The organism is Bartonella sp. A05 (assembly GCF_026930145.1).
Lineage (GTDB): Bacteria > Pseudomonadota > Alphaproteobacteria > Rhizobiales > Rhizobiaceae > Bartonella.
Map to the genome: position 1 here is coordinate 173015 of NZ_JANHOJ010000003.1, position 57671 is coordinate 230685.

Consider the following 57671-nt stretch of genomic DNA (forward strand, 5'->3'; position numbering starts at 1 on the left):
AAAACAAAACGAATCACCAAGTCTTTCCAGTGTATTGATACAATTTCACAGTGCCAGCCCCCCCTAACACAAAAAAAATGTTTTTCTATACAAAAATCACAAAAAGTAAATTAATAATATTCTATAACATATTTAAAATTAAACATTTTTTATTTTGATATACAAAACTGAAAAACTGGGGATTATTTTTTCTAAGAGAGTAATTTCTTACTCTGAAACTGTAATTTCTTATTACTGATTTATGTTCTTGTGTCTTTATTTCTTTAAATCATCAAGACGTTTTTTCAAATCAGCATTTTCAGCCTGTACTTTAAGGATCATTTCCTTAACCACTTCAAACTCTTCGCGTGAAACAAGATCAAGTTTATTCGCTACCTTTTCAGCTTGCGAACGAAAGACTGTTCCAGCTTCACGTCGCATACCTTGTACAACACCGACCGCATCAGTCGCTAATTTTGCTAATTCATCAAGAAGACGGTTTGATCCATTATGCATAAGATTTTCCTTCATTTTAATTACTTCTACTACACACGTTATAGCGCACTTTTATGACATGTTACAGCGCACTTTCATAACATATAGATACTGTATTTGTTCCCTTAACTAATAGAGATATTATTTGACCTTTTCCAAGCTTCATGAATAATGGCCACCTCTCAAACTTGACCATTTTATGCTTCTCTGTCATGCTTTGTAGCCATCTATAATAACTTTATTAACATAAATAACTCCTATGAATAGCATCCCTTTGTGTCCTACTATTGCTTTCCCTGCTTTTCTTGATCCGGTCATTGTTTATTTGGGACCTATAGCATTGCATTGGTATGGTCTTGGCTATATTGTAGGTATTTTTTTCGCTTGGTGGTATGCACAAAGACTGTTGGGGAAAAAATCTCTATGGCACGCAAACCAACCTCCAATGAATAAAAATAAAATAGGGGATTTTGTTCTCTGGGCCACCATTGGCATCGTTGTTGGTGGCCGCTTAGGACAAGTTATCATATGGGATCCCACTTATTATTTTAACCATCCGAATGATATTATCGCAGTATGGAATGGTGGTATGGCTTTTCATGGTGGTCTTGTTGGTATCGTCATCGCAATGATTTTCTTTGCCCGAAAAAACAACATCAATATTTGGACAATGTTTGATACAATTGCCGCAGGTGCCCCTGTTGGCATTGGCATTGTACGCGTGTGCAATTTCATAAACCAAGAATTATGGGGCAATGTTACCAATGTTCCTTGGGCTGTTTGCTTCCCAAGCGATCCACAATATCTACCAAGACATCCAAGCCAACTTTACGAAGCACTCATGGAAGGCTTTCTCATTTTTAGCCTATTGGCTATCGTTATTTTTACTTTCAAAGCATTAAAGCATCCCGGTATCGTAGCAGGACTGTTTCTTGTAAGCTATGGGATAGCTCGCAGTATCTCAGAAATTTTCCGACTGCCCCAAGAGGATCCTGAGTGGTTTTCTGCTCTCTATAACGCCACTGGACTTACCTATGGCATGGCCTTATCTCTTCCCATGGTTCTTTTGGGTCTTTATGCACTTTTACAAGCCTTTAGAGATCAATTAAAAAAATAATGGCTACCCTCAAAGAGAAAATTAAAGACATTATTGCTCTCAATGGATCAATAACTGTCAGTCAATATATGGCATTGGCACTCACAGATCCTCAATTTGGCTATTATCAAACACAAACACCCTTTGGGCGAAGCGGCGATTTCATCACTGCGCCCGAAATAAGCCAATTATTTGGAGAGATGATTGGTATCTGGGCTATCGCCAGCTGGAAAGCTCAAGGCTGTCCCTCCCCTTTTATCTTAGCTGAAATAGGCCCGGGGCGGGGCACTCTTATGGATGATGTTTTACGAACCATTCAAAAACTATGCATAACAACATTTAATGCCGCAGAAATCTTTCTTGTTGAAATAAGCCAATACCTTGCCGTAGAACAAAAAAAGCGTCTTTCATCTTATCAAAAACAAATCCATAGTATTAACAGCTTTGATCAAATCCCTTCAAAACCTCTTCTCTTGATTGCTAATGAACTATTTGATGCACTACCCATTCATCAATATGTCAGCATTAACGGAACATGGAGAGAGCGCCGTATTACACTTGATAAAAATGGTGATTTCACATTTATCGCTTCCCCGTATAAGCTTTCTTTTTCTGACTTACCAGCTGGCAATGCTGGAATACCTGATGGAACAATTTTTGAACATGCGCCTTTACGGAATCAATTAATGCAACAAATTAGTAACCATTTGATGCAAACACAAGGTTCTGCTTTGCTTATTGATTATGGCGCTACTAATTTTTCATTTGGAGACACATTGCAAGCTATCTCAAAACATAGATTCAGTAATATTTTCACTGCTCCCGGTGAGCATGATCTAACTTCACATGTTAATTTTTTCTCCTTAAAAGCAATAGCCCTTCAACAAGGTTGTTTTGCTGAAACTATGGAACAAGGAGATTTTCTGTTAAAAATGGGCATTCTTGAACGTGCAGGACAACTTGGTGCCAACAAAAATTCTACAATCCAAGACAAAATTAGCCAAGACGTTAAAAGACTAATCGACTCAGACCAAATGGGTAAACTTTTTAAAGTTCTTTGTGTAAGTGACAAAAGAATACCATTATCGCGACTTTTAATGACAGAAAATGACAGTAATTGACAAGAACTGCTCTTTTATGGACCTGCCTCATTTGCAATCAATGATAATAGGAATTTTATGAATCCTTTTCTTGCCCCCATTCTTTCTCAAGATCTTTTTTCTTTACACTCATGCGGAATAAAACATGGTTTTTTTACGCGTCAGGGAGGTATTTCAAAAGACCTTTATCAAAGCCTTAATGTTGGGCAAGGCTCCAATGATCACCCTGAACATATTGCGCACAACCGCACGTTAATTGCCCAGTATTTTGATATTGAGGTTGAGAATTTAGTCACAGTCCATCAAGTACACTCTAGTGAAGTTGTGGTAGTTGACCACGCTTTCATAGGCAAACGTCCCCAAGCTGATGCTCTGGTTACAACCACAAAAGGTTTAGCAATCGGCATCCTCACAGCGGATTGCGGGCCAGTACTTTTTGCTGATCCAGAAGCAGGCGTTATCGGCGCTGCACATGCTGGTTGGCGTGGAAGCTTGAACGGCATTTTGGAAAAAACAATTTCAACCATGGAACAACAAGGCGCAAAACGGCAATCAATCATAGCAGTACTTGGGCCTTGTATTGGCCCCTGCCACTATGAAGTGACATACGAATTCCATGACCAATTTATTAATCGTCAGAACACATTTCAAAAATTTTTTGTAAAAATAGATAAACCAAACCACTTTCATTTTAATTTATGGGCTTTTATTATAGATCAATTACAAGCCGCAGGTATCAGCGCTTCTTGTCTAAAACTTTGCACTTACAAAGATGAGCAGCGTTTTTTTTCCTATCGCCGCGCAACACATCGCAATGAACCTGATCACGGACGGCAGATTTCCGCTCTTATACTGGAGAATGAAAAATAGGTTTTTATCTGAGACAATCCAATGATATTAAAAGAGATCAGTTCATACCAGTCTACCAATTTTTATAGTAAGATATGGCCAATCTATAATTATGATAAAAAATAACGTTTGCGGAGTAAATTGCATAATAAAAACTTATTTAGAAGCAAATAGCTTTTTTAAAAATTGCGCAATGCATTCATTGTAGAAAAAGTAAATGAAAATTTGAAGCACACTCTATTGTGATTTACCTATTCCAGTTGAGAAGATATTCAATATTTTCTAACAGTATATTCATTATTTTCTGACAAGTATTGCCGATAAGAGCCATATTATAGCGGCTTAGAATTCTCATTTGTAGATAATAACTTTATAATACTAAAACATCGATAAATTTATATTGTTATTCAGTTTCAGTTAAACAGCATATACTTTGAATATGCGCGTATAGTGATGATTTTTTATAAGCTATAACAAACAGCCATTAGGCTCTTGCCACTATAATACTCATTTGATGAACAAATATAATTTGGTTGATACTTATATTTATTTGAAATCTTTATAGAAGAATGCCTTACAATGTTATAAATACATGCATTATTATGTTAATTTATAATGTTATTTCTTGAATAAGAAATAATATTTATTTTTATACTTGATATTTTATTTTTACAATTTATAAGTTATTTGGAGACGTTTTAAACTTTTTAAAAAATGTCTAATGTGGAGGGGATTAAACGTGTTTTTGAAGATTTAGTCTATTTTTTCTTAAAGATCTTTAATCGAAGGATCTGGATTTTTTTTGATTCTAATAACTTTCAAAGACTTAACAAGATATTATTCTTAGTGTTATCAGAGAAGGAATATTTTCTATCTTTTTAAGAATTTGAAAGAGCAATATTTTCCTTGTTTTATATTTTGAAACTTTGTTTAGCAAGGTTAATGTTTTCTTTTCTTTGAAATCAATTTTTTTCCTAAAGAACTTAATAGATACCACTATCAGCATCAATGTCGCAAAATTTTCTTCTATTTTTGCGCACTTTTTTGATGTGCAGTGGTGATTTCACAACGTTGTTTTCCTTACTTTTTAGAGGTGTTAAGCATTATTTAGCACTGATATGTGTTTATTTTCATTGGGGGATTTATGAACAAATCATATATAAAACAAAAAGAGAATGATTTAAATTGTCACCGTTCTTCTTATTATCGGTTACCTTTTGCAGCAATAGCTTTACTCTTATCGAGCATTTCTCCTGTTTTTGCAGCTGCTCCCGTTTTTACAAGCACACCTGCTCAAAGGACCAATGGTTCTAATGAGGTTGGTCAACAAGAAAATCATGAAAACAACCAACAGAAAAGTCATGAAAATCTTGTTTTGGTTGATGAGGAATCTCATCCTGAGAAGGAGGAATCTCATCCGGAGAAGCAAGTTTCTAGCCAAGATCAGTCGAATAAAATTACGGTAACTTCAACAGCAACCTCAAAAGAAGCAGATAGTACAAAATGGCAGTCTGATTATACGACCAGCTCTCTTGGCTTTATGGATGATATTGTTAATTCTCTTGGCATTGTTAATGCTCTTGATAGTAGATCTTATGCACCAAATCACTCTTCGCGAACATTGGATGAAAACGCACTCAACATTTCCGAAACCTGGAAATCTGATGATGTGTCAAATGATTTCAACATTAGCCGACCAATTCCTAACCCTGCGAACGAAATGTGGAATCGAGGTAGCATGATACTATCAATTAAGAAAAACCACACCCTTCTTGGTGTTGCAGCAAAAGCAGGACCTGATTCTGTTTCTATTGGCACATCAGCAAAAGCAGAGCAGTGGTCTGTTGCTGTGGGTACAGATGCAACTGCAGGTCAAAGCTCAGTTGCTCTTGGTGAGAGTACACAAAGCACTAATCAAGCGATTGCTATAGGTAACCGAGTGAAAGCGGACTTTTATGGTGTTGCTGTAGGGGTTTCTACAACTGCGACTGAATTCGCAACTTCTATTGGTAGCAATTCAAGAGCCCAAAAGAGAGGAACTTCTTTGGGATACAATGCATCCGCAGGGTTTTGGAGTGTAGCTATTGGTTCTTTGACGATTACAGACACCGATTTTGGAACTGCTCTTGGCACCTCTACAGAGGTCACTTCTCCATCCGGTGTGGCTATAGGTTATCTTTCTCTCGGTAATCGTCAATCGGGTATTGCTGGCTACGATCCTTTATCCCAACTTCATAGTCCGTCGAATAATAAGGATATTGCATGGATTGCGTCAAAAGCTGCCGTCAGTATTGGTAATTCTGATAAAAATATTACACGACAGATTATTGGGCTTTCAGCTGGTACTCATGACACAGATGCAGTCAATGTTGCGCAATTAAAAGCACTAGAAATAAAACTCGATAACAGTGTTGCGGATGTAAAAAAACAAGTTGACAAAAATTCAAACGCTATCCAGGAGATAAACTCTCAAATTGATACATCTGCACAAAACGGTGAAACTCCACAAGAGATTGTAGATGGATTTGTTGCATATGAAAAGGATGAAGAAGGTAAAAAAACCAATACAATTAAGTTAATAGGTGGTGATGAAGGCCAGCCTGTAACCATTGACAATATCGCCGATGGTGCAATTACAACGGATTCGAAAGAAGCTGTGAATGGTTCTCAGTTGTATGATGTTGCTCAAAAGGCAAATGCTTATACAGATCAACAGATTAAAGAAAAGCTCGATGCTGCCGTTTTAGAGGCTAATAAAGAGCTCGTTGAGACTGCTGTTAGTACGGTCGTCGGTGAAAAATTTAAAGATTATGATCAGAAAATTTCAGAATTTGATGGGAAGATTGCAGGTTTAACTCAGAGAATGGAAGAAACAAGCAATGAAGCAAAACAAGCAGCAGCTGTTGGTTTAGCAGTAGCTAACTTACGTTACAATGATACACCTGGAACACTAAGTATTTCAGTAGGTGCAGGTTTATGGCGTAGTCAAACTGCTTTTGCGGTAGGTGCTGGTTTTACATCTAGTAATGGTAAGATACTTTCCAACCTGTCCGCAACGACTGCAGGAGGTAACTTTGGGTTCGGAGCAGGACTGACTTTTTCATTTTAACGCATGATAATTATAATAAAAATATTTCATAAGCTTTTTATTCGCTCTTGCCTAAAAACAAGGGCGAAAGCCTTTCTAACAACAAGTTACTATATTGGGTTATATGGTAGATCATTCAAGCTATCCGCACCCAACGAGCCACACCAATAAAATGATATTTAATGTATCCCTTATCTTTACAAAAATAGTAGCCAATTGCACAATTACAAATATTGTAAAATAGGCTAACATAAATGCTCTAAATTGATGGATAATATAAATAAACCTACTCTTACTGCCTGATAAGCAATGTAATGAATAATCTACATGATTTTTTCTCCTGCTCTGAAAAATAAATATTCAAGGAAGAAATCGACAAATCACATGCACCTTTTTAAGGCGCTTTTGGCTCACATAAGCTTTATAATTAAATCCCTCTTATCAACAATAGATAAAATTATAAAACCTTTATAATTCTTACCTTGCAATCTGAAAGTAAAAAGTTAAAAATCACGTCACATTTCGTTGTCATTATTTAGAGGATCTATCATGAAACTTTTCTGCGGCAATTCTAATCCACGCCTTGCTGAAAATGTTGCAAAATATTTAAATATTCCCCTAGGCAAAGCGACAGTAAAGCGCTTCGCTGATCAAGAAATTTTCATAGAATTACATGAAAACGTACGGGGAGAAGATATCTTTGTTCTGCAATCCTCATCCTATCCAGCCAACGATCATTTGATGGAATTGCTCATCATGATTGATGCTCTGCGCCGCTCTTCAGCGCGTCGTATCACAGCTGTAATACCTTATTTCGGTTACGCCCGCCAAGACCGTAAACCAGGACCTCGTACCCCTATTTCTGCAAAACTTGTGGCAAACCTAATTACAGAAGCTGGAGCTCATCGTGTTTTAACATTAGATCTTCATGCAGGACAAATTCAAGGCTTTTTCGATATTCCAGCTGATAATCTCTACGCTGTTCCTATTATTGCGCGTGATGTCAAGATGTATTATTCTTTGGAGAATGTTATTGTTGTGTCTCCTGATGTCGGTGGAGTGGTTCGTGCGCGCGCCTTGGCCAAGCGCTTAAATAGTTTACTCGCAATTGTTGATAAACGTCGGGAACGTCCAGGTGAATCAGAAGTTATGAACATTATTGGCAACGTCTCTGGAAAAGATTGCCTGTTGCTAGATGATATTGTTGATTCAGGAGGAACCTTATGCAATGCAGCAAGTGCTCTTCTTCAACATGGTGCAAATAGCGTTACGGCATACATCACCCACGGTGTTCTTTCTGGAAACGCTATCGAACGCATTACCAACTCACAAATGAAAGAATTGGTCATTACAGATTCCATTATGCCAACAGCAGAAATTGAACAAGCACATAATATCCGCGTTTTAGAAATTAGTGACTTAATCGGAGAAGCAATTGCAAGAACAGCAGCCGAACAATCTGTCTCAAGTTTGTTTGACTAAACCTATTCCTTAGAATCTCTTAGAGAGCTTTTTCAATTGAAATCAGGGAAAGGCTACAACGCACTTACCATTGGAAATCAGTTCGAAGAATAATAAGCCCCTACCTTAAAAATAGACTAAAAATCTGTGCATATAATTTAAAAGATAAAGTCCATAAAAACGTGAAAGAATACACCTGATGAATGGATTTCCCTGAACCAAAATTTGCACAAAAAAACATGTTGCCAATCATTCCTCAAGATCAACACAAATTCACCGTAACATGTTACATTCTGAAACCTCACCTATAGCAATCTTAATCTTTATAATGTCTTCATTTTTAAATACATCAAGCTAATATTAATGTCTCTACTTTTGCACCATAGTTGTAGAATTTCATCTCTCTGAGTGTTAGAAAATAAGGATTTTTTCCGCAACGCTTGCATCTCTAAAGGGTTTGAATTATAGAAAGGCTTCTGTGTAGACACCCTTGGAGGCAACGCAGAATGGAGCAATCGCTAATCTGTAGCGCATATCTTCATATTCATGCAAAAACTATTCTTGGTTTTTGATGGATCTCCAACTATGTAAAAAGGACTTAATCATGAGTAAAAATTATACTCTTAAGGCCGAAATACGCGAGCGGGTTGGTAAGGGGTCCTCCCGTGAACTTCGCCGTAACGGTCTTATTCCAGCTGTCATCTATGGTGACCAACAGCCCCCTTTGGCAATTGCAGTTTCTTATAAAGAAATTTTCTACAAAATTCACGCTGGTGGTTTTCGAACTACTGTTGCTACTATTGAAATTGGCAAGCAAAACATTCAAGTTCTACCCAAAAGTTATCAACTTGATCCGGTTCGTGACTTTCCTATCCATGTAGATTTCTTACGTGTTTCAGCAAAATCAGTCGTGCATGTGAATATTCCTGTACACTTCGTTAATGAAGAGATCGCCCCTGGTATTAAACGAGGAGGCGTCTTAAATATTGTTCGCCATGAAATTGAATGTACTGCACCGGCGAACGCTATCCCTGAAGCAATTGAGATTGATCTTTCTAGTTACTCTATTGGTGATTCTATCCATATTTCATCGGTGCAATTGCCAGAAGGTGTTATTCCAGTTATTCAAGATCGAGACTTTACCATTGCAACCATCGCAACTCCTGCTAACATGAGTGCCAGTGATAATACATCAGAACAAAATAACAATGGAAATGACGCAAAAGCCTAGTAAATTTTAATAGGCGGAACAACTTTCCGCCTTTTCTTAAATAGTTTGCTAGCTTCTCACATCTTATAAAGGCAGATATGTTTCTTATTGCTGGTCTTGGCAATCCTGGTTCACACTATAAAAACAGCCGTCATAATATTGGTTTTATGGCCATTGATGCCATTCGCCAATGCTTTTCTTTTTCTCCATGGTCAAAGAAATTTCAGGCTGAAATCTCCAATGGATCCATACATGGCGAAAAAATCCTTCTTATTAAACCTCAAACTTTCATGAATTTATCCGGTCAAGCTCTTGGCGAAGCCTTGCGATTTTATAAATTAGACTTGAACAATTTTATTGTCATTTACGATGAACTTGATTTACCACCTGGAAAAGTACGTATAAAAATAGGCGGAGGAAGTAACGGACATAATGGCATAAAATCGGTTAATACCCATTGTGGTGACAACTACTGCCGCATACGGATAGGAATCGGACACCCCGGTTCCAAAGAATTGGTTCATAAGCATGTTTTAGGAAATTTTACAGAATCTGATCAAGGATGGTTATCTACTTTATTAGATGCGATTGCGAAAAATATCTTTCTCATAATAAAAGGAGAGAGTAATCACTTTATGAACAAAGTTTCAATAGCAATGAAAAGTAAAAACCTATGATAACAAGCTGCCTCTCTCTAATGCATTTAAAAAACCAATATCCTTTTTTATAATCTTTGTATACGCTCTCTTCTCTCTTTTAGAACATAAAAGTTTATTCGATAAAGCTGTCCAAGCTTATACTATTTAAAATTAAAATAAATCATCTGGATTAATAACGGACGGCCTACGATCGATTGTTGTTGAATCCTTACCAACATTCGATGGTTGACGCCCACTTTCCAAAGGCTTTGAATCAACATTCAGTGAGTCTGGAGGTTGTTTGCGGATAGTCAACGATTGACGACTACTTTCCAAAGGCTTTGAATCAACACTCCGTGAGTGTGGATGTTGCTTGCCTGTAGTCGATGATTGGCGACTATCTACCGACGACTTTGAATTGATGTGCGGTAGTTGAGTGCTAATTGGTGGATGTTGTTTGCCGCCTGTAGTCGATGGTTGATGACTATCTACCGACGACTTTGAATTGATGTGCGGTGGTTGAGTGCTAATTGGTGGATGTTGCTTACCTGTAGTCGACGATTGATGACTATCTACCGACGACTTTGAATTGATGCGCGGTGGTTGAGTGCTAATTGGTGGATGTTGCTTGCCTGTAGTCGATGGTTGATGACTATCTACCGACGACTTTGAATTGATGCGCGGTGGTTGAGTGCTAATTGGTGGATGTTGTTTGTCGCCTGTAGTCGATGGTTGATGTTTCATTGTTAATGATTGAGAGCCAAAATCCGTCTCATCATCTTGCAAAACAACCACGCGTGAACCATTAGGAACTCGATCATAAAGATCAATAACATCCTGATTGAGCAAGCGAATACACCCACTTGAAATAGCGTGACCAATAGACCATGCTTCAGATGTACCATGAATACGAAAGAGAGTGTCTTTCCCATTTTTGAAAAGATACAATGCCCGCGCGCCCAAAGGATTCTCAGGCCCCGGTGGCATACCTTGCCCCAAATGACCGTAACGTTCTGGCTCTCGAGCCATCATTGATAAAGTAGGTGCCCAACGTGGCCAATGGCGTTTATATTGTATAACCCCTTCACCTTCAAATTCCAAACCTTCCTTGCCAACACCAATACCATAACGCAAAGCCTTACCATTATCTCTCACAAGATAAAGAAACCGTGCTTTAGTATCCACAACCAGCGTGCCAGGCGGATAAACTGTATCATATTCTACTTGCTGACGTAAAAATTTTGGATCAATCGTCGTGAGATCAACAGCAGGTAATGAATAAGCCTCATTTGTTACAGGTCCATATAAAGCCTCTAGTTCCGGTGAAATACGTGGAACTTGTTGGACAGGAGCGAAAGACGTAAATGACGCATCCGATGGACTTATAGAACAACCAGCCAAAGCGAATGATGCTGCAACTAAAGGTGATGCAATTAAAAAAGTACGATGAGACAACCCTCTCATATTTTCTCCGATTATTTTATTATAGTGGCATCCCCAATACTACAAAAAACTTAGCACACTGTTAACGTTAAGTTGCTATCTTTCTGAACACTAAAATGGACACACAAAAAACATAACAATAAGGGATTATAAGAATATATGACAATAACAAATAATTATCCTGATATCTTTTTCCACTGATCCATATATCTTTTTCACATACACACAACTGAAGGCTAGAACTCTTCTCAAAACATGCTATAGAAGCATGAAAAAAGTTTTATCTGAGCCAGAATATAAAAATGACAGCCAACAGAGAGAGAGTCTATGGGGTTTAAATGCGGTATTGTTGGATTACCGAATGTCGGAAAATCAACTCTTTTTAATGCTTTAACAAAAACAGCTGCAGCACAAGCTGCCAATTATCCTTTCTGTACTATTGAGCCAAATACGGGTGAAGTTGCTGTACCAGATCCACGAATGGAAAAAATTGCTATTATCGCCGGTTCAAAAGAAATAATTCCTACACGCATTAGTTTTGTTGATATTGCAGGACTTGTACGCGGTGCATCAAAAGGTGAAGGTTTAGGCAATAAATTTTTAGCACACATTCGTGAAGTTGATGCTATCATCCATGTTTTACGGTGTTTTCAAGATGAAGATATTACGCATGTAGAAGGGCGAATTGATCCTGTTTCTGATGCAACAACTGTTGAAATGGAGCTTATGCTCGCTGACCTTGAAAGTCTTGAACGACGTATTATACAAGTCCGTAAACGTGCGATAGGAAAAGAAAAGGAAGCGCAAACAATTCTTCCTATGATGGAAGCAGCACTAGAATTATTGCAGAAAGGAAATCCTGTGAGGTTATTGCTCAAAGAAATATCCTCAGATGAGCGCCGTATTCTTGATGGATTGAATCTTTTAACCTCAAAACCTGTACTTTATGTTTGCAATGTAGACGAAAATAACGCTGCTCATGGCAATAATTTTACCCAAGCAGTTAAAAAAATGTCGATAAAGCAGAACGCACAAAGTATTATAGTGTCTGCTTCCATCGAATCTGAAGTTGCTCAACTCACCGATGAAGAAGCAAGAGAATATCTAACTGCTCTAGGGCTCGTTGAACCTAGCCTAGATCGGCTTATCCGAGCAGGCTACCATTTGCTTGATTTAATTACTTACTTCACTTGTGGACCTAAGGAAACAAGAGCATGGACAATTGTCCGTGGTACTAAAGCGCCTCAGGCAGCTGGCGTTATTCACTCAGACTTTGAACGCGGCTTTATTCGTGCTCAAACCATTAGCTATGAAGATTACATTGCTTTAGGCGGCGAAACCAGAGCAAAAGAAGCCGGTAAAGCTCGTGATGAAGGCAAGGAATATATCATACAAGATGGTGACATCGTGTTGTTTAAGCACAATACTTGATGCACTTCTTTTTTGTTATTCCATTATCTCGTTAGTCACAAGAAACGCCTCTTTATCTTTAATATCAACTGCATCTAATCCTCAAGAGAAACCCTGCAACAAAAACAGCCACATTCGCAGCTGTTTTATCCATCAAAGAAATACAAAATTAACGTGCCCAACGGCCTTCGTATTTAAATTCTGGAGCTTCTTGCAAAGAATCCTTTGTTACATTCGTAATAAGCTTCCACTTACCGTAATCATTTGTCATCTGGATTGCTTCTGGAGCAATAACCACATAACGCTCTCCTATGCCTAGGAAACCACCAACACCAATAACAATTCCTTTGATATTATTTTCACTCAAAATGATATCTCTCACTTCACCGATATTTTCATCTTCTATATTATGCACACGTGCACCGATAAGACTTGAAGCAACAAAATCGGCAGCTGAAGGCGTAACATAACGCACGGACATATCTGAACTAATCTGCACAATACCTGTTGACAAAACCACTTCAGGTTCAGAAGCCTCTGTAAAAGACTGAGCATAAGCACCAGAAACCATCATGACTGACATAAGAGTGATGAAAGCAATTTTCTTCATTTTAAATATCTCCGTTTTTACTTTACAAACTCTCAATGCATCACACTCTGATTAGTTCCTTGTGTCTTTTCAAGATCAACCATCTCAGCTTTTTTTCTTCGATTTTTCTATTTTCTTTAAAATTTTCAGTCTTTTTAAGACAAATAAGCTCTACAAAAATAATTTAAATAAGATAACATGGCAATTAATCTTCTGACGAATCGCCATGAATGGATCAACAAACCATATAAAAAAGCGGATACATCGCGCGTATAAGATACAACCATTTGGTGTTCATCACCCTAAAAACAAGACTATCCCTCAAAAGAAAACACTATAGCCAAAGCATTCTTTGCAAGATAAAGGTTATTCCAGTGACAATCGGCACTTTTTTTATTCTCTAACGCCTCTTGATACCCTCTGATACCCTAATTAAAAGAGATTATAATATAATCTTATCCAGCACTGCTATAATTGGCCAGTATATCTGTGATAAAAGCGGAAAATAAAAGCTAACGAACTCTATCGTTAAAGATAAAGATATTGATGCAGAAATTCTAACAGAACGCACACACACTATACAAGTGGCACATCTGAAAATAAGCGATATTATGAGTAATTTTTACTTCTTCGTTGTTAACAAAGAGCTATAGTTTGTTGCAGCTCCAGCACACTTAAAATTTCCTTTTCTAAAATCATTGCTTACTCTTCATATCGTATAGAAAAAGCTTTAATCTGCGAAAAATCATAGCAATTAGGAGGAGGAAAAACAAAATCTTTTTAGTATATTGGTGTGAGCCGTATAGTTACTTTACAAGCCAATATAAGGTGCATATCATGTGGCTTATGACTCTTCATATTGCTCTTTTTCAACCAGATATTGCTGGAAATACTGGAACGATTTTACGCCTTAGTGCTTGTCTTGGCTTACATGTACATATTATTAAACCCGCAGGCTTTGATCTCTCAGATCGCAACCTTAAACGAGCCGGTATGGATTATCTTGAACGTGCTTCATTAGAGTGCCACCTTGATTGGCATAATTTTATTGACACTATGAAACGCTTTAATCGTCGCCTTTTGCTTTTGAGTACAAAGGCAAAAACATATTATACTAATATGTGCTATCATAAAAACGATGTTTTACTTTTTGGTCGTGAATCAGCAGGCGTTCCCGATTATGTTTATGAAGCCGTTGACTACACCTTAAAAATTCCCATGCAACGACACGCACGCTCATTGAATCTTGCAATGAGCGTTGCCATGACAACAGGAGAAGCTCTCCGTCAAATTGGTTATGGTGAAATAGAAAAAGCCTTGTAAGATAAAGAGTCACAACTTTTCATAAAGATTTTACTTTATTGATGATCCACAGATCTTTTACGATCAACATAATAGTTTTATATATGATCAACGATTGACAATTATAAAATCATCATTTTTTCTTCAAACATCGTTATGAATCGCAGTACACGGATAGCACTTTTTATAACTGTCTTCATAGTAGAGAAAAACAAAGAGGACAAAACATTGGTTGTCATTAAGACATAATATAAGATAGTTTTTTATATCATTTCTCCCCTTATTGCACAACAAAACATCAATAAATCGAGAGCTTGGCTGAAAGCGAAAAGAAACTTATTCAGTATGCTTTCTATTCTAAATTGAATCTGAACTATGATTTCAGCGTTCTTTTTGTCTTAGAATCAACAACATCGTTAACAGAATAACACCATCTACACAACCAACAGTTAAAGAGACATAAGAGCACACTTCCAACAAAGAAATAACACTATGAATCGATAAAAAGATAAATTTTATTCAACAGAATCAGGATCAAAGAATTGTGAACAAAAAGTTCATATTATAGATCAATTTTTCCTAATAACTCATTGTGATCTATTAAAAATCCGCTTTCAATCCATATTGTTTCCAATTCTTTAAGCTTTTGCCCTAAAAGTATTCCTTTAGGGAGACCTTTTTCCATCAATTCCTTTCCACTCACAGGAAAAACCGGAATCTGCCATCTTTGAGCAAACTGATAAAGCTTGGCATACTGCCCTGCTTTTTGCAAATCCTCTTCTTCATTTAAAGCGCCAGCACGTGCAGCGGCCAAAGACAAAGATAATTGATCTAAAATCGGCTGTCGACCGTGAAAATAAATCATTTTTTTCAAAAAGGCATCTGAACAGTCTTGGTTAATTATTTCCAATTCTGCCCATTCCTTTAACCGTATTTTTTCTTTATTCGATAAACGCAAACGACGAGCCATATTATGAAGACGTATGGGATCGGGAGGAAGAAGACTTTCTAACCGCAGTAACGGATCCGTTTTCCAACCAAGGTCGCGTTCTGTTTTCATAAGTGAATGGATGGCATCAATGCCCCATTTTTCTGTTTCAGGAAAAATAAAAGTCAAAATGCCGCTTTGGCGCATCCATAAAAGAGCGCGTGCTGGATCTGGGGCAGAAAGAAGTTTTTTCATTTCTCCCCAAATACGTTCAGGTGAAAGTTTTTGAAGCCCCTGTTTTAAACAAACACACGCTTTCAATCCTTGCACATCAGGACGTCCTTCCCCATACCAAGCATAAAACCGAAAAAAACGCAGAATACGCAAATAATCCTCACAAATACGCTTTTCAGCAACACCGATAAAACGAACCGTCCGACTTTCAATATCATTCAAACCACCCACTTCATCATACAGTTGCCCCGCTGCATCACAATAAAGTGCATTGATGGTAAAATCCCGTCGCTCAGCATCCTTTTTCCAATTGCGACTAAAAGCAACTTTTGCATGTCGGCCATTTGTTTCAATATCAGAACGAAGCGTTGTGACTTCATAAGAACATGACTCAACAACTACAGTCACTGTGCCAAAATCAACACCTGTAGGGATAGCTTTAAATCCTGCTTTTTCTACACGCTTTATCACTTGTTGTGGCAAACAGGTTGTAGCAATATCAATATCACTAATGGGCTTTCCCAAAAGCTGATTGCGCACTGCCCCACCAACAATACGCGCCTCTTGACCATCCAAAGACAAAATATGAAGAAGTTTTTGGATATGACTATTTTGTAACCAATCAACCTGTTTGAAATTATATGTTATGCTCACCCCACTAACCTTTCAAACAAACCCTTATGATCCCCCACACGAAAAGCTCTGTAACATAAAATCAATAACATAATATTTGTAACATATTTTTTGTAAGCTGCTTTTATAAGCCACAATCTCTCTTTCATGAAGTACATTCCATTATTTGTTTACAAATATATCAAAAAAAACAGCTTATCACGCTTCTTTTCTGTTCATTTTCTGTTACAAATTACAAAACATTCATTACCGTATAAGAAAATTATGATTTTGGACAAATGCCTTGAGGAAAAAATATGAGTCAAGATGATACTTTATCCCATTCCATAGAAAAGGCCAATATCAAGAGCGATGCCAAGTTAGTCGTTGACGATATCGATGAAGCACATAAAGAGTTGGATACGCTACAAAAAGCTATCGATAAAGTTATTTTTGGCCAAAACCATGTCATTGAATACACCTTAACAGCCATTCTGGCTGGGGGGCATGCTCTTCTCGTTGGCGTTCCGGGACTTGCTAAAACACGTCTTGTTGAAACATTAGGAACCGTATTAGGGCTTAATACAAAGCGCATCCAATTTACACCAGATTTAATGCCATCGGATATTATTGGCTCTGAAATTATGGACACGGATGAAAATGGGAAACGCTCTTTCCGGTATGTTCAAGGTCCTGTTTTTACCCAACTTCTCATGGCCGATGAAATCAATCGTGCTTCCCCTCGCACACAATCAGCTCTTTTGCAAGCTATGCAAGAGTATCATGTCACCGTTGCTGGCACACCTTATGATCTGCCACGACCTTTTCATGTATTAGCGACACAGAATCCTCTTGAACAGGAAGGAACTTATCCACTACCCGAAGCGCAACTTGATCGCTTTTTAATGCAAATTGATATTGATTATCCCGATCTAGCCACAGAGCGACGTATTATCTTAGAAACAACAAGAACAGAAAGCCAAATGGCAACACCAGTTTTATCGCCTCAAAAATTGCAAAAAATTCAGAAAATCATCCGTGAAATGCCCATTTCTGAAAGTGTTGTCGAGGCCATTTTGAAACTTGTCCGTTCAGCACGCCCTCATAATGACAATTCTCTAGCAAAAACTTATATTTCTTGGGGTCCAGGCCCTCGAGCATCACAAACACTCTCACTTTGTGCTCGCGCACGTGCCCTTTATCATGGGCGTTTAGCCCCCTCACTTGATGATGTTCAAACCTTGGCTCAACCTGTATTACAACACCGCATGGCACTCAATTTTTCTGCACGCGCTGAAAATATCACTGTAAAAGATATCATCGCTAATCTTGTGAAAGATGCCCTCTAATGGCCATTGGCAAAAAATTTTTTAAAAAATCCCCGCTCTCTCTTGCCGCAAAACTGCATAAAGAAGCAGCTGATATGCCCTATCTTCTTCTACAAGCACATCATATTGCCAATACACTTATAACTGGCAGACATAACTGGCAGAAATGCGGGAATGGGGAAAATTTTTGGCAATTTCGCCCTTATACCGAGGGAGAATCCCTTACACGCATTGACTGGCGACGCTCAGCACGTGATGAAAATATCTATCTACGCGAACACGAATGGGAAATGACGCAAACCGTTTGGCTTTGGCCAGATCAAAGCGCCTCAATGCATTATTGCTCGCGCTTTTCCAAAATCTCTAAAGGCAATCAGGCGATCATTCTTACCCTCGCATTAGCAACACTTCTTGCGCGAAGTGGGGAACGTATTGCCATTCCTCATTTAATGCCTCCCTCTACAGCATCCAATATAACGGAGCGTATAGCGCTAGCTTTAACAAATTATCAGGCTGAAAATTCCTTTCCAGATTTTTCAGCTATTACATGCTTTTCACAGGTTATCATAATAAGTGACTTTCTGGATCATCCTGAAAAGATCATGCAGCACCTAACAACTTTGGCCGCAAAACAAGTCACTGTACATTTAATTGAAGTTGCCGATCCTGCAGAAGAGCATTTCCCATACACTGGCTGCACAGAATTTTTTGATCCTGAAACGCAAGAAAAGCTTGTTTTGGGACAAGTAGAAAATCTCCGTGACCAGTATTGCAAGCTCTACCAAGAAAGGCGACAAAAATTGAAAAACTTTTGCTCACGTCAAGGTTGGATCTATTACGTTAGTATAACCGATCGCCCTTTAACAGAAATTATTTTGCAACTTGCCAACAAAATGGGCACCTTTTCATTTCACACAGGGAGGCCATTTTGAGTTTTGGTGCGCCTTTACTTTTGCTTGGACTTTTAGCTTTACCGATCATTTGGTTGTTATTGAGAATAACCCCTCCCACCCCTCGTCAAGAGCCTTTTCCCCCTTTACGTCTTCTACTTAAACAAACCAATCAACAGGAGGCTTCTCTCCATACACCCTGGTGGTTACTATTGTTACGGCTTACCATAGCAGCACTGATTATCATTGCTTTGGCTCGCCCGACTTGGGATCAAAAGCCGATTATACTCTCTGGATCTCAACCTCTTGCACTCATTATTGATAATGGATGGGCATCTGCTGAAGAATGGAAAAAACGCATTTCTGCTGCCCAATCCCTCCTTGCACAAGCAGAAAAACATCAAAAAAATATTTATCTGCTTGCAACAGCTGAAAACAATATTCAAAATCTTGATCTTTTACCTGTAGAAATTGCAAAACAACATCTCATGCATTTGCAACCGCGGCCTTGGCCTGTCAACCGTATACCCGCACTTCAAAAACTCCTTAAAAAGACTGAAGGCTCTCCTCTTGACATTGCCTACTTAAGCGATGGCTTGCACACAAATGATGATGATAAAGCTTTGACTCTCATTGAACAACTAAAGCCTAAAACGCTCCTATGGTATTCAGCTGATATTTCCAACCTAATAGGCATAACAGCCATAGAAAATCACAATGGCAACATGGCAGCACGTATCATCCGAGCAATAGATCATGGTGAAACCACGGTAAAACTCAACCTTTATGATTTAAACAATCAATTCCTTGGACATTTTACAACACATTTTCATGAAGGAGAAACAAAAGCTCTCGTTCCCTTTGACTTACCACTTGAATTACGCAATGATATCGCATGGATTAAAGTTGATAACCATAACCAAGCTGCTGCAACCTTCTTAGTTGATAAACGGAACAAAATAAATCGCGTTGCTCTTCTCTCACCCAGTATCAATGAAATGGTACAACCCTTACTTTCACCTCTTTATTACGTCATCAAAGCTTTACAAGGTCATGCACAGCTTACGATAATTGGAGGAGGAGAGCTTTCTGTTGATGTTGGTCACTTACTCAAACAAAATCCATCTGTTTTTATTATGGGTGACATTGTGAATATGTCAAAAGAAGCAGAAAAAAAGCTCTCTGATTTTGTGAATGAAGGTGGAACACTTATCCGCTTTGCTGGAGACAATTTAAGTTCTACAAAACATTATGATAGCTTATTTCCTGTTTCTTTGCGTCCTGGCGATCGCCTGCTGGGGAGTATTATGTCGTGGGCAAAACCACAAAAGCTCGCACCTTTTGCAAAAAATGGCTTGTTTTTTGATCTTCCATTTCCAGAAAATATCACTATCTCACGCCAAATTCTAGCCGAGCCTAGTTCAGATCTTTTTGAAAAAACATGGCTTAGTCTTGCTGATGGAACTCCTCTTATCACAGCTTCCAACCGCGGCAAAGGCACTCTCATTTTTATTCATATTGCACCCGACCCCGCTTGGTCAAATCTTCCATTGTCTGGATTTTTTGCACAAATGTTGCAAAAACTTATTACAATCAACGCATATGATAATGAAACTCAAACACAAATAACAGCAACGCAAACCCCTTGGCGCACATTAAGCGCTGATGGCCAATTGCAACCTTCTCCTCCTTATGTTGTTCCGCTCGTCATCGATGCGCAAACTCCTCTCCTTCCATCTTATCATACCCCACCTGGGTTTTATGGTCCTAAAAATAACCTTTATGCCTTCAATCTATTAAATCATTCATCCCGTTTAATGAAACAATCATCATTGCCTACTTCATTAAATGAGAATATTTTATCCTATGATACACAAAAAAAGCATTTCACTGGATCACTTTTAGGATTAGCCTGCTTGTTATTTGCTCTCGATAGTTTTTTAGTTTTATGGATGGGAAGGTCTTTTCTTCTTAATCGACGCAGCAATATGCTTCTTCTATTTCCCTTTATAATAGGCATCATAGCCTTGTTCTTATATATATCGACCGTTCATGCACAAACCACAGAACAGCAGGATGAAATCCTCGTGCAAGCAGCTGGCACCACCCATCTTGCTTATATTGTGACCGGAAACCATGAAATTGATGCAACGAGTAGAAGTGGACTAGAAGCGCTAAGTCAATTTATTGCTGAGCGTACCATGCTTTTACCTGGCTCTGTGATAGCACTTGACCTTGATAAGGATGAACTCGCTTTCTATCCTCTTATTTACTGGCCAATTGATGCTGACAGTCCCATGCCAACACAAAAAAACATTGAAAAAATAAATACCTTTATGCAACAAGGAGGCACAGTTTTATTTGATACCCGTGATCAGATAAGCGCTAATCTCAACCTCGAGGGAACCTCTACCCCCACTACACAAAGATTGCGTGCCATATTAAATGAATTAAATATTCCAGCTATTGAACCGGCATCAACCGATCATGTAATTTCTCGCTCCTTTTATATTATGCCCGATTTCCCCGGCTATTATCGTGGTTCACCTTTATGGGTTGAATCATCATCAATGAATAAAAAAAACAAAAATTCTATCGCTGCTGGTGATAATGTTAGTTCGCTTCTTATCACTGCCAATGATTTTGCCAGAGCTTGGGCGCTAGACGAAAAAGGTACCTGGAAATATCCGCTTGTTCCCAATGATCCTATGCAACGCTTGTGGGCATTTCGTGCAGGATTAAATATTGTCATCTATATGCTCACAGGAAACTATAAAGCCGATCAGGTTCATGTTCCCGCATTGTTGGAGCGTTTCAACAGAGAAAGAAGGCAATGATACAATCTCTTACTTTTCAGCCTCTTCTGCCTATTTCTTGGCTTCTGTTTTTAGCGGGATTATCTGCTCTCTTTATCATTATCGGCCTCATTATGCAACGTCGAGGGGCCTTCTTGCGTCTTATGATGTTAACTTCTCTCATCCTTGTTTTTCTTAATCCAATGATTACAAAAGAGCAAAGAGAACCCGTCAAAAGTACAGTGGGAATTGTCATTGACCGCAGTCAAAGCCAAAATTTTGGATCTCGTGCAGATGATAGTGACAAAGCACGCGCCCAATTAATTACTGAGCTGGCTCACTACCCACAATTTGAACTGCGCTTTATTGAATCTGGCAAACTTGATGAAAATCAATATGCACCATCAACGAATTTATTTCAGGCTCTAACACAAGCCATATCCGATGTACCGCAAGCTCGCTATGCAGGAACGATTTTAATTACCGATGGACAAGTGCATGATATTCCATCGTTATCAGGCCTTAACCATATTGCACCTATTAATGCTCTTATAACAGGCAATCCTAACGAATTTGATCGCCAAATCAAATTTATTGCTCCTCCACGCTTTGCCCTCATCAATAAACCGCAAACGCTTTCCATTTTGGTAGAAGATAAAGGCCATCCTCAAAAATCCATGCCAAAGCACGCAAACGTTACTGTAAGCATCAACGGCCAAGAAACCGGCCACTATTCTGTAACGCCTGGTGTTATTTTTCAAACTGAAATCACTATTCCCCACGCTGAAAAAAATATCATTCAGGTTGCAACCGATACACACGAAGGTGAGTTAAGCTTTGATAACAATCGCGCTATAACTGTGATTGAAGGAATCAGAGAAAACTTGCGTGTTCTGCTCATTTCAGGCGCGCCTTACAATGGTGAACGTACATGGCGTGATCTCTTAAAAAGTGATTCCAATATCGATCTTGTTCATTTTACGATTTTACGTTCCCCTGAAAAAGCAGACAACACACCTTCGAGCCAATTGTCTCTTGTCGTGTTTCCTACAACCAAATTATTTGTCGAAGAAATTAATAATTTTGATCTTGTTATTCTTGATGGCTACCAACATTCTACTATACTCCCATTGATCTATTATGATTATATTGCCCAATATGTGCAAAACGGTGGTGCGCTGTTAATGATAACAGGGCCAGAATTTACTAGAGAATATTCGCTTGCTAAAACCCCTTTGATAAGTGTCCTACCTGCATTACCGAATGGTGTTATTATTCAAAAGCCTTTTCGCCCTACTTTAACTAAAGAAGGTGAACGCCACCCTGTTACGCGAAATCTTGCAACACCCACTCATCCAGCTTCTCAATGGGGACGATGGTTACGGCAAATTGCTATTCAAGACACAGAGAAAAGCATTACCGTTATGAAAGGAGCAGATGAACTCCCCCTTTTGCTTCTTTCCCATATTGGTGGAGGCCGTGTAGGCATGTTACTTTCCGATGAAAGTTGGCTCTGGGCACGAGGTTTCGAAGGAGGAGGTCCTTATGCCTCTCTCTATCGTCGTATAGCCCATTGGCTTATGAAAGAACCCGAACTTGAAGCAGAAAAATTGAGCGCAATAAATGATCAGCAACGTTTAACGATTCGTCGACAAACGCTCAAAGACCATCCAGAACCAGTCGAAATTATTTCACCCTCTGGAAAAAAAGAAACTATCACCCTCACTAAAGAGCAAGAGGGTATATTCACCGGAGTTATAGATACCAATGAAACAGGAATCTTTACCATTAATAATGGTGACAAAACAGTGCTTTCTCCCGTAGGTATGCTTAATAGTCTTGAATTTTCTGACTTAATTTCAACAGAAGAAAAACTGACTCCCATCAGCAAACACACTGGCGGCCATGTTATGCGTTTACATAACGAGAAAAACGATGATATTCATCTTCCCCCTATCAAACTGATTCAATCGCAAACAAGACAAATACCTTCTCTTAATCCTTCCATCGTTTTGAAAGAAGCAACGGAAACACGATTGGTCAATGCCTTTCATTTTCCAATCTTTTCTGGATTTTTTGCACTCCTTACTTGTCTTATACTGCTCAGCACCATGTGGTATCGTGAAAGTCGTTAAAAATGAAAACTTTATAACTGCTTGAAACCAACTATATTCATGGACAGATGATATCAGCAACACGCGCAATAATGTGCTACCGTATGCTACTTTCAGTGATTGCACAGCTTACTATTGCCATAGCATCATTGAGGCAGTGTCCATTTATATTTTTAAACTCATAACGACATGATCATTGTTCACCGTTCGTAATGTCATAAGTTTGTCCGAACACTTTTATCATCAGGCTAAACAACAAAGAGCTGAATAAATAAGCGACTAATACACCAACTTTTATAAGAGCCACCCACAAAACCAATAATATAATTTTCAGAACTAGATATTGAGAAAGTTGGTGATCAATTACCTCTCCTTTCACGGAAAATAACCCACATATCATACCATCATGATCAATTATCTCAGTCCAATAACTTATTGTGTCATTGGTTGCAGGAAAAAGAGGTGAAGAGTGAAAAACAAACCAATATCCAAATAAAAAGTCCAAGCATTTTTATCTGAAAGATTTTTATTGTCATTGCTACTTGTTTATCTATCTTTGGAACAGCTTGCTTGTAACAAACTTCTTTAGAAGTAAAATATCAAAAAAATCTCTCTAACATTTTCCAACAGATTGTTTTTTATTTCACAACTTTCCATTGCCTTTAATCGTAGACGAGCTTGTCTTACTCTTCTTTTTTATTGCTTAAATTGTTTTCAACGCTATTCTAGAATTTATGTTTTATCTTGCCCATATATCTGATGTACATCTTTCACCTTTACCACAACCTTCCTTATCAGAACTTTGTGGAAAACGTCTTACCGGCTATTTGAATTGGAAAAAAAAACGTAAAAGCCAAATAACAACAGATGTTTTAGACACTTTAATGCATGCATTAAAAAAGAAAAATCCCGATCACCTTGTAATTTCTGGTGACCTCGTCAATCTTGCTTTAGATAAAGAATTTGAACAAGCACACAGCTGGTTATTAGCCCAAGGCCAGCCTCAAAATATTTCTTTAACGTTTGGGAATCATGATGCCTATGTGCGCGGAACATTCAAAAAGGCTTGCACCCTCTTCCAGCCCTGGATTAAAGGCGATCTTCCACATAGTAATATCCTTCCCTTTCCTTATATGCGCATTCGCGATAATGTGGCTATTATAGCTACCTCTTCGGCTATTGCTACACCACTATTTCAAGCTTCAGGCTATTTTAGCAATATGCAAGCTCAAACTTTGTCTCAACTTTTAAATGAAGCTGCAACACGTAAACTCTTCCGTGTTGTAATGATTCATCACCCTCCTTTGCATCACGCAACCTCTTGGCATAGAAAATTATGGGGTATAGACCGTTTTCTAGATGTCATCAAACATCATGGCTGCGAACTTGTCCTACACGGACATACCCACTTACCCACATTAGATATCATTGAAGGAAAAATGGGAGAAATCCCTATTGTTGGTGTTGCTTCTGCTTCACAAGCTTTTGGTGGCAAAAAGCCCCCTGCCAATTTCAATCTATTTGAGATTAAGTGCTTACAATATAAGTGGTACTGCCAATTACAGCGTTATAGTATTATCAATCACAATAATGAAATAGCATGTACTGAAACGATTGATCTTTAGCAGTAATATCTTTTGTCGCATACCCTTTAAGCAATAATACGATTAACAAAAGACGTGACTACCATCTTATAATTAATCATCACGTATTGAAAGTTTTTCTGATTTCTGCAACCAAGCATTGAATGAAGTAATCATAGCAATAAATACAATATGCGTTACTTTTTTGGATTCACTGCTACTTTTATAGAAAAATAAATTAAAAAAGCTTCTTACGTAAAAGGTATAGCTGTTGTACCGAGAGGCAATTTTGCTTCATCTTCTGGTTCTATATGAATAATAATGCGCGCATTATTAAATTCCTCTTCAAGAACACTTTCAATTTTATCGCAAATCTGATGAGCCACGACCACTTGCATTGCAGCTGGTACAACTAAATGAAACTCTATAAAAGTAACCCTCCCAGCAACACGCGTACGCAAATCATGCACCTCAATAGCACCCTGTGCATTTTCTGAAATAAGATCACGGATCCGAATAGTTTCGTCTAATTCAACTCCGACATCCATTAATCCTTGAATAGCACTGTTAATCACCTTCCATCCCTGAAAAAGGATACTAATAGCAACGATTATTGCTAAAATCTGATCTAAAATAGCCCATCCACTTACAGAAGCAGCAATCAATCCAATTAAAATTCCAAATGAGGTTAAAACATCTGTCATTAAATGTACGCCATCAGCCTTAAGAGCTGGCGAACGATGAATTTTCCCCTGCCGAATAAGAAGAAAACCCCACACATAATTTATCACACTCGCTGCAGAATGAATACCAAGCCATATTCCAGGTTGATACAACACTTCAGCGCTTGCAAAAGCGATCCATGCTTCTCTTAAAATCATCACTGCCGCAATAATGATAAGTACACCTTCAAGCACAGCAGAAAAATATTCTGCTTTATGATGTCCAAAAGGATGCTCTTTATCAGCAGGCTTCATACTCACTTTAACAGCCCACCATGCAGCTAATGCCGCCAACACATTGACAATGGATTCTAACGCATCAGAATAAAGCGCAACCGAACCCGTAATGTAATATGCCCAATATTTTAGAACAAAAACAATACAAGCTACTAAAATAGACCCTGCAGTTAATCTTTGTATCTTTATGTTTGTATCCATAACCACGCACCCTTCTTCTTTGTTCAATGAGCAATCACATCCTCAACCAAATACCTTCTGAGATTTTTTCTGACATTCCCCAATGTCACAATGGTTTTAAAACACATAAAACAACATGCAGATTTGATCATTCCTGTTTAGCAACAACTGCCCGATAAACCATGTTACAATAAATATAGCGATAAGTATAACAACACGGATACTGCTCATAAGAAAAAGCTCTTCTAAGGGTCCAAAATGCACTAACCCAACTTTCAGGAACTTCTTAAGTAGCCTAACATTAATTACACTTCAAAACTCACCGGTTTTTTATTTAAATAGGCGGCGTTTACGCATCAATTATCGCTTTTTTATAATATTATTCATCATGCTCATAAACATCAGTACATGCAATATAAAAAAACCACCTAACATTCTACAGTAACCTCACCCTTATACTGCATTAAAACATTGTGACCACTAAAACTACCTCATCTTCAATAATTATAAAAATGCTGAGATATTTACCATGCTTTTTATCCTCTAGCTGACACATCAGCAACAAACAAAATTATTTTCAAAAAAGGAAAAGCAAGAATTTTTTGTAAGGAGCTATCCACATAAAAAGAGTCTGGGCATTGGGGACCCAGACTCTTTTTCCTTCTAAAACAAAGGTATACAGGTTTAGGAAATAGCGGGGACCTAAATCCTGTACCCGAAACGAAAGCAATACATTATGCCGCATTCGGTATCTGTTCTTATATACCTATGGTTGTATAATGTCAACATTATTTCTACTTAAAATTTAAAAATAATAAAATTTTTTCATCTTCTCTCACTGCAAGATTGAATCTCATTATAATTTGCTACTTGGAAGACCTGTAATAACATGCTATAAGAAAGGATTTCGTGGAGCGGCATCATCAATTTATTGCTGAAGATAACAGCTACCGCATGCAAAAGGGGTTTTTTCTCTATCATTGGCTTAGTGCTGTTGCACACATTCTTGGAATTCTACTAATAAAAAAACACCACTAACGTGTCCTATTTTGGCTGTATCTAGTTAGAATCACTATTGGTATTGTCAACTTCTACATTCAACATAGAATGCTCCGTATCAATGAACGCAAAACTCGACTACCATTTAAGAGAATTTTTACAAAAGCTTCTAGACAAACCTTTTATTTTTATTTGATCGGTTCCCCTTATCAAGATGATGATAGATCCTCTTTCTCGCAATGTATCTACCTTTTGTTCATCGTCAAATTATCATTGATCAAATAGTATGAGATCTACTTTATCAAAAACCAATCAGAATTTCTGCTGCTGATCCAAAAATGCCTACACACAATATGCTTATATTGGCCTAGACACAAAGCACTATATCGGTAATATTATAACGGCTTTAGGTGATACTGATTTCCATCTTTATATGATATTTATATTCCCCTTTTCCCCCACCCCGCTATCTCAAAGAAGCAAAAGCAACAAAACACACCACACTTAATTTTAGGAAAGAAAAGTGCTAGGTTTTTGCTTCGATTCTATCAACTGCGATACGAATTAGAAACTAGCATCTTTCTATGGGTTTGAGCTTCTCAACCACCTCAATACTGTTACAACACTCAGTATTGCACTGAAACCAACACAAGCTCATATTCTAGCTATGAAATAACGTTCTAAATTTTTGTCAACTCAACGAAAAGCGATAATACGTTCAATTGTAAACACAACATCCTTTTTAGCTTATATATTTTATTTACATACAACAGTTGTTTTTGTCTTAGGAACAAGGAGATGTTTTTGGGAGAGAAGTAGTTTTCGTTTCCAAATCACACAGAATCTGCTTCAATATAGCTTCAGTCTCAGCGGTACGTTCTGAACGTGTAATAAACCCACCTCCAAGCACACGCGCCTCATCACTATCTTCATCATAAATCACACAAGCTTGGCCAGGCGCTACACCGCTTTCACTACTCAACAAATCAACAAAAAACTCTCCCTCTTTATAATGCAAACGAGCTGGACGCGGTGGACGCGTTGAACGCACCTTTACTGCCACCTCAACACCATTAGCAGGAAAATTGTCTAACGACTCATCACCAAGCCAATTCATATCACGCAAAAAAAGTTTATGTGTTTCTAGCATCTCACGCGGACCAACAATAACACGCGCATTTTTTACGTCGAGATAAATCACATAAAGTGCTTCACCGGTAGCAACACCAATACCACGGCGTTGACCGACAGTATAATTGACAATTCCCGAATGCTGTCCCAAAATCTTTCCATCAACATGCACGATCATTCCAGGATTAGCAGCTTCTGGATGTAATTTTGTAATAACATCAGAATATTTTCCCTGTGGAACAAAACAAATATCCTGACTGTCATGTTTATTGGCAACAACAAAGCCCATTTCTGCTGCTATTTCACGAACACGCGCTTTCGGAAGATCGCCAAGTGGAAAACGCAAATAATCAATTTGCTCTTGTGTTGTTGCAAAAAGAAAATAACTTTGGTCACGATCGGCATCAAGAGGGCGAAACAATGCCCGATGCGCACCATGAAAACGGCTGCGAATATAATGGCCTGTCGCCAAAGCATCTGCACTTAATTCACGCGCAGTTGCTAATAAATCAGAAAATTTAACAGTCTGATTACAAGCCACACATGGTACAGGTGTTTCTCCATGTGCGTAGCTTTCTGCAAAAGGATCAATTACGGACTCACGAAACCGCCTCTCATAATCAAGAACATAATGCGGTATTCCCAATGTCTCAGCGACACGACGCGCATCTTCAATATCCTGTCCCGCACAACATGATCCCACACGATGCGTTGCAGCACCATGATCATAAAGCTGTAACGTAATCCCAATTACATCATAACCTTCTTTTTTTAAGAGTCCTGCGACAACTGATGAATCAACGCCGCCAGACATTGCAACAACAATACGCGAGTTTTCAGGCTTTCCTGGTAAATCAAGGCTATTCAAAAACATACATCTACTTTCTACTCAACTATGTACTCTTGGTCAAAGCTCTCATATGCGTACTCCAGCGCTTTTTTTATATTGTTTTTTTATCATTTCAACAACTAGGAGCATCAGATTTTTAAAGAATCAGTTCGAAAAGAAGATGCTGAATACAAATAAAATAATATTTCTTTCTTATCAAATATTCACCAAAAATATCATAACATACTGTTTGATTTGTTTTTTATTATTTTATGTGTATTTTAACCTGTCCGATTAACTTTTTTTTCAACGAGATTAGCTCTTTTTTAAAGTTCATATTTTATACGCAAACTAAATTCTTGAATAAAAGTAGAGAATACAATGACTGATTTGATAAAAACAAAAATGAAATATGTTATCGGGCCGAACGGCAGTCCACTCACCGTTGCAGACCTACCGCCAACAACAACAAGGCGTTGGGTTATCCGTCGTAAAGCGGAAGTTGTTGCAGCTGTTAGAGGTGGATTGTTAAGTCTTGATGAGGCATGTCAACGATATACTTTAACCGTAGAAGAATTTCTTTCATGGCAGAATTCGATCGATGAACATGGCTTATCTGGATTACGAACAACCAGAATCCAACGCTATAGGCATTAATCGCTATTGATGATGGTGATTATCGGATTCAAAATATTACGAAACAACCGAACTTGACTATAAGCCCAGATCGTTTCTTCTTTGCAAAGTATAAACTTTAAATGATTTATATGAAATCTACAGATTCCATTATTTCATTTTATCTAGCGGGATTGAACAAAAATACGATTATCACCCACTGCTGCTTTTCCTTCCCGCTTTTCCAATGTTTGTGTACATTTGAGTTCTACTTCTGCTTCACGCAAAGCAATCTCAACATTTGTTTTTTGAAGCTGTAAATCATGAATTGAAGCTATGAGATTATCGCGCCTTTGCCGCGTTGCACGAGCAAAAGCTGAATAAGCAAAATGATGAATGTTATTGTTTCCAGATTTGCGTTCTTCATTAATAATTTGCGCTTCTAGTTCTAAGACTCTTCTCTCAAATTCTGTAATCATCATTTCAAGCTGTGCGATTTCACGATGTCTCTCACGAACTTGAAACATTTTTAACCGCACCATACTCTCTTGTGATTTCATGATCATTACTCCTTAATTGCGTCAACAAAAAACGCATACTCGAGTTAATATACGCACTCTCAGTGCTATTTCCCCAGTGAAAAGCAGACCATTCCTTTTTAATTAAAATACAACTTGCGTGGATCTTCTTTAAAACATCTACAAACACAACTCGATTTAAAGAGTACTTGCTATTTTTTCACTTTATCTTTTCCACATAAAATAAAGAAACTTAAAGCTCAGTAAATAAACACTGAATTTTAGACAAAAAAGTCTTATAAAATAATTAATTATTAGATTTGTTAAAATTTGATTATCAAATTGATTAAACATTTACAATGAGCAAAATATGCAACACATTCTGCATAAATCCAAGAAAATGTAAGATTTATCTAAAATAATTTCATTAACCTCTTCCAAAAAGGAAAAGTTTTTGTTAACCATTATTGTTGAAGTGGGGAAATATAGCAGTGACCGTTGCGCGTACTGCTAAATTATTCGTAAACACTTTTGAATAGCAAGTGTTTGTTTTATAAAATCATTTTTTTGTCAACTGGGGGTTTTCCAGCTGCTGTAAAAGAATAGCTCCATTTGATTTGGGAGGAGCATGATGAGGGACTTAAGATGCGCGTATTATTAATTGAAGATGATAAAACAACCACTAAAAGCATCGAGTTGATGCTAAAATCAGAAAATTTTAATGTCTATATTACTGATCTAGGTGAAGAAGGAATCGATTTAGGTAAACTTTATGATTATGATATCATTTTACTGGATTTAAATTTACCTGATATGTCAGGCTACGACGTTTTACGAACCTTACGATTGGCCAAAATAAAGACTCCTATTCTTATCCTTTCAGGCATGAGAGGCATTGAAGATAAAGTTCGTGGTTTTGGCTTTGGCGCTGATGATTATATGACAAAGCCATTCCATAAGGATGAATTGATTGCACGTATTTTTGCTGTCGTGCGTCGTTCCAAAGGTCATGCGCAATCAATGATTATCACGGGTGATCTTATTGTCAATCTTGACACGAAAACAGTTGAAGTTGCAGGCAAGCCTGTCCATTTGACGGGTAAAGAGTACCAAATGCTAGAACTTCTATCCTTACGTAAAGGTACAACACTCACCAAAGAAATGTTTCTTAATCACCTCTATGGAGGAATGGATGAACCAGAACTTAAAATTATTGACGTCTTTATCTGCAAATTGCGAAAAAAACTAGACGCTGTATCTTCTGGTGTAAACTATATAGAAACAGTTTGGGGACGTGGTTATGTGTTACGTGATCCTGCTGAAGCTAACATACGTAAAACCGCGTAAGCAATATTGCAAAACCCGAGATATGACGTAACTAAATTTTTGTTTTGTTAAAATACAAATTCTCATACAAAAGAAATCTTTTGTATGAGGAGTTTTTCTACGTTAAAAAATACAAAAACAACTGCCTACGGTAAAAATTCAAGGTGTATTTCTGTTTAAGGCACCTTTTTTCAAGTTTTTATTTAAGTTCTCTTTTTTCTATACAGCTTAAGAAGTTTATTCTATTCTCGGTCTTTTTATGCTTTCTAAAATAATATAATCATCAGTTTCATGGATACTGATTTTCATAGCTGTTATCTCAGAGAGTAACACTGTATAGTAAAATTGGATTATGTGAGCATCAATGAGTTCTTCCGGAATTTTCCCGCTATATAACTCAATAAAACGAGGTGGAACACGCAATCCTTGACCGCTAATCTTGAATTGGAAAGAGCTTTTATCGATATCTTGGAAAATTATCAAAGCTACTTCTCCACCACGAGAAGCAGTCGTATTTGCAATCAATAACAAATTAAGCAACAATTTCACTTCATCTTTTGCTAAAAGCAAAGAAGGAGCATGCCATTTCAAAGTTGCTTTTTCTTCCGCCATATATTGTTGAGCAACCTTCTCGGCAAAACAAGTATCTATTTTCCCTCCTGTTGTGCCTGAATAACCAAAAGCCAATCGCGCAAATTGTAGGCGTGCAGAAGCATTCGCAACAGACGAACGCACTAATTGCAAAGCATCTTCATCAACCCCTCCTTCATCATAAAGCTCCATCGCGTTTTGAATGGCACCAATAGGTGAAATCAAATCATGACAAATACGGCTACAAAGCAAAGCAGCAAGATCTATAGGATTCAAAGAAACAGCTAATGTCATAATTATTGATCACTCCTCAGCGTTAAAGATAAGATTTATTCCAAGCGAGCATTTTTAATACACAAGCATGTACGAAAATTTAACAATCGCGCAAAAACCTTCTTTTTAGGCAAAAATATAAAGATTTAAATAATTATTATACCTTATTATCTTATTTTAAATGCCTTATTTTCTATTTTCATTGGAGAACGACCTTATCCCTATCATTTATAATTAACAAAGGAGAAAAATCCCATGCCAAGCTCTCTCCTATCACGCTGGTACACCAATATCATACTCTTAATATCCATTTTATTCATAACTATAAATGCTGCAAACGCTCAACCCAAACCAGTAGAACAAAACAATCAACGTTACTCTCTACGAGAAATTATCGATTCTGGTCATCATTTTTTTGGTAAAACAACAGGCAGTATAGCGACCGCAATTGAAAATATCTTTTCGAAATATGGTCACCCAAACGCTTATATTTTAGGAGAAGAAGCCTCTGGTGCTTTTTTTGCTGGATTAACCTACGGCGAAGGACAGGTTTTTACAAAGCATTTTGGTCAGCACAAGATTTTTTGGCAAGGACCGTCTGTAGGGTGGGACTTTGGTGGTCAAGGTTCTCGTTTGATGATCCTAGTTTACGATCTCAGTAAAATAAATAATTTATGGGGACGCTATGGTGGTATTTCAGGTTCAGCCTATTTAGTCGCAGGTATTGGTTTTCACGTCCTCAAACGCGATAATGTTTTGTTGGTTCCAATACGGACAGGAGTTGGTGCGCGTCTTGGTCTTAATATAGGATATTTAAAATTAACACCAATGCCAACATGGAACCCCTTCTAAATAGTCCTCATTAAAAAGAAAAATTATGTTTATGCAATCAATTCTTTTCTTTATTCTTGGAGTTGCCGGCACTTCTTGGATATTGGTGCTTATCGCCCCTCTTATTTGGCATAGAGCTCTCCACTTCGCACATAAAATCGTTTCTACAAAAGTTCCGTTATCAGTCACTGAAATACAAGCGAACTACGACTTTATCTGTGCCCAACATTCTGTAGAATTGGTACGTAATGAGAAAAAATATGATTCTTTGCAAAAAAAATACTCTCAACAAAAAATACAACTTAGCCGAGTTAAAGAGCAGCTTTATCAATTGCTTTCATCCACAAAATACACCTCCCATCCTCTTCATGCAACAGAAGTGATCACGGAAGAAGGCAAACTAGACGCTCTCACCACAAACACTTTCATAACGGAAATAAAAGCTATGCGAAAAAAAATAGTACTCTATCAACAACGCTTACAAAATATTCAACTTGATAAGCTTGACTCTGCTTTGAGTCATCAACTCCTACATGAATTGCGTGAAGAAACAAAAGAATTAGCAGCCACACTAGCCGCCCAAATAGCTATGAAAGAAGGCCAAAACTCGCCTATCAACACATTGATTAAAGACTCTAAAAGCGAAAATGATCTTGCAGCTCGCATTCGCAAAAAAACAGATTATATAAAAAAATAGCCCCTACATAAATCAGATTTTCAAGACAGCATAAAACAAAGATCTGAATCGACGAGCATAAAAGGCAACTTTATTGACTGCTATTTTATTATATTTAAACAGAAAAACATTAAATAAACATCCAGAGATGATCTGCACACTGTTGGAATATCAGAAAAAATCATCAGCTGCAATATCCCCATGTCATGTATGCTTGCAAACGCACAACACAATCAGCATCAACACTAAAAATTACTACTAAAACTCCAAGACTGTGGAGGATTTATATATAATCTCCACCCAAACAACCGCACCCTAAAACCACTACCTGTGGCCCCATTTTTATGCCTTATTCTAAAAAAAACACTCTATATCGAGGATGAAATAGAATGACAAGAAAAAAGCTTAAAACGATGCTTGACATTTTGCTACTCTACCCCTTATACCCGCGAGTGATAAAGCTATTATATAGTATTTTTATTTCGGCGAAGTAGCTCAGTAGGTTAGAGCAGAGGAATCATAATCCTTGTGTCGGGGGTTCGAGTCCCTCCTTCGCTACCGTTTCCTTTTTATGTAGTGTTTTTCAAAGAATTTCTGGTTAGTTAATTTTAATTTTTTTATTGAATGCCTTTCAACAGTTTGTCATCGTAAACTGAAAAGATGAGCTAAAATCGGTAAGAGGACTAGAGAACTTTTATAGCTACCCGTCTTAACCTATCAAGGGTTATATTACAGCGAACTTACGCACCTACACGCTTGGTAGCTCTTTAAAGAAAGATTAACGTTACGTAAAAACAATATAATGTTATATGTCAGCGCTATCACTTTAATTTCTTCGCATTTTGCTTACATAAGAGAAAAATCATTATAAATGAACTTTCTCCCTTATCTTTTCTCTTAAACAAACACTGCTCAGCAATACTCAATAAAAAACAGTATGAAGGAAATACGTGTCATAAATAATAATCAAAAATTTTCCACATCCAACACATAACCAATACGCCAAAAGCAGCGGACAGATAAACTAAAGCCGTTACCATAAAGAAAACCTTTACTTTACATACATCTAAATCCTAAGTCCCTATGATAAAAATTATTAAAGATAGAATCAACATAAAAGAAAATAAGAATGCAGTACTCATAGGAAAATACTGTATTCAGCAATTACAATCAAACAGAGACTACACAGTATTCATAACCACATAAACAACAAACAATGTTGATGCTAAAACTTTAAACACCAAGCTTATGCTGAAAAATATGCGCATGTAAAAGCGACTCCAAATCAAGAACACTTTCTCTGTTTCGCTTCTTCATAAACAATAATCAATCTCACTTTTCTTTACAGGCAATGGATTCAATACTGGCCGCAAAAAATATCTTTGTATAGTCGTTTTTCGCGCGCAAATGACGTAAATCATTGTTGCTTAATTCTTCGGAAATACTCCCCTTATGCATCATTCCAACGCGACTACATATATGTGCAATGACAGAAAGATCATGGGATACCATCAAATAAGTCAGTTGCCTTTCTTCCCGTAACGACTTCAACAAATTCAAAATTTCAGCCTGTACCGATACATCCAATGCAGATGTTGGCTCATCAAGCAATAAAACTTCTGGCTCAATAATCAAAGCACGTGCAATGGCAACACGCTGACGCTGACCACCAGATAATTCATGCGGATAACGATAAAGAAATGAAGCATCCAAACCAACAGAATACACAGCATCACGCACCCGTTCATTTTTATTATCCATACCGTGAATTGTAAGAGATTCAGCAAGAACAGTATGAACCATCTTCCTAGGATGAAGTGAAGCGTAAGGATCTTGAAAAACCATTTGAATACGGCGCAAAAAAGCTTTGTCTCTCTTCTGTGACACTTCTGTTCCATCAAAAATGAAATGCCCACTATAATGGGGAATAAGCCCAACCAATATATTCAAAATAGTGGATTTTCCGCAGCCCGATTCACCAATCAAGCCATAAGCCTCACCGCGCTTAATATGAAAATCAACATTTTTGACAACCGTAACTGCCTCGTTCCCGCAACCGAAGGTCACAGACAAATCAGAAACATCAATGATATTTTCACAACTGGTCATGATAAGCTCCTTCGATACCATTAACAAATGTAGGACCATGCAACCATTCAGGATCTCGCTCAGGAACAGTTAAAACATCAACCTGTTTATCAAGCCGTGGCAAACTAGCCAACAAAGCCTTAGTATAGGGGTGACGCGCGTGAGATAAATCACGTGCAGACAATTCTTCCAACACACGGCCAGCATACATCACCAAAACACGATCACAAAAATTAGCAACGACATTCAAATCATGACTAATGAAAATAAGCCCCGTTCCAGACCTTGTCACAAGCTCATCTAATATCGTTAAAACCTGACCTCTTACAGTGACATCAAGTGCAGATGTCGGCTCATCTGCGATAATTAAATCAGGCTCAGGAATGAGCATCATAGCAATCATAACCCGTTGCCCCATTCCACCAGATATTTCATGAGGAAATAACCGCATAACATGTTCAGGATTGCGGATATGAACAGATTCCAACATAGCACGTGTTTTTTCCCATGCTTCCTTTTTTGAAACACGATAATGAATACGGTAAGCCTCAATAATCTGATCCCCAATCCGTATCAATGGATTAAGCGAATATTTGGGATCTTGCAGAATCATCGAAATACGTCTTCCCCGAATAGTATGCATCTGAGACTCACCTGCAGCCAATAAATCAACATCACCAAAACGCATTTTTTTGGCTTTAAGAATTGCAGATTTTGGACTCAATTTTAAAATTGCACGTCCAATCGTTGATTTTCCAGATCCTGATTCTCCAACAATGCCAATTTTTTCTTTTCCTATAGAAAAACTAACCCCACGAACCGCATCTAAAATGCCACGTGTTGTAGAAAAAGAAACACGTAAATCTTCTATTTCTAATATTTTTTTATTCATTACGCGGATCCAATATATCACGAAGTCCATCACCTAAAAGGTTGAAAGCAAGGCTTGTAAGCAATATTGCGCAGCCCGGTATCACCGCCAACCACCAACTCGTCATCATAAAATCACGGCCTGTCGAAAGCATTGCACCCCATTCAGCACTTGGCGGTTGGGCACCCAACCCCAAAAAACTAAGACCAGATGCTGTTAAAATAATCGAAGACATACTCAATGTCAGCCGTACAATAACGGAGGGAACACACATTGGCGCAATATGAAAGAAAATAATTCGCCAAGCAGACGCACCTTGCAAATAAACTGCAGACACATAATCAGATGAACGTATCATCAAAGTTTCAGCACGCGCTAAACGCGCGATCGACGGCCATGCCACAACTGAAACTGCAATGGCAGCATTTTCAATGCCAGGACCTAAAGCCGCTGAAAAAGCAAGCGCTAAAATCAAACCAGGCAGCGCAAGAAAAATGTCTACAATACGCATCAAAGCAGTATCAACCCATCCCCCTATATAACCGGCTGCAGCGCCTACAATTAAACCTATTGGCCCCACGATAATCGTCGTTAAAAACACAATGTAAAGGGTGATACGTGCCCCAAAAACTAAGCGACTAAAAATATCACGCCCTAATTCATCCGTTCCTAAATAATGCTCTCTAGATGGAGGCTGTAATCGATGAGCAAGATCGTTGCTAAAAATATCATAAGAAGCAATCCAAGGCGCAAAAATCGCACACAAAATAACAACAACGAGAATGGAAAGGCCAAATAAAGCAGAATAATTACGAAAAAATTTTCTCACTGAATGATAAATTTTTTGTGCATTTGCCTGAACTACTGACTGTGGAACGGACTCCTTTAGCCAGCATTTCAAAGAAAACGACGACTGCGATTTATTATTATGAGTTATTAACATATTCAACGTGTCCTCGGATCCAAAGTGCGATAAAGCAAATCACAAAGTAAATTAATAGCGATAAAAATACATCCTATCAGCAACGTGCCGCTTACAACTACATTCATATCTCCTGCCAAAAGCGCAGTGACTAAATAACGGCCAAAACCAGGCCAAGAAAAAATAGTCTCCGTCAACACAGCACCTTCTAACAAAAAAGCATAAGAAAGCGCAACAACAGTGATAATTTGGACAGAAGCGCTACGGAAAGCATGGCACCAAACCGTCCGACGCCACGACAACCCCTTAACACGCGCAGTAATGATATATTCTTGATTCAACTGTGCAACCATAAAACCACGAGTCATACGACTAATATAAGCCATAGTGCCAGAAGCTAAAATTAAAGCAGGCATGATAATATGACTAAAAGCGTTGCCAAAAGCTTCCCACTGACCCTGCATAGCAGTATCCAAAAGGAAAAAACCTGTCTTAGACTCAAAAGAATATTCATAAATAAAATCAATACGCCCCGGACCACTAATCCAACCAAGTTTAGCGTAAAATATCAATAACGCCATCAATCCAAGCCAAAAAGTTGGTGTTGAATAAATGATTAATGTAAAAACACGGACGAAATAATCAATAAATGAATTGCGATACATGGCTGCAAACACACCAAGGGGAATCCCAAAACCCGTGCCAATAATAACAGAAACTGTAGCAAGCTCTAATGTTGCAGGAAATACACGTAGAATATCTTCTAAAACAGGATGCCCCGAAGTCAAAGAATCCCCAAGATCAAACGCAAAAATATTCCAAATATAATTCCAATATTGGATGATTAATGGCTGATCAAAACCCAATTTATAATACATTGTATCATAAACTTCCTGACTAATATTATCACCTAAAATAGCAAGAATAGGATCTAAAGGGAGAAGACGACCAATAAAAAAAGTAATTGTTACCAAACCAAGTAATGTCATAAAAACTGATAATAACAACTTAAATGCTTTGAAAAAAAACGCTAACACATGCAGATCTTTTTTCTGCTTATGTGGAATTGCACTATCAGATTTTGAAAATGACGAAGTCATTGTAAGCTCCCCTACACACTTATCACATATAAGTATGGCGGACTTTTCCGCCACACAGTACATAAATTTGAATCATACACAGTGTACGACATTCATTTATCATGATCATCGTCTATGCTTTTCTGCCTTATCATAGTAAAATACAAAGAATTTTCAAAAATCTTTTTACAGTCACTGCAATCCCCTTTTTGGATTTTACTCCAAATTTTGCAAAAAAGAACCTGTGAATTCTTCACTTTCTCTCGCATAACAGCGCAATATATTGGCTTTAACACCGAACTAAATTAAGTTCCATTATCAATCTCTGCACGCTATATGATTAAAGCTATAGAGCACCCATAACACATTAGCAAGTGCTTACAGCTCTGCATATCAAATTGTAAAACAATTCGATAAAGGCACCAAAAGACTTACCAGATGTTGAGAATGATGAAATCACAATAGAAGCGCTGATATATTTCAGCTATAAGTATAGTGGATTTCTCACCCATATAAAATGAACCTAAATCTAATATATGATCTTTATCGCCATACTATGGCGATTACTTTTCTACCTTATTGTAGTACAGTTTAAAGCTATTCCAAACCCAGTTTTTCACCGCAGGACCGACACCAATAGTATAATATGTCTGAAATATATGATTTGTTGGACCATGCTCAAACATATAGCGCTGTAAATCACGATACATCTCAAGGCGTTTGTCGTGATCTTTCTCAAACAAAGCACTCATCACCATTTCATTTGCCTTCGCATCATAATAGCCAATCCGCCAAGCAGAATATCCCCTATTGTTTTCAGCAAATGTTGGATCCGGATTGTAAAGGTGGTGCAAAGACGGTGCATGGCCATCAGGATAAACTGTACTCCATCCCATAATAGAGATGTCATATTTTCCAGACCGTGAACGGCTTAGTAATTGAGATTGTGCCATTCTTTCAATTGTAAGATTAACCCCAATTTTACGCGCATTTTCCTGGATAGATTGTGCAACAGGTGACATATAAGGAAGACTTCCAATCATAATATTAGCCTTAAAGCCATTTGGATAACCAGCTTCTGTTATTAACTGTTTTGATTTTTTGAGATCCAATTCAAATGGCATCCCCTCTTTTTCATCCAAAGCACCCGGAATACCCAATGGCATATAACTTGCACGAGGAATCCCAACACCCTTCAAAACAGTTTTACCAAGCTTGTCATAATCAATCAGATAACGAAACGCCAATCTCACTTTTTCATTAGACAAAATTGGATGTTTATTATTTAAAGCCAAATAAATAGACCGTGGTTGCAAAATACGATTAATTTTGATCGAACCGACCTGTTCTTCAATCAGACGCATATCCTCTGAAGATAAATCACGCGCTATATCTGCATCACCTTTTTCCAAAAGAAATCTCTGACTTGCCGATTCCACAACATGACGCACCAAAATGTTTTTAAGTTTTGGTTTTTCACCCCAATAATTTTCCGCAGCCTGTAGCTCAACACGATCACCTGGATTCCAACGAAGCAACTTGTAAGGCCCTATACAAGCCGAATGCGTGGTTAAATATTTGTTACCCATATCACCATCAACAGCATGTGCTTCAAGTGTTTTCCGATCAAGAACTGCAGAACCATAGGACGCCCCAATAACAGACAAGATAAGATTGATGGGATAAGGCTTATCAAATATTATCCTCAAAGTCTCATCATCAAGAGCTTTGATGTTTTCATCAACATTATCCACGTTAAAGCCATAACTCGCCAAAAGTTGAGAATAGCTCAACTTTAATTTGACAAGTCGATGCATAGACCATGCGAGATCTTCTGCTGTCCCTTTCCTGCCGTCCTCAAACTTTAAGTCATTACGAAGATGAAAAACAACCGTTTTCCCATCATCCGAAACATCCCAAGATTGAGCCATAGCAGGACGAATTATGCCCGGATTATCTTGATCATATTCTACCAAGGAGCTGCACATATTGGCCAATAATTCACTCGTTACAATTTCAAGAACTTGTGCTGGATCAAATGTACTGATTGCATCAATATTCCACGCCATCACCAACGTATCTTTGAATGATGTGCTTAGCGCCATCGTCGGATACCCGCTAAGAAAACTAATGATTCCTAATACACCATAAAATCTCTTTAATTCCCCTTTGGTTTTCACTGCATCCCCTCCTTGTGCAATTTGGCCACATCATGTAAAAAAAAGCATCGACGAATTCTTCATTCGCCTCTTCACGATGGCACAACACACAAGATCATCCATCCCAAATTGAATGCTTATGTTTGAGACTATAGACCCTCTCTAACATATTAGCAAGGATCTTAAAGCATGTTATCTACTATATCATGTATATTACACTCATTGTATCCACTATATTATGAACATTAATCAAAACCGCAGAAACAGCCCCATCTCACAAATTGATATTCAACATCACTCGAACCATTTCATGTAGATTTATACAGCTACGACACTTGTTCTATCCGCTATGGCCAACAGTCAAACCACCGCAGCCCTCTAACTTATGCAATATAAGTCTGGCAGAATTCCATGAGATACAGCAAAATAATTTTAATCAGATATCACCATACATCCTTTAGTCGCCATGTGAGTGTGCGTATTTTTCTATATCACTGTAGTAAAGCCTAAAACTATTCCAAACCCACCGCTTAACCGCAGGTCCCATACCAACGGTATAATATGTCTGAAATAAATAGGTCATAGGACCATGATCGAACATATAATGCTGTAAATCACGATACAGACCAAGGCGCTTATTTTGATTTTTTTCAAACAAAGCATCCATAACCATTTTATTGGCAGTCTCATCGTAATAACCAGCTCGCCAAGCTAAATACATACTATGCTTTTTAGTAAATGTTGGATCAGGATTAAAAACATGGTGAGACGAAGGTGGATGACCATCAGGATCAGCTGTATTCCATCCCATAATAGCAATATCATAATTCCCATTACGCACGCGGCTCAATAATTGAGCTTGTGCCATTTTTTCAATTGTAAGATCAACGCCAATTTTACGCGCATTTTCTTGGATAGATTGTGCAACAGACGACATGTAGCTCAGACTGCCAATAAAAAAATTGGCTTTAAATCCGTTTGGGTAACCTGCTTCACTTATCAATTGTTTTGCTTTTTTGAGATCTAGCTTAAACGGCACCCCCTCCCTTTCATCCAAAGCACCCGGGATACCCAATGGCATATAACTCGCGCGAGGAACAGCAATACCTTTTAGAATAGTTTTACCAAGCTTGTCATAATCAATCAGATAACGAAACGCCAATCTCACTTTTTCATGAGCAAAAATTGCGTTCTTATTATTCAATGACAGATAAATAGATTGAGGCCGCAAAATCCGGTTAATTCTAATCGATCCTCCCTGTTTTTCAATGTCTAAAATATCTTCCGAAGAAAGATCACGCGCTATATCCACATCACCCTTTTCTAAAAGAAATCTCTGGGTTGCTGATTCAGCCACATGAAGAATTACAATCTGCTGATTTTTTGGCGCATCTCCCCAATAATGTTGCGTAGCTTGTAAAACAACTCGTTCCCCCGGTATCCAACGAGCCAATTTATAAGGGCCAACACAAGCCGAACGCGTCGCTAAATATTTATTCCCCATATCACCATCAACAGCATGTGCTTCAAGAAGCTGCCGATCAAGCAAAGCAGAAGCATAGGATTGACCAATCATAGTCAAGATAAGATTAATAGGATAAGGCTTATCCAACTTCAGCTGTAAAGTTCTATCATCAAGAGCTTGAATATCTGTTTCAATATTGTCTTTCGTAAATCCATAGTTCATCAAAGATTGAGCATAACTCAACCCTAATTTAACAATCCGCTGCATTGACCAAGCAAGATCATGTGCCGTTGCTACGCGCCCATCATCAAATTTCAAATTATCACGAAGGTGAAAAACAACCGTTTTGCCATCATCCAAAACATCCCAAGATTGAGCCATAGCAGGACGAATTTTTGTCGGATCATGCTTATCATATTCTACCAACGCACTACAAATATTGGTTAATAATTCACTGGTAACAACTTCAACCGATTGTGCTGGATCAAAATGGCTAATTGAATCAATATTCCACGCCATTATAAACGTATTTTTCAATGGCTCGCGCATCACTGGCTTGCTCTGCGCTATCGGCATGATCCCACTTAAAAAAACGATAAATCCCAATAAAAAAATACAAAAATTCCGCAAAATGCTTTTTATTTTCATTCCATTTCTACTTTCTGAATTACACCTTGGTATTTCCATACAAAGCATCAATGAAATTCTTTGCTTTCGCACGGCAAAGCAATATATCAGCTTTGCCCCACCCCAATAACCAGCTCTATAATCGAGCTATAAATGACCTTTAACATATAAGCAAGTATCTCCAGACACATTATATGCTATACGTTTAATCTATAAAGCTTAAATAATTATGCTATTTTATATGATCAAAAGAAAAATATTGAAAGAGAGCAATAAATGCCACCGTCTGTAAATTAGGCTATAAATAGCCCCCACACACCTCTATACTTAAATTGCTTAAAACAACTTTTATACAGAGTTATGTAGAGGGATATCTTTTTTACGCACAGTACAATCATTTTTTAGATTTTACTGCACTTAATATGTCTCATATGCACTATTTTTCAATTGAGCTATAAAAAATACGTGATGCACTGTTCCAAACCCATTTTTTTATCGAAGCTGAAACAGCTACAACATTATATGGCTGAAAAACAAAGGCATAAGGCCCTTTTTGCATAAGCTCACGCTGCAAATGGGCATAGATTTTCATCCGTTTTTGTGGATCTTTTTCAAATAATGCATCTTCAACCTGCTGATTCATGTCTGGATCAAAATATCCATTTTGCCAGCTAGGATAAGCTATATTTCTAGCCTCAAACCGATTATCAGGATTATAAATAACACGCGAAGCCATCGTATGAGGATCTATCGATTCATTGTTCCATCCTATAAAAGCTGTATCAAAAGCACGTGCATAAACTTTTGAAAATAATTGCGTTCCTGCAATACGCTCAATTTCAATGCGCACACCTACTTTTGTAGCATTATCTTGAATAGACTGAGCAATCGCTGAAGCATAAGGAGATGTTCCCACCATAAAACCTATCTCGAATCCATCTGGATAACCTGCTTCGGTTAAAAGCTGTTTCGCTTTTTGAATGTCTAACTCAAAAGGCTGCCCTTCTTTTTCATCCAAAGCACCTAACATCCCGATAGGAAGAAAACTGGAACGCGGAACACCAAAGCCTTTGAAAACCGTATTGCCAAGCCCCTCATAATCAATCAAATAACGCATAGCTAAACGGACTTTTTCATTGGCAAGAATAGGGTTTGTTGTATTGAACCCCCAATAAAACATAGCAGGCAATGAAACCTTTTCCACTCTGATATCCGTTGTAGCTTGTAGATCTTCTAAAGCATCCTGCGTCAAATTACGCGCTACATCAATATCGTTTTTTTGCAATAATAAGCTCTGTGTACCCGACTCAGAAACATGACGGATAAGAATTTGTTTGAGTTTAGGTGCATCTCCCCAATAGTTGGGATTCGCACGCAGCAAAACTGCTTCTCCAGAACGCCAACTTGCCAACGTATAGGGTCCAACACAAGCCGAATGCGTGGTTAAATAATGATTTCCAAGATCACCATCTTTTTCATGTTTCATAATTGTTTCACGATCAAGCAACAAAGAAACACGATTAGCGGCAATATTGCTAAGAATAAGCTCCCCTGGATAAGGCTTATCAAATTTCATGACAACAGTTTTGTCATCTGGAGCCTGAATAGCATCATCCATCGTTTGTACCGTAATACCATATTCTGTAAACGTTGCCGCAGCTGCCATATTCAATTGAATAACCCGTTTCATACTCCAAACAAGATCATGAGCATTGGCAGGACGACCATCGAAAAACTTTAAATCATCACGTAAATGAAAAGTAATTGCCGTATGATCATCGCCTGAAATCTCCCAACTCTTTGCTAAACTTGATACCATTTTAGTTGCGTCACTTGGATCAAGATCAATCACACTATCACAAATATTGCGAATAATTTCTTCACTATAAACATCATTTATCTGAGCAGGATCAAATGTACTAATTCCATCAATATTCCAAGCCATCACGAGCGTATCAGCAGGTGTTTTTGCCGGTACTTGTTGTAAAAACATACCCATAGCGATAAGAGCAGAAATAAAAGAACTGCTCCCCTTCAAAACTTTTTCTTTAACTTTCATAAATTTTTCCTTTTCATCATATAATTAGCTATTTTGTGGTGGATTTGTAGGTTTATATCAACCCAAAATACCCTTTCGCTAGAAAGCTGGATTTTGAGACGCGAGTCGATTATTGAGATTTTAAAATACGTGAAGCTGTTTTATGGAGACACGGTACATGTCATCAATATCACTTTAAACCTGAATTCCTGACTCCACCATGGAAGAGATAAAAACTTGTTTAAGCTTAGCCCCCCTCAATAATTGAAATGCTTACACAAAAGAATCACTTCTTCAAAATCCGCGTATCAGCCTGACGATGCTGAACACAAGAAACAATCAGTGACTCAATCAAACCTCACAATCAAATCTTTTGTATATTTGATAAGCAGTGTAGCATCAAAAAACAAAGAAACACTATAAAAAGCAGTGCTCTTAAAGTCAAAAAATTTCACAAAAAATCTTATAAAATGTCAAAAAGCACAACAATTTATAGAACTTCTGCAAAAATCATTTTTGGGAATCCTTTTCTAATAGTTCCTTTTCATTAAATTGTACCTTGATAACATTTGATCTAAAATTCTACAGTCAACAGGGTAAAGAAGTTGATGCACCCATTATCTAAGTATAGAAAGATTCTTGACATTCAATTTGAACGAAAACACTGTCTTAACCAAAAAGACATTGGCAACTTTATGCCACTGAAATAATTTTTAGCAACTTTATCGACAAAAACACCCTTCAAGATGATCGTTGACAATCCCCACTGCCTGCATAAAAGCGTAACAAATAGTAGGACCAACAAATCTCCAGCCACGTTTCTTTAAATCTGTCGCAAGACGAATGGAAGCTGGCGTCATAGGATTAGCTTGCCATATCTGAAAATCCATTTTTTCAGGAAGCTCAGATTGCAACGGCTGAAAAAACCCAAAATAATGAGATAGACTGCCACATTCAGCTATAATCTCCTGCGCCTTAATGGCATTATTAATCACCGACCGAATCTTCCCTTCATGACGAACAATATTTTTATCATGCAGCAATCTTTCTATCTTGGCTTCATCATAAGCAGCAATTTTTCCAAAATCAAAATCATCAAATGCATGACGAAAATGAGCAATTTTTTTTAAAATAGTCAACCAAGAAAGCCCCGCTTGAAAACCTTCGAGACAGATTTTTTCAAACAAACAGCAATCATCAAAAACAGGTTTTCCCCATTCATTATCATGATAAGCGCAATAAAGCGGATCAGTCCCTGCCCATGAACAACGAACTTTTCCGTCTACACCCATAAGGAGCCCTGCCTCAAGCATTGAATTTACCGTATCAAAAGAGTGTTCCTTGATCATCTTCCTGCGTCTTGGTTCGTTTGGTTTTTAAGGATTGACTAAGAGTACGATCACATGTTGAAACGCTTATGTTGCCATCATAAAAATGTAAGTTGATCTGACCCGTTTCAGGCAAATCTAACAGCCGTTTAATCGGCTTATCATCTTTCCCAAACGCCAAAACAAAACCACGCTCTAAAATCTTCTGATAAGAATTGCTTTTTAAAAGCCTACACACCATCTCCATCTGAGCACGTTGTTTTTCAACTTTACGCAAAAAAGCGCGATGCAGACGCACCGTATATTCCTTCATGCTTTGTTGTGCCTTTTCACTATTCAATAAACGTGAAGAAAAACGACTACCAAGTGCATAGAAAAAATCACGTTTTTTATCGTAGCTGATACAAAGAGCACGTTGCAATCTAAATACCACTTCCATCTGAAAACGTTTTATTTCAACATTGCGTAAAAAAGCACGTTTCAAACGCACCGTGTATTCTTTCATGCTTTGTTGTGCTTTTTCACCATTCAATAAACGTGGAGAAAGACGGATACCAATTGCGTGAAAATAAAAATGCTTTTTATCGTAGCTGACACAAAAAGAGCGCTGCAAACGACTTGAAATGTCATCAAAACCACGCCGCGACAAAGCAAATAACTGATCAGAAGTAGGAAGACCACGTACCAAAGTACGCAATTTTTGTTGATAAGAATCAAAACAACGCGCAAGTCCCATGCGAAGACGGGCACCAAGTGATGCAACTTGCACTTCAAGATCAAGCTTAACCGGAACAGCCTTTTCTGCTGCTCCTGTAGGCGTTGGTGCCCGCCAATCAGCAACATAATCAATCAAGGTCCAATCTGTTTCATGACCAACTGCAGAAATAATCGGAATAGTAGATGCACTAACAGCGCGAACCACCGATTCGTCATTAAACCCCCACAAATCTTCTAAACTACCACCCCCACGAGCAACAATAATCAAATCAGGCCTTACGACAACACCATCTAAAGGAAGCGCGTTAAATCCTTCAATAGCAGCTGTTACTTCTCGACCACTCGTTTCACCCTGAACCCGAACAGGCCATACCACAATATGCAAAGGAAAACGATCTGATATACGATGAATAATATCGCGAATAACAGCTCCTGTTGGTGATGTCACAACGCCTATAGTTTGAGGCATATAAGGCAAAGGTAACTTCTTTGATGTATCGAAAAGACCTTCATCGGAAAGCTTTTTCTTACGATTTTCTAAAAGTGTCATCAAAGCGCCAACTCCCGTTGGCTCGAGGGTGTCAATGACAATTTGATATTTTGATGACCCCGGATAAGTCGTCAGCTTTCCTATAGCGATCACTTCCATCCCTTCTTCAGGAGGAAATTTAAGTTTTCCCATAGTGCTGCGCCAAATAACAGCCTCTAAACGAGCTTTATCATCCTTCAAAGCAAAATAGGCATGACCTGAAGCATGCACGCCATGATAACCCGATATTTCCCCACGTACCCGCACATAACCAAATTTATCCTCAACAACGCGTTTTAAAGCACTCGCTATTTCAGAAACACTGAATTCTGCTATATTTGTTGCAACGGGCTTTTCAGTAAATAAATCCATCATATCTTTAAATTCGCCTACATTGAAACATTCAATCCTAACATCTACACAAACACATCTATACCGGAATGAATAACATCCTTATAAGATAGGATATCGTGAAACCATATTCTATGCACAACATATTACGCGCCTTCAATAGGTTATAAACTCCTATCGAAATCGAGTCCTACAAATAGGAGTACAATGTGCAAAAAAATCCTTCTGAAACTCAAGAAAAAACCGCGTTCACTAATAAAAAACATATTGGTCATATGACCTAAAATCCCAACCAAACACATAAAGGAAGAACTCGCTATTCTTTCTCTGTTATCTTTACACCTTTGTATTGTGGTTATAGCCTATTCTCAGCCACATCAAATGAACGATTTTTTTTAACTCGGTAAATAACAGGATTTGTTATCTTTACAAACTGCTTCCATATGTTCTTTACAGCAAAAAGAAAGTATCTTAATCTTTCTTTTAAGTTTTTCGAAAAATCAAACGCGATAAAAAACCTGTAACCACAGCCAAAAATACGGCAGCTATTCCATACAAAACACTGTGTTTGTGTGCCCCGTAGAAAATAGTATAGGCAATATGCGCCTTAACAATTTCAAGAGTTGTTGTTGCACTGTCAATAAACTGACCATCGCGGAAAAGATAAGCACGCACACAATAACGCCCAACAGGAACATTTGCAGGCAACGGAAAATACGCTATAAACAACGAGCCAGAGTTAAAATGAACCCTTCCGATTCCCTCACTATAAAGTTTTTTAGCTTTTTGCAACTTTATCAACTCATCCCGAAAAACTTGGATTTTCTCTTGATCCAATTCATCCGTCTGCAAAAAAAAATAGGACAATCCTAAGCCTAATCGTTTATAGACTTCAGCGCTAGTAATATCACGAATATCACGTGTCGTCGCTATTGAATAAAATACAGGAGCATTTTGAAAAATCAAAGAATCTGCATTAACCCAAACCCCAGCATTTCGCTTTTTTTCCCGTATGATAATCGGTCGAGATTGCCCCTCCAAACTAACAACGACATCATAGCGATTTTGTTGACGAAACAACGGATTCATATTTTCCAGAACACCCGCAATATACAGATCACGACCAGAAAAATTTGCACCAACCATTATTGTATTTGTTGTAACGATAACTTGAATAGTTTCACGAGAAATGGGGGCTATTTTTTCACCAGCGTGTACCAAGGTAGAAAAAAGAATGACACAAAACCAGCTGATAATGATATATAAGGGAAATAAGTGACCCATTTTTATCTCATAACAATGGTCAAAGAAAACAGATTATCGGGACGTATAAATAATTGGAATGCTAAACGCATACAAACAATTAAGACAAGACACGCAAGTGCCATACGTAATTGTTCAGCATTTAATTTTCGTCCTGCCCATAGTCCATATGGTGCACCGATACCTCCACCAACCATAAGTAAAAAAGCTAAAACAATATCAACAGACTGATTACTCACACTTTGCAAAAGTGTGGTTAAAGCCGTTACAAACGTAATTTGAAAAAGTGAAGTTCCAATCACGACACTGGTCGAAACGCGCAAAAGGTAGATCAATGCTGGCACCATAATGAAACTTCCACCAATTCCCATAATAGAAGATAATAACCCAACAATTAATCCAATCCCTAAAACTGGAATAATGCTTACGTAAATCATCGACGTCCGAAAACGCATTTTGAACGGCAACCGATGAATCCAATTATGCTGACCAGGACGGCGAATACTGATTTTTTGTCCTCTACGCTGCCGCAACATAGAAGACCAACTTTCAATGACCATCAAGCTTCCCACACTCCCAAGAAGCACCACGTAAAGGAGAGAAATAATTAAATCTAACTGTCCTAATTCTCTCAGAATAGAGAAAATTTGAATTCCGACCAAAGAGCCGATTCCTCCTCCAATCGCCAAAAGAATACCAAGCTTGATATCAAGGCTACGTCTTTTAAAATGCGTAATCGCCCCTGTCACAGATGATGCAATCATCTGATTGGCCCCTGTTCCAACAGCAATAGCGGGAGGAATATTACAGAAGATCAATAAAGGTATGATTAAAAAACCACCACCAACTCCAAAAAGACCTGAAATAAAACCAACAACCGCCCCCATACCAATCAAGATCAGTATATTAAGTGACATTTCAGCAATTGGTAAATAAATACTCACTTATGGGACTTTCAATACACAATTTGAGGTTTGTTTTAGATAATTTGCAAATCCTACGTTAATAATCTTTGTTGCATTTTTAAAGTGACAATTTCAAATATTACATATAATCCTTATAAAGCTATTAAATTTGGGGCACTCTCTCTGTTTATCTCTGTATTAACTTATTAAGAAACAACATAAAAGTTATAAAAACGAGATCAACTTGCAAAATTACAAAGACATAAACGTTCTCATGACCGTAAACGCAGTAACTAAAAAGCGTAGCGGAACTTTTTTACGTAATAACTCCAACAAAATGTCCACAGTTAACACTCACTTATTCTTCCAGATGAATAACAGAATACAAAAAACGCTGTAAAGTTTATATAATTAAAAAACCAATTATGGTAAAGATTCAGTTTTTAACGATTTAGTTTCTCATAATTGTTACTATAAACTTATTCGTATAAACAAAGAGGATCATCATGAAAATAATTGTCGCTGTCAAACGTGTTGTTGATTATAATATCAAGATACGTGTTAAACCTGATGGCTCAGGTGTTGATCTGTCTCATGTGAAAATGTCTATGAATCCTTTTGATGAAATCGCTGTGGAAGAAGCAATCCGCCAAAAAGAATCCGGTAAAGTTTCAGAAGTTGTTCTTGTTTCAATTGGACCAGAAGCAGCGCAAGAAACCTTAAGAACAGGACTTGCAATGGGTGCTGATCGCGCTATCCTCGTAACAACTGAAGAAACACTCGAACCCTTAGCAATCGCAAAAACGCTCAAAGCCATTATTCATGAAGAAAAACCAGATATGGTCTTTTTAGGCAAACAAGCCATTGATGACGATAGCAACCAAACCGGTCAAATGCTCGCAGCTGTTCTTGGTTGGGGGCAAGCAACTTTCGCCTCGCATCTCAACATAGACAACAAACATGCAACCATTACCCGCGAAGTGGATGGCGGTACACAAACTATTTGTCTGCCTCTGCCCATGGTTATGACCGTTGATTTGCATTTAAATGAGCCGCGCTATACCTCTCTTCCCAATATTATGAAAGCTAAAAAGAAATCTATTGAACAAAAGGCTATTGCTGATCTTTGTGTAGACACACGAGCGCGTTTAAATGTGCTTAACGTTGAAGAACCAAAACCCCGTCAAACTGGAGTAAAAGTAACCAATACAGCAGAGCTAATCAGCGAGCTAAAAAAAATCAATCGCATTTAAAATGCAATAAAAATTTAGCAAATAACAATGCATAAAAAGGAAATAATTTATGGCAATCCTTTTATTAGCCGAACATAATAATCATTCCTTAGCAGTAGAAACAGCAAAAGCACTCACTGCAGCTCAATCGATTAGCAGTGATATTGACATTTTAGTTTGTGGAACAATGGTTCAAGCTATTGCTGAAAAAAGTTCTCAACTGACTGGAGTGCGGCAAGTTCTTATCGCTGAAGCCGATTACTTAGCACATCAATTAGCCGAACCGATGGCAGCAACAATCGTCGAACTCTCCAATGAGTATGACGTTATTATGGCTGCTTCCACATGCACCGGCAAAAATGTGATGCCACGTGTAGCGGCTCTTCTTGACCTAATGCAAATTTCAGACATTATCGCTGTAGTCACACCTGATACCTTCAAGAGACCAATTTATGCAGGCAATGCTATTGAAACTGTTCGTGCAAATGATCACAAAAAAATTATAACTGTACGCACAGCTTCTTTCGCACCAGCACCCCAAGGAAATACTGCTGCACCCATTAAAACAATAACACCAGCTCCTAACCCAAATCTTTCTTCTTTTGTTAAAGAAGAAACCAACAAAAGTGATCGCCCTGACCTGACCTCAGCACGTGTCATTATATCAGGCGGCCGTGGGCTTGGTTCGCAGGAACAATTTATGAAGCTCCTTTTGCCCCTCGCTAATAAGCTCGGAGCAGCCTTAGGCGCTAGCCGAGCAGCAGTTGATGCAGGATATGCACCCAATGATTGGCAAATTGGACAAACAGGAAAAATCGTTGCTCCTGAACTCTATATTGCCGTCGGCATCTCCGGTGCTATTCAACATTTAGCCGGCATAATGGACGCACAAGTTATTGTTGCCATTAATCAAGATGAAGAAGCTCCCATCATGCATATTGCTGATTATGCTCTTGTGGGCGATCTTCACCACATCCTTCCTGAATTGGAAAAAGCTTTATAAGCTATGAGTGCAAATATGCAGCACCAACGCGAAAGTATGGAATTTGATATCGTGATTGTAGGCGCTGGCCCAGCAGGTCTTTCTGCGGCCATTCATCTAAAACAAATCAATCCCGAACTTTCTGTCATAATTCTCGAAAAAGGTGCTGAAATTGGCGCTCATATTCTATCCGGTGCAGTCGTTGATCCCATCGGCATCGACACCCTCTTACCAGAATGGAGAAATGAACAAAACCATCCCTTTAAAACACCTGTCAGCAGCGATCAATTTTTTCTGCTAAAACCAAAGAAAGCCAAATTATTTCCCAATATTTTTCTCCCAAAAATCTTATCAAATGACGGGTGCTACATCGTTTCTCTTGGTGATGTCTGCCGTTGGCTAAGCAAAAAAGCCGAAGCGCTTGGCGTTGAAATCTATCCCGGTTTTGCCGTATCACACACCCTTCACAATGATAACGGTGCCATTATTGGTGTCCTCACAGGGGATATGGGACTTGAAAAAGATGGAACACCCGGAAAAAATTATATGCCCGGCATGGCCTTACTGGCAAAATACACGTTAATTGCAGAAGGAGCGCGTGGCTCAATTGCAAAACAATTGATGCAAAAATTCGATCTCAATAAAGATTGTGAACCACAGAAATTTGGTCTTGGCCTTAAAGAACTTTGGGAAGTTAATCCCAAAAAACATAAACTTGGTTTAGTGCAGCATTTCACCGGCTGGCCACTAGATAATCATACTGGTGGCGGAGGTTTTCTCTATCACCTAGAAAACAATTTGATTTCTATCGGCTTTGTTGTACATTTAGATTATAAAAATCCTTATCTCTCTCCTTTTGAAGAGTTTCAACGTTTTAAAACACATCCGGCATTATACGAAATCTTTAAAGACGCAAAACGCCTCGCCTATGGTGCTCGCGTCATCAACGAAGGTGGATGGCAATCTGTCCCAAAACTCACCTTCCCCGGCGGGGCACTCATTGGTTGTTCCGCTGGATTTGTTAATGTTCCCCGTATCAAAGGATCACATAACGCCATATTATCCGGTATATTAGCTGCCGATAAAATCGCTGCTGCATTAGCTCAAGGTCGCGCCCATGACGAAGTCAAAGAAATAGAAGAGCAGTGGCGCACTGGTCCCATTGGAAAAGATCTTTATAAAGCCCGCAACGCTAAACCGCTTTGGGCAAAATACGGTACAAAATATGGAATTAAGCTTGCTGGTTTTGATATGTGGTGGCAACAGCTTTTCGGCTTTTCCCTATTTCAAACATTACCACACGGAAAAGCGGACTACGCATGTCTTGAACCAGCAGAAAAATTTCAACCTATTGTTTATCCAAAACCAGATGGTATCGTGACTTTTGACCGTCTCTCAAGTGTTGCTCTTTCCAATACCCACCATGAAGACAATCAACCCTGCCATTTAAAAGTAGTATCACTAGAAAAACAAAAAAACTCTGAATATACAATTTATGGAGGACCTTCTACACGCTATTGCCCTGCTGCTGTCTATGAATGGCAAAACCAGAATCATGCAACCTATATCATAAACGCCTCAAACTGCATACATTGTAAAACATGCGATATCAAAGACCCCAACAAAAATATCAATTGGATTTGTCCGCAGGGGGGTGAAGGGCCTGTTTATCCGAATATGTAACAGCGCCTTATCCTCTTATTTTGCAAAAATCAGAGACTATAAAACTAAATCCATAATATAGCGCTTCCATTCCGTAAAAATCCCAAATACCAAACTGCCATTGAACTTGCAAAGTAAACAGCTTATCGATGAAACCCACATTGACGTAAAAGAAAACAGAAATATCATAAATAACGTTCTCAAAATGAGAAACATTCGCCATATTCTCTATAATTGAAAGTGAAACCATTATCACTTTTTGTACAAATAAATATTACAAACTTTTGGATATCATTAAAAACATCTTTGGCGATATGCACAACTATCGAAGCAATAATAACCTATTCTGTTCTCTAATTGCTTATTTCAACAACGAAATGCTCTTATCGCTGTCATGTCTACCATCAATAACATTGGCAAAAACATTGGCAAATCAGAGATATCTATTGAAAACATTATGAGTATCTCAACTCATTGCAATACAATCCTTTGATTTCTCTTAATAAGGCATTACGTTATAAAAAGGTGGCACCATCACTGCCAATCTATTAATCAGTCAACTTAGACCTACAGCCGCATCTCGATACCACTTATAATATTACGGTATCATGCCTATCAAATACAAAATCAATCTTTTGCCATTCTCCTCACCATTCCGTTGAGATCGGAAAAAAATAATTATCAAGTATTTTTTGAATTTAAAGCATTCATTGTTTGCAAAGCAGCCTCAAGAGCTGTTGTTAAAGCGGCTCGTCCTCCTTGACGAGAAAAACAGCTGGACACAAGTTCATTTGTTCCTCCTTTGGTTGAAAATTCTCTCTCGAGCAGTGTAAAATTAATGGATGTTTGCCCATTATTTACTGCTATTTTGCGCATTTCATCAGAAAGATTACCAAACATCATGGTAAGAAAATCTACCGACTTCTGTTTTTCCAACCCCTGCTTCACCAGCCATTGATGCGCTGTTTCCATAAAATTAAAATAAACCCCCATCAGTGAACCGGCTGTCATAAAAAGATTAAACTGATCTTCCTCATCAAGGACCAATGCCCCACCCAATGCATCAAATAGAGTGCGTAAAAATGGATGCTCAGGATAAATTGGTGTCAAATTTTTGCATTCCGCTACAAAAGGCAATGGAACAGCTCGATAAACTTTATGATTTATCCATTTTTCAACCTCTGATGCTTCCGCCATAGCAAGCACAGAAACAACAAGTTGTTCGGGACGAAACCTAAGAGAACGCAATACTTCTTCTGCAATTTGATTAGGCAAACAAAGAAAAACGCAATCACTGGCATCCAGCAACGCTTGATTGCTTTCAGCAATTGTAACTTTATCATAATCACGTGCAAGACGTTCTGCTATTTGTACACTGCGTGGCGAAACAATAATTGAAGGCACATCAAAAGTGCTCGCCATTAAGCCATCCACCATTGAAGAGCTAATTTTACCGGTTCCCAAAAAGCCAATTTTCATTTCCATTCCTCATTCTTATCATTAAAATAGGACCAACCAGCGCTCAGTATTCTTCACCGTCATAGATTTACGCTTAACAAGGGGTTCAACCTAATCACGATTACCTTTAGCGACTTTTGAAGCATAACTTTTCAGATAAAAAAATAAAGGTCAAGCACAAACAAAAAAAGCTAATGTGCATCACTTTTTAAGCATAATATCAATTTTTTGTAATACATATAAAAGATTGAAAATACTATGTTTTTATATAATCCATTCAATAGATTTATTCATTATCCATACCACCCACTCATAACGTTAAAATGAATGAAATGCTTTAAGCATTATGATTTTAAAACGACATACAGGCCATTCACTCATCAGATTTAAAAAACGCTGGAATATGACGTGGCAAACGCCATGGTAAAATAGCAATTAGATCAAAACGTACGCATAAACGAGAATAATCTTTCTGTCGTGCCAACCAAATATTTGCTGCTGCCTCAATGCGTTTTTCATTCATCCGACCAACGGCATTCATTGCTTCAGCTAATGTTGAACGCGCTTTTACCTCAACCATTAAAACAAGATTTCCACGTCGTGCAATTAAATCAATTTCACCACACTTTGTTTTAAAACGAATTGCTGCAATATGAAAACCTTTCAAACGCAACCACCAAGCTGCCAATTTCTCTGCACGAACACCACGATAAAAAGATTCCTGTCTGCGTTTTTTCTGCATAATTCTTATGTACCCTTTAAAAGGGTCAAACGCTGAAAAAGTTCCTGCTTTTTTAAACCTGTTTTCTTTACTGCTAAAGCAGCCGCCCGAGAAGCAGAATGCATACTGGCCAATTCTAATAATATCTCATCAATTTCTTGAGTACTCATCGTCTCTACAGAGATGATCGCTTCTCCAATCAGCACAACAATTTCTCCACGGATCCGCGTTTTTTGCCCATATTGTTCAAGCAAATCGCCTAAATTGGATACATCTACTGTTTCAAATTTTTTTGTTAATTCGCGACAGATAGCAGCGGGTCTATCAGCCGTAAAAATTGCTACCATATCTTGCAAAGTTTCTACAAGACGGTGAGGCGATTCATAAAAGACTAAAGTCGCAGGAATGGATTTTAATTGTTCCAACCGTTTTTGACGTTGCGCTTTCTTCGCACTTAAAAAACCTGCAAAGAAAAAACTATCCGTAGGAAGACCTGTTGTTACAATAGCAGCCAAAAGAGCCGACGCACCGGGAATTGGAACAATTTTGTGACCAGCGCTACGCGCTTCTCTCACCAATCGAAACCCCGGATCAGAAATCAGTGGCGTTCCAGCATCTGATACAAGTGCTACCGTTTTATTTTCTGCTAAAGCCTCTAAAAGTCTTACCCCTGCTTTGTGCGCATTATGCTCATGATAAAGTACCGGATTTTTCTGAATGCCGTAGCGTTCCAACAAAATACGCGCCATCCGTGTATCTTCACAAGCTAAAATATCAACTCCTGCAAGGACTTGCAAAGCACGAATGGTTATATCTGTAAGATTTCCGATGGGAGTTGCCACCAAATACAGCGCTGATTCTAAAACTGGTGCAGAATAAGCATGACCGCCTATAAAATATTCTTTTTCACGCATATTCAACTACTCAAACTTCATATCCGCTGCTCCATCCGCCTAGCTCTCAACGACAATCACCAACCATTTCTGCCAATATTTTCTTTGCCGCCGCCAAAGGATCGACTGCTTGAATAATAGGCCGTGCTACAACAAGATGACTTGCCCCAGAATCCAATGCTTTTCTTGGCGTCATAACCCGCTTTTGATCACCTGTATCGCCTCCCGCAAGACGAATCCCTGGTGTTACCAATGCCATATCCGCCCCGATAACTTTTCGCAAATGTTTTGCTTCAAGCGCTGAGGCAA

General features: G+C 38.1%; 43 protein-coding genes, 1 tRNA gene and 1 pseudogene (1 of these 45 cut by a window edge). 22 read left to right on the plus strand and 23 right to left on the minus strand.

Annotated features, from left to right (window positions below):
* Window positions 1–255: 255 nt before the first annotated feature.
* Window positions 256–495 carry an accessory factor UbiK family protein gene (locus NPX98_RS04380; RefSeq protein WP_269022875.1) on the minus strand — a complete coding sequence of 80 codons (240 nt, stop codon included), beginning with the start codon at window positions 493–495 and terminating at the stop codon, window positions 256–258.
* Between the two features lie 238 nt (window positions 496–733).
* Here NPX98_RS04380 and lgt point away from each other — a divergent pair, with 238 nt between their 5' ends.
* The 7 genes from lgt to pth all read left to right on the plus strand — a co-directional run bounded on the left by lgt (window position 734) and on the right by pth (window position 9955).
* Window positions 734–1591, plus strand: a complete 858-nt coding sequence (gene lgt, locus NPX98_RS04385; protein WP_269022876.1) for a prolipoprotein diacylglyceryl transferase — start codon at window positions 734–736, stop codon at window positions 1589–1591.
* A complete protein-coding gene (locus NPX98_RS04390; RefSeq protein WP_269022877.1) occupies window positions 1591–2691 on the plus strand; it encodes a class I SAM-dependent methyltransferase in 1101 nt (366 codons plus the stop codon). Before lgt ends, NPX98_RS04390 begins: the two co-directional genes overlap by 1 nt.
* A gap of 57 nt (window positions 2692–2748) precedes the next feature.
* Window positions 2749–3540 (plus strand): peptidoglycan editing factor PgeF, encoded by a 792-nt coding sequence (pgeF, locus tag NPX98_RS04395; RefSeq protein ID WP_269022878.1) that lies wholly within the window; start codon window positions 2749–2751, stop codon window positions 3538–3540.
* Window positions 3541–4663: 1123 nt separating this feature from the next.
* Complete coding sequence (locus NPX98_RS04400; protein WP_269022879.1) at window positions 4664–6628, plus strand: YadA-like family protein; 1965 nt, start codon at window positions 4664–4666, stop codon at window positions 6626–6628.
* A 528-nt stretch (window positions 6629–7156) separates the two neighbouring features.
* Window positions 7157–8089 (plus strand): ribose-phosphate pyrophosphokinase, encoded by a 933-nt coding sequence (locus NPX98_RS04405; protein WP_269022880.1) that lies wholly within the window; start codon window positions 7157–7159, stop codon window positions 8087–8089.
* 583 nt (window positions 8090–8672) lie between these two features.
* On the plus strand, window positions 8673–9299 hold the full coding sequence (locus tag NPX98_RS04410; protein WP_269022882.1) for a 50S ribosomal protein L25/general stress protein Ctc: 627 nt from the start codon (window positions 8673–8675) through the stop codon (window positions 9297–9299).
* A 77-nt stretch (window positions 9300–9376) separates the two neighbouring features.
* Window positions 9377–9955: an aminoacyl-tRNA hydrolase gene (pth, locus tag NPX98_RS04415; protein WP_269022884.1), complete on the plus strand. Its 579-nt coding sequence runs from the start codon at window positions 9377–9379 to the stop codon at window positions 9953–9955.
* Between the two features lie 729 nt (window positions 9956–10684).
* Here pth and NPX98_RS04420 read toward each other — a convergent pair.
* Window positions 10685–11380 (minus strand): annotated as a pseudogene (locus tag NPX98_RS04420) (L,D-transpeptidase); the annotation flags it as partial.
* Between the two features lie 306 nt (window positions 11381–11686).
* Here NPX98_RS04420 and ychF point away from each other — a divergent pair.
* A complete protein-coding gene (ychF, locus tag NPX98_RS04425) occupies window positions 11687–12790 on the plus strand; it encodes a redox-regulated ATPase YchF (protein WP_269022886.1) in 1104 nt (367 codons plus the stop codon).
* A 148-nt stretch (window positions 12791–12938) separates the two neighbouring features.
* Here the strand turns inward: ychF and NPX98_RS04430 are convergent, their stop codons facing one another.
* Window positions 12939–13379, minus strand: a complete 441-nt coding sequence (locus NPX98_RS04430) for a PRC-barrel domain-containing protein (RefSeq protein WP_269022888.1) — start codon at window positions 13377–13379, stop codon at window positions 12939–12941.
* Between the two features lie 825 nt (window positions 13380–14204).
* Between NPX98_RS04430 and NPX98_RS04435 the strand changes: the two genes are divergently transcribed.
* Entirely contained in the window at window positions 14205–14681 is a 477-nt protein-coding gene (locus NPX98_RS04435; protein ID WP_269022978.1) for a tRNA (cytidine(34)-2'-O)-methyltransferase, read from the plus strand.
* Between the two features lie 541 nt (window positions 14682–15222).
* On the opposite strand, the gene NPX98_RS04440 is transcribed toward NPX98_RS04435, so the two are convergent.
* The gene (locus tag NPX98_RS04440) at window positions 15223–16476 is read right to left on the minus strand and encodes a CCA tRNA nucleotidyltransferase (RefSeq protein WP_269022890.1); all 1254 of its coding nucleotides are present in this window, start codon (window positions 16474–16476) and stop codon (window positions 15223–15225) included.
* Window positions 16477–16751: 275 nt separating this feature from the next.
* On the opposite strand from NPX98_RS04440, the gene NPX98_RS04445 reads away from it, so the two are divergent.
* The 5 genes from NPX98_RS04445 to NPX98_RS04465 all read left to right on the plus strand — a co-directional run bounded on the left by NPX98_RS04445 (window position 16752) and on the right by NPX98_RS04465 (window position 25186).
* On the plus strand, window positions 16752–17783 hold the full coding sequence (locus NPX98_RS04445) for an AAA family ATPase (protein WP_269022892.1): 1032 nt from the start codon (window positions 16752–16754) through the stop codon (window positions 17781–17783).
* Complete coding sequence (locus NPX98_RS04450) at window positions 17783–18694, plus strand: DUF58 domain-containing protein (RefSeq protein WP_269022894.1); 912 nt, start codon at window positions 17783–17785, stop codon at window positions 18692–18694. Before NPX98_RS04445 ends, NPX98_RS04450 begins: the two co-directional genes overlap by 1 nt.
* Entirely contained in the window at window positions 18691–21489 is a 2799-nt protein-coding gene (locus NPX98_RS04455) for a DUF4159 domain-containing protein (protein WP_269022896.1), read from the plus strand. Before NPX98_RS04450 ends, NPX98_RS04455 begins: the two co-directional genes overlap by 4 nt.
* On the plus strand, window positions 21486–23582 hold the full coding sequence (locus tag NPX98_RS04460) for a hypothetical protein (protein WP_269022898.1): 2097 nt from the start codon (window positions 21486–21488) through the stop codon (window positions 23580–23582). The genes NPX98_RS04455 and NPX98_RS04460 overlap by 4 nt, the downstream gene beginning before the upstream one ends.
* A 701-nt stretch (window positions 23583–24283) precedes the next feature.
* Complete coding sequence (locus NPX98_RS04465; RefSeq protein ID WP_269022980.1) at window positions 24284–25186, plus strand: metallophosphoesterase family protein; 903 nt, start codon at window positions 24284–24286, stop codon at window positions 25184–25186.
* 209 nt (window positions 25187–25395) lie between these two features.
* Here NPX98_RS04465 and NPX98_RS04470 read toward each other — a convergent pair whose 3' ends face one another.
* Window positions 25396–26304, minus strand: coding sequence for a cation diffusion facilitator family transporter (locus NPX98_RS04470; RefSeq protein WP_269022900.1), 909 nt, complete (start codon window positions 26302–26304; stop codon window positions 25396–25398).
* Window positions 26305–28066: 1762 nt separating this feature from the next.
* The gene (mnmA, locus tag NPX98_RS04475) at window positions 28067–29287 is read right to left on the minus strand and encodes a tRNA 2-thiouridine(34) synthase MnmA (protein WP_269022902.1); all 1221 of its coding nucleotides are present in this window, start codon (window positions 29285–29287) and stop codon (window positions 28067–28069) included.
* A gap of 336 nt (window positions 29288–29623) precedes the next feature.
* Between mnmA and sciP the strand changes: the two genes are divergently transcribed.
* Window positions 29624–29899 carry a CtrA inhibitor SciP gene (gene sciP, locus NPX98_RS04480; RefSeq protein WP_269022903.1) on the plus strand — a complete coding sequence of 92 codons (276 nt, stop codon included), beginning with the start codon at window positions 29624–29626 and terminating at the stop codon, window positions 29897–29899.
* 143 nt (window positions 29900–30042) lie between these two features.
* Here the strand turns inward: sciP and NPX98_RS04485 are convergent, their stop codons facing one another.
* Window positions 30043–30417: a flagellar export protein FliJ gene (locus tag NPX98_RS04485; RefSeq protein ID WP_269022905.1), complete on the minus strand. Its 375-nt coding sequence runs from the start codon at window positions 30415–30417 to the stop codon at window positions 30043–30045.
* 603 nt (window positions 30418–31020) lie between these two features.
* On the opposite strand from NPX98_RS04485, the gene ctrA reads away from it, so the two are divergent.
* Entirely contained in the window at window positions 31021–31722 is a 702-nt protein-coding gene (gene ctrA, locus NPX98_RS04490) for a response regulator transcription factor CtrA (RefSeq protein ID WP_269022907.1), read from the plus strand.
* A gap of 216 nt (window positions 31723–31938) precedes the next feature.
* Here the strand turns inward: ctrA and chpT are convergent, their stop codons facing one another.
* Window positions 31939–32586, minus strand: a complete 648-nt coding sequence (gene chpT, locus NPX98_RS04495; protein WP_269022909.1) for a histidine phosphotransferase ChpT — start codon at window positions 32584–32586, stop codon at window positions 31939–31941.
* A gap of 234 nt (window positions 32587–32820) precedes the next feature.
* On the opposite strand from chpT, the gene NPX98_RS04500 reads away from it, so the two are divergent.
* From NPX98_RS04500 to NPX98_RS04510, 3 genes are all read left to right on the plus strand, one after another.
* On the plus strand, window positions 32821–33417 hold the full coding sequence (locus tag NPX98_RS04500; RefSeq protein ID WP_269022911.1) for a DUF1134 domain-containing protein: 597 nt from the start codon (window positions 32821–32823) through the stop codon (window positions 33415–33417).
* 25 nt (window positions 33418–33442) lie between these two features.
* On the plus strand, window positions 33443–34093 hold the full coding sequence (locus NPX98_RS04505; protein ID WP_269022913.1) for a hypothetical protein: 651 nt from the start codon (window positions 33443–33445) through the stop codon (window positions 34091–34093).
* A 463-nt stretch (window positions 34094–34556) separates the two neighbouring features.
* A tRNA-Met gene (locus NPX98_RS04510) sits at window positions 34557–34630 on the plus strand.
* Between the two features lie 774 nt (window positions 34631–35404).
* Here the strand turns inward: NPX98_RS04510 and NPX98_RS04515 are convergent.
* The 11 genes from NPX98_RS04515 to NPX98_RS04565 form a co-directional block, all read right to left on the minus strand.
* Entirely contained in the window at window positions 35405–36181 is a 777-nt protein-coding gene (locus tag NPX98_RS04515) for an ABC transporter ATP-binding protein (protein ID WP_269022915.1), read from the minus strand.
* On the minus strand, window positions 36168–37052 hold the full coding sequence (locus NPX98_RS04520) for an ABC transporter ATP-binding protein (RefSeq protein WP_269022916.1): 885 nt from the start codon (window positions 37050–37052) through the stop codon (window positions 36168–36170). Before NPX98_RS04520 ends, NPX98_RS04515 begins: the two co-directional genes overlap by 14 nt.
* Window positions 37045–37974, minus strand: a complete 930-nt coding sequence (gene nikC, locus NPX98_RS04525; RefSeq protein ID WP_269022918.1) for a nickel transporter permease — start codon at window positions 37972–37974, stop codon at window positions 37045–37047. Before nikC ends, NPX98_RS04520 begins: the two co-directional genes overlap by 8 nt.
* A 2-nt stretch (window positions 37975–37976) precedes the next feature.
* Window positions 37977–39053, minus strand: a complete 1077-nt coding sequence (locus NPX98_RS04530) for an ABC transporter permease (protein ID WP_269022919.1) — start codon at window positions 39051–39053, stop codon at window positions 37977–37979.
* A 542-nt stretch (window positions 39054–39595) separates the two neighbouring features.
* The gene (locus NPX98_RS04535) at window positions 39596–41212 is read right to left on the minus strand and encodes an ABC transporter substrate-binding protein (RefSeq protein WP_269022921.1); all 1617 of its coding nucleotides are present in this window, start codon (window positions 41210–41212) and stop codon (window positions 39596–39598) included.
* A 436-nt stretch (window positions 41213–41648) separates the two neighbouring features.
* Complete coding sequence (locus NPX98_RS04540) at window positions 41649–43304, minus strand: ABC transporter substrate-binding protein (RefSeq protein WP_269022923.1); 1656 nt, start codon at window positions 43302–43304, stop codon at window positions 41649–41651.
* 415 nt (window positions 43305–43719) lie between these two features.
* Window positions 43720–45342: an ABC transporter substrate-binding protein gene (locus tag NPX98_RS04545; RefSeq protein WP_269022925.1), complete on the minus strand. Its 1623-nt coding sequence runs from the start codon at window positions 45340–45342 to the stop codon at window positions 43720–43722.
* 701 nt (window positions 45343–46043) lie between these two features.
* Entirely contained in the window at window positions 46044–46670 is a 627-nt protein-coding gene (locus tag NPX98_RS04550) for a DNA-3-methyladenine glycosylase I (protein WP_269022926.1), read from the minus strand.
* Complete coding sequence (gene xseA / locus NPX98_RS04555; protein ID WP_442864466.1) at window positions 46648–48267, minus strand: exodeoxyribonuclease VII large subunit; 1620 nt, start codon at window positions 48265–48267, stop codon at window positions 46648–46650. Before xseA ends, NPX98_RS04550 begins: the two co-directional genes overlap by 23 nt.
* 462 nt (window positions 48268–48729) lie before the next feature.
* Window positions 48730–49530, minus strand: coding sequence for a TIGR02186 family protein (locus NPX98_RS04560; RefSeq protein WP_269022928.1), 801 nt, complete (start codon window positions 49528–49530; stop codon window positions 48730–48732).
* Window positions 49531–49532: 2 nt separating this feature from the next.
* Window positions 49533–50453 (minus strand): sulfite exporter TauE/SafE family protein, encoded by a 921-nt coding sequence (locus NPX98_RS04565; RefSeq protein WP_269022930.1) that lies wholly within the window; start codon window positions 50451–50453, stop codon window positions 49533–49535.
* A 467-nt stretch (window positions 50454–50920) separates the two neighbouring features.
* Between NPX98_RS04565 and NPX98_RS04570 the strand changes: the two genes are divergently transcribed.
* From NPX98_RS04570 to NPX98_RS04580, 3 genes are read left to right on the plus strand one after another with little or no spacing between them, the layout of a single operon-like run.
* A complete protein-coding gene (locus NPX98_RS04570; RefSeq protein ID WP_269022932.1) occupies window positions 50921–51667 on the plus strand; it encodes an electron transfer flavoprotein subunit beta/FixA family protein in 747 nt (248 codons plus the stop codon).
* Between the two features lie 49 nt (window positions 51668–51716).
* A complete protein-coding gene (locus NPX98_RS04575) occupies window positions 51717–52649 on the plus strand; it encodes an electron transfer flavoprotein subunit alpha/FixB family protein (RefSeq protein WP_269022934.1) in 933 nt (310 codons plus the stop codon).
* Between the two features lie 3 nt (window positions 52650–52652).
* Complete coding sequence (locus NPX98_RS04580) at window positions 52653–54311, plus strand: electron transfer flavoprotein-ubiquinone oxidoreductase (protein WP_269022936.1); 1659 nt, start codon at window positions 52653–52655, stop codon at window positions 54309–54311.
* A gap of 660 nt (window positions 54312–54971) precedes the next feature.
* On the opposite strand, the gene NPX98_RS04585 is transcribed toward NPX98_RS04580, so the two are convergent.
* From NPX98_RS04585 to pyrF, 4 genes are all read right to left on the minus strand, one after another.
* Window positions 54972–55769 (minus strand): pyrroline-5-carboxylate reductase, encoded by a 798-nt coding sequence (locus NPX98_RS04585; protein WP_269022982.1) that lies wholly within the window; start codon window positions 55767–55769, stop codon window positions 54972–54974.
* A 352-nt stretch (window positions 55770–56121) separates the two neighbouring features.
* A complete protein-coding gene (locus tag NPX98_RS04590; protein ID WP_269022938.1) occupies window positions 56122–56490 on the minus strand; it encodes a YraN family protein in 369 nt (122 codons plus the stop codon).
* 5 nt (window positions 56491–56495) lie between these two features.
* Entirely contained in the window at window positions 56496–57383 is an 888-nt protein-coding gene (rsmI, locus tag NPX98_RS04595) for a 16S rRNA (cytidine(1402)-2'-O)-methyltransferase (protein ID WP_269022940.1), read from the minus strand.
* Between the two features lie 46 nt (window positions 57384–57429).
* Window positions 57430–57671: the 3' end of an orotidine-5'-phosphate decarboxylase gene (gene pyrF / locus NPX98_RS04600; protein ID WP_269022942.1), read on the minus strand. 460 nt of this gene lie beyond the right edge of the window; the window shows 242 of its 702 coding nt (coding positions 461–702); its start codon lies beyond the right edge, outside the window; its stop codon occupies window positions 57430–57432.

Coding starts and splice junctions, on each gene's coding strand:
- NPX98_RS04380 (WP_269022875.1), bottom strand. CDS start 495: ATGCATAATGGATCAAACCGTCTTCTTGATGAATTAGCAAAATTAGCG.
- lgt (WP_269022876.1), top strand. CDS start 734: ATGAATAGCATCCCTTTGTGTCCTACTATTGCTTTCCCTGCTTTTCTT.
- NPX98_RS04390 (WP_269022877.1), top strand. CDS start 1,591: ATGGCTACCCTCAAAGAGAAAATTAAAGACATTATTGCTCTCAATGGA.
- pgeF (WP_269022878.1), top strand. CDS start 2,749: ATGAATCCTTTTCTTGCCCCCATTCTTTCTCAAGATCTTTTTTCTTTA.
- NPX98_RS04400 (WP_269022879.1), top strand. CDS start 4,664: ATGAACAAATCATATATAAAACAAAAAGAGAATGATTTAAATTGTCAC.
- NPX98_RS04405 (WP_269022880.1), top strand. CDS start 7,157: ATGAAACTTTTCTGCGGCAATTCTAATCCACGCCTTGCTGAAAATGTT.
- NPX98_RS04410 (WP_269022882.1), top strand. CDS start 8,673: ATGAGTAAAAATTATACTCTTAAGGCCGAAATACGCGAGCGGGTTGGT.
- pth (WP_269022884.1), top strand. CDS start 9,377: ATGTTTCTTATTGCTGGTCTTGGCAATCCTGGTTCACACTATAAAAAC.
- ychF (WP_269022886.1), top strand. CDS start 11,687: ATGGGGTTTAAATGCGGTATTGTTGGATTACCGAATGTCGGAAAATCA.
- NPX98_RS04430 (WP_269022888.1), bottom strand. CDS start 13,379: ATGAAGAAAATTGCTTTCATCACTCTTATGTCAGTCATGATGGTTTCT.
- NPX98_RS04435 (WP_269022978.1), top strand. CDS start 14,205: ATGACTCTTCATATTGCTCTTTTTCAACCAGATATTGCTGGAAATACT.
- NPX98_RS04445 (WP_269022892.1), top strand. CDS start 16,752: ATGAGTCAAGATGATACTTTATCCCATTCCATAGAAAAGGCCAATATC.
- NPX98_RS04450 (WP_269022894.1), top strand. CDS start 17,783: ATGGCCATTGGCAAAAAATTTTTTAAAAAATCCCCGCTCTCTCTTGCC.
- NPX98_RS04460 (WP_269022898.1), top strand. CDS start 21,486: ATGATACAATCTCTTACTTTTCAGCCTCTTCTGCCTATTTCTTGGCTT.
- NPX98_RS04470 (WP_269022900.1), bottom strand. CDS start 26,304: ATGGATACAAACATAAAGATACAAAGATTAACTGCAGGGTCTATTTTA.
- mnmA (WP_269022902.1), bottom strand. CDS start 29,287: ATGTTTTTGAATAGCCTTGATTTACCAGGAAAGCCTGAAAACTCGCGT.
- sciP (WP_269022903.1), top strand. CDS start 29,624: ATGACTGATTTGATAAAAACAAAAATGAAATATGTTATCGGGCCGAAC.
- NPX98_RS04485 (WP_269022905.1), bottom strand. CDS start 30,417: ATGAAATCACAAGAGAGTATGGTGCGGTTAAAAATGTTTCAAGTTCGT.
- ctrA (WP_269022907.1), top strand. CDS start 31,021: ATGCGCGTATTATTAATTGAAGATGATAAAACAACCACTAAAAGCATC.
- chpT (WP_269022909.1), bottom strand. CDS start 32,586: ATGACATTAGCTGTTTCTTTGAATCCTATAGATCTTGCTGCTTTGCTT.
- NPX98_RS04500 (WP_269022911.1), top strand. CDS start 32,821: ATGCCAAGCTCTCTCCTATCACGCTGGTACACCAATATCATACTCTTA.
- NPX98_RS04505 (WP_269022913.1), top strand. CDS start 33,443: ATGTTTATGCAATCAATTCTTTTCTTTATTCTTGGAGTTGCCGGCACT.
- NPX98_RS04515 (WP_269022915.1), bottom strand. CDS start 36,181: ATGACCAGTTGTGAAAATATCATTGATGTTTCTGATTTGTCTGTGACC.
- NPX98_RS04520 (WP_269022916.1), bottom strand. CDS start 37,052: ATGAATAAAAAAATATTAGAAATAGAAGATTTACGTGTTTCTTTTTCT.
- nikC (WP_269022918.1), bottom strand. CDS start 37,974: ATGTTAATAACTCATAATAATAAATCGCAGTCGTCGTTTTCTTTGAAA.
- NPX98_RS04530 (WP_269022919.1), bottom strand. CDS start 39,053: ATGACTTCGTCATTTTCAAAATCTGATAGTGCAATTCCACATAAGCAG.
- NPX98_RS04540 (WP_269022923.1), bottom strand. CDS start 43,304: ATGAAAATAAAAAGCATTTTGCGGAATTTTTGTATTTTTTTATTGGGA.
- NPX98_RS04545 (WP_269022925.1), bottom strand. CDS start 45,342: ATGAAAGTTAAAGAAAAAGTTTTGAAGGGGAGCAGTTCTTTTATTTCT.
- NPX98_RS04550 (WP_269022926.1), bottom strand. CDS start 46,670: ATGATCAAGGAACACTCTTTTGATACGGTAAATTCAATGCTTGAGGCA.
- xseA (WP_442864466.1), bottom strand. CDS start 48,267: ATGGATTTATTTACTGAAAAGCCCGTTGCAACAAATATAGCAGAATTC.
- NPX98_RS04560 (WP_269022928.1), bottom strand. CDS start 49,530: ATGGGTCACTTATTTCCCTTATATATCATTATCAGCTGGTTTTGTGTC.
- NPX98_RS04570 (WP_269022932.1), top strand. CDS start 50,921: ATGAAAATAATTGTCGCTGTCAAACGTGTTGTTGATTATAATATCAAG.
- NPX98_RS04575 (WP_269022934.1), top strand. CDS start 51,717: ATGGCAATCCTTTTATTAGCCGAACATAATAATCATTCCTTAGCAGTA.
- NPX98_RS04580 (WP_269022936.1), top strand. CDS start 52,653: ATGAGTGCAAATATGCAGCACCAACGCGAAAGTATGGAATTTGATATC.
- NPX98_RS04585 (WP_269022982.1), bottom strand. CDS start 55,769: ATGAAAATTGGCTTTTTGGGAACCGGTAAAATTAGCTCTTCAATGGTG.
- NPX98_RS04590 (WP_269022938.1), bottom strand. CDS start 56,490: ATGCAGAAAAAACGCAGACAGGAATCTTTTTATCGTGGTGTTCGTGCA.
- rsmI (WP_269022940.1), bottom strand. CDS start 57,383: ATGCGTGAAAAAGAATATTTTATAGGCGGTCATGCTTATTCTGCACCA.